We start from the raw sequence: 41019 nt of genomic DNA on the forward strand, positions 1-41019 counted from the left end.
CTTAAGTGAACGGCATTAAGGCTTCGGTCTTCCTTTTTTAGTTTTACGCCTTTAGGTTTTAAGTAAGGTACAACAAATGACAAAGCACTACTCATATTGGTTCAAGCAAGCGTTAGAACAAGAGTTTGGCAACATCAATGAGGGGCTAGATTCGGCGAAGTCGCTCCAAAAAGACGTCAACTGTGATATCGCCATTGTTGGCGGTGGCTATACGGGTTTATGGACGGCGATTTTAATCAAACAACAGCAACCCGAAAAGCATGTTGTCGTGATTGAAAAAGGTCTATGTGGTAGCGGTGCTTCTGGTGCGAACGGCGGTTGCATGCTGACGTGGTCAACTAAGTATCCGACGCTGAAAAAGCTCTACGGAAAAGAACAAGCGAAATGGTTGGTTAAGGAATCGGAAAAGGTTATATACGAGATTGAAGCCTTCTGTAACGAACACAAGATTGACGCGCATCTATATCGAAGCGGTACTTACTACACGGCGACCAATGAAGCGCAAAAGGGTGGAATGGAGCCTGTTGTTAATGAGCTGGTTAAGCAGGGTATCAATAGCTGGAAGAAGTGCGACAATTCTTTGGCTGATAAAGCGGGATCTGATCGCCACATTGAGGGTTACTACTCAGAAGCTGCGGGTAGTGTGCAGCCAGCGTTATTGGCGAGAGGCTTACGCCGCGTTGCGATCGAATTGGGTGTCGAAATTTACGAAAATACAGAAATGACTTCTCTTGATTACGGCTCACCAGTTCGCGTCCAAACTAAGGGTGGGACGATAACTTCCGATAAAGTGATCTTAGCGCTCAATGCGTGGATGCTCGATCACTTTAAAGAGTTCAAACGCAGCATAGTGGTTGTCTCTTCCGATATGGTGGTGACCAAGCCTATTCCTGAAAAGCTCAAGCAGTTTGGTCCAGAGAAAGGGGCAGCGGTGGTAGATTCGCGTATCTTTGTCCACTATTACCGAGATACCCAGGACGGACGACTCATGTTGGGCAAAGGCGGCAATAAATTCTCGTTTGCGAATCAGGTTGAAAGCATGTTCAACCAAACGACTAGCTACCTACCGATTCTCAATCAATCGTTCCAAAAATTGTTCCCTAAATTGGAACAAAGTGAATTCGATTACAACTGGTCTGGCGGCTCAGATCGTTCGGTCACCGGATTGCCATTTTTCGGTAATCTAAAAGGCCAAAGCAACATCTATTATGGGCTTGGTTACTCTGGAAATGGCGTTGCTCAAACCCGTATGGGCGGGAAGATTTTGTCAGCAATGGTACTCGATATCGACAATGCTTGGACGCGAAGCGGTTTAACTAAAGGCCCATTAGGACACTTCCCGCCAGAGCCATTCCGTTGGGTAGGTGCGATGATAGTGCGTGATGCGGTACGAAGAAAAGAGAACGCGGAAGATTCGGGTAGCACGCCATTGTGGCTAGATAAACAGTTATCCAAACTCGCAGGTGCGGCGGGCAAAGCCGACAAGGTTGAATCATAGATTAATCTAGCGTTTAAATTAGAAGTTTACATTGAGGCTCTCAGTGATTTATGGGCAAGTCACTGAGGGCTTTCAACGTTGAACTAACTTTCAATGTTGAACAAATAGCAATTTTTAATGCTTATTATATCTGCAATATAACTGTCATTTAGCTTCTATAAATTTGTCACTCAACTGCAATATTCTCAGTATAAATTTGGTATATACCATATAGAGAGTGCTGTAGTATGAGCAACCAAACTTATTTGAATATTGAAAACGTTGTAAAGCAATTTGGCCAATTTACAGCGTTAAAAGACATCTCCCTATCGATAGATAAAGGCGAGTTCGTCTGCTTCCTTGGCCCATCTGGCTGTGGAAAAACCACCTTATTACGTGCGATTGCAGGCCTAGACTTACCAACGTCAGGTTCTATTGAGCAGAACGGTAATGATACGACCTTCTTGCCACCAGAAAAGCGCGACTTTGGCATCGTGTTCCAGTCTTACGCTTTGTTTCCAAACCTCACTGTGGAAGAAAACATTGCGATTGGGCTGAAAAACCAAGGCATGTCGACCAAAGAAGCCCTTGAGACGGTTGAGTCTTGGTTAGAGACGATCGGCTTACCAACGTCTGGTCAGAAATTTCCAAATCAGCTATCTGGTGGACAGCAGCAGCGTGTTGCTCTGGCTCGCGCATTAGCCTTGTCTCCAGGCTTGTTGCTACTCGATGAACCGCTTTCTGCGTTGGATGCGAAGGTAAGAACACACCTACGTGATGAGATCTGCCAACTGCAACGCAAATTGGGTATCACCACTATTATGGTGACGCACGACCAAGATGAAGCGTTAACGATGGCAGACCGTATTGTCGTGATGAATCATGGTGTTATCGAGCAGGTCGGTGCTCCTCAAGAGATCTACCAAAAACCTGTCAGTCGTTTTGTGGCTGAGTTTGTTGGTAGCATGAACTTTATTCAAGCTTCTGTTGCGGCTCAAGGCAAGATGCGTATTGCTGAGTCAATGCTGCCGTTACCTGGCTTAGATAATCTCACGCCAAATCTGGGTGATGTTTTTGATATTGCCGTTCGTCCAGAGCAAATCCAGTTTGTTGATCGTTTTAGTGAATCCTTGCCAGTGAGAATCGTATCAAGCGAATTCTTAGGGGCGTTTTATCGTGTTGAGTGTCAATTGCAACATGACTCAACGGCGAAAGAGATCATCGTTGATGTACCCGTCAAAGAGTTCAACCGATTGAAGCTGCGTCGCAGTGATATTCGTTACGTGGCGTTTGATCAAGAAGGCCTTAGAGCTTACTCATCGAAAAGCCTGCAAGTGATGAAAGACGAGGCGGCGTAATCAATCATGGAATCGACTCAAATGATGCAATCTAAGCTGCTAATTCAACGACGAGTACAACCTTTTCTGGCTCGGTTAAGCAAAGACAACGTAATTCTATTTGGGCTGTTGGCCTTTTTGTCTGTGGTCATGACGTTGTTTATCCTGATGCCACTGTGGGCAATGTTGAAAAAGAGTGTTCAGAACGCAGACGGTGAATTTGTAGGTTTACAGAATTTCGCTACGTATTTTGCGTCTCAAAGCCTGTGGCAGTCGGTAGGCAATACCTTCACGCTTGGATTGCTAGTGACCGTAGTCGTGGGTGTCTTGGCGTTTGGTTATGCCTATGCGCTAACTCGTTCATGCATGCCTTTTAAGGGGCTTTTTCAAGTACTGGGTTCTGCGCCTATTCTTGCTCCGTCACTGCTTCCTGCAATCAGTCTTATCTTCTTATTTGGTAACCAAGGTATCGCTAAAGAAGTCTTGGGGGGCAACTCGGTTTATGGTTTGATTGGTATCTCACTGGGCTTGATATTTTGGACGTTTCCACACGCCTTGATGATTCTGACCACCTCATTAAGAACCTCTGACGCTCGCCTTTATGAGGCAGCACGTGCACTCAATACTTCATCGTTAAAAACTTTCTTTATGGTGACGTTACCTGCGGCAAAATACGGCTTGATCAGTACCCTGATCGTTGTGTTTACGCTGGTGGTTTGTGACTTTGGTGTGCCAAAGGTGATAGGTGGTAGCTACAACGTGTTATCGACTGACATCTTTAAGCAGGTGGTTGGTCAACAGAACTTCTCTATGGGTGCAGTAACCAGTATCTTGCTGCTATTACCTGCGTTGCTTGCGTTTACCGTTGACCGCTGGGTTCAAAAGAAACAAAAGAGCTTGTTTGATACTCGTTCTGTCGCGTACCAACCTGAACCTAGTTCACTACGTGATGGCTTATGTTTCCTTTATTGCACCATCATCTCTGCTGCTGTGGTTATTGTGTTGGGCATGGCGATATACGGTTCGATGGTCACCTTCTGGCCTTGGAACAAAGCGCTGACGCTAAACAACTACAACTTCGCAGAAATGAGTACTTATGGTTGGGCGCCATTCTTCAACTCCTTAACGCTTGGTGCTTGGACTGCGGTTATTGGTACTGTTCTGATTTTCTTAGGTGCATACTGCATTGAGAAAGGTCGCGCCTTCGGTCCTGTTCGTCAAGCGATGCAAATGCTCAGCGTTGTTCCGATGGCCGTTCCGGGTATGGTGCTGGGTTTGGGTTATATCTTCTACTTCAATGATTTGAGTAACCCACTTAACTTCTTGTATGGCACGATGGCGTTCTTGGTGATTAATACCGTGGTTCACTACTACACGGTAGGGCACATGACGGCGTTAACGGCATTGAAACAACTGCCTTCCGAAATTGAAGCAACAGCGGCTTCGGTAAACTTACCGCAATACAAGCTGTTCTTTAAGGTGACGTTACCTGTTTGTCTGCCGGCGATTTTAGATATTGCGACATACCTGTTTATTAATGCACTTACCACGACATCTGCGGTAGTATTCTTGTATTCTACCAATACGATTCCAGCGTCAGTATCAGTACTGAATATGGACGATGCAGGTCAAACCGGTGCAGCAGCAGCGATGGCGGTGATGATCATGATATCTGCAGCGAGTGCGAAGTTGATTCATATGCTAATCAACAAGTTATTCGATAAGCGCACCCAAGCTTGGCGTAAACGCTAGCGAACCACTTATATTGCAGTTGGCCAAGGAGTGGCTGACGACAAGAACAAGAATGAAAGGAAATGAAGTGCAGTACGTAAAAATCAAAGATGTCATCGTAGAGCAGATAGAGTCGGGGATGTTAACACCACGACAGAAGCTGCCTGCGGAACGTAAGCTGGCTGAATCGTTTGATACGACTCGAGTTACCTTACGCGAAGCCTTGTCTTCACTTGAAGCGGAAGGGCGCATTTATCGAGAAGACCGACGTGGTTGGTTTATCTCTCCCGAGCCGCTTCGTTACGATCCAACACAAACGCTGAACTTCACCAATATGGCTCTATCGCAGAATCGACAGCCGAAAACTGAGTTGGTGGCGGCGAAAGGAATGTTAGCAACCAAGGAGGCGACTCGGCTTCTTGAGTTACAACCTTTCTCGGACGTTTATCGAGTAGACAGAGTTCGTTATCTTGAAGATAGGCCGGTTGTGTATGTGACCAACTACATTCGACCAGAGTTGTTCCCTAACTTGCTTGATTATGACTTGTCTAAATCGTTGACGGACATCTACCGCGAACACTTTGGTGTGGTGTATCAGAAGATCCGTTACCGAGTGAGCACAACGTCTTTACTTGGCGAGACAGCGCAAGCCCTGCGTGCGACTTCTGGCTCACCTGCAATGGTTGTTGAGCGTGTTAACTACAATCAAAACGGCGATCTGATTGACTGTGATATTGAGTATTGGCGTCATGACGCGATCAGTATTGAGTCAATCGCGCAGCTAGAGCGCTAGTCATACGTTAGAACGTTAGCATATCTGCAATTATGCAGGATTGCCCAATTGAAAAGTTCAAAGGTCTCTTATTCGGAGGCCTTTTTATCACCTGTTGTCAGCCGTTGTGCTAATTCATCTATAATTTAGGAATGAAATGGAATTCTCTGCCATCGTCATCGTGACTATTTCGGCTTTGCTTCACGCGGGTTGGAACGTTCTAGGTAAATCGAATCAAGGATCGGGCTCGTCTTTCTTCTTAGCCTCTGGCTTTGCCGCTGCTGCGATATTGACTCCCTATTTGATTTGGTTCATTTACAGTGTCGGCTTTGTGGATATCACGCTTTTATTCTGGAAGCTACTTCTTTTAAGTGGTATTTGCCAAATCATCTATTTAATCGGCTTAGGTGTAGCCTACAAGCAGGCCGATATTGGGGTGATTTACCCGATGGCACGAGCGCTGCCCGTGTTGATGGTGGGTTTAGGCACGGTGTTGATAGGCTATGAGCTGTCACCTAATCAATGGTTTGGCTTCACCTTGATTACCTTGGGTTGTTTGTTTGTACCACTTAAGAAGTTTTCAGATCTTAGGTTAAAAGCGTATCTCAACCTTGGCGTACTGTGGGCGTTAATCGCGGCCATTGGTACCACGGGCTATTCCATCATTGATAAAGAAGCGCTTCTGTTACTCGATCCTTTGAGCACACCAGTTATAACTAACAAGCACACCGCGATTTTCTACCTAGGCATTCAGTTTTGGGCGATTGTGATTCCGCTGAGTGTTTGGTTATTCGTAACCAACCAAAGAATCGAGTTTACTAATGCGTGGATACTACGTAAGAAAGCCACAGTGGCCGGTATCATGATGGCTTCGACCTATGGCTTAGTGCTGTTTGCGATGACCATGACTGAAAATGTCAGCTTGGTTGTTGCTCTTAGGCAAGTGAGTATCATTTTCGGCGTAGTGATGGGGATCTACTTTTTAAAGGAAAAGTGGCACGCGACTCGCGGTGTAGGCGTATCTCTAATTATTGCTGGCTTAGTTATCTCATTGACTTAAAAGATCGCCTGAGTGATTGGGGATTTGTGAATAGGTATCTCTATTAAGTTAAATGAAAAAACGCCCTTAGCGAAACAAACTTCGTTAAGGGCGTTTTCTCTTTATCTAGTAAGAAGCTGTAGGTAGTAAAAGACTTACCCCGCTAAATCTTGAGCATCTTGCTGTTTCAACACTTTGTGGCCATCTTCAGTGACACCACGTTTCCAGTAGCTGCTGATGTAGATGTTCTCTTTCGCGACTTCTTTTTCGTTGCGGAAGTATTGTCTTAGCTCACGCATGCTTTCAAATTCACACGCTGTCCATATTGAAACCTGACCTTCTAACCATTCTGTGTTGCGCACGGTTTGTGAAAGTGACTCTGAGGTTTCATCTTCAATCAACCAGGTTACTTTGATACCTTGAGGAGTCTCAAGTACCTGCTTATCTGCTGCTGAGTTGATCTGAATGATAGCGTGACCAGTTGCTGTTTCTGGGAGCGTTTTTACTTTTGCAGAAAGCGCAGGTAGGGACGTCATGTCTGCAACTAAGAAGAACCAGTCTGACTCTAGGTTAAGCCCCTGAATTAAACCAGGACCAGCCACTGAAATAGTGTCACCCACTTTCGCGTTCATTGCCCACCTTGCAGCAAAGCCACACTGCAAATCTTTAGTGATGTGACGAACGAAATCGACTTCAATCCACTGCTCTACAGGATTGTACTGATGAATGGTGTAGGTACGCATGGTTGGGCGCTCACCTTCGTTTAGCTGGCTTAAATCAGTCGTGCCAAGTGGCGAGAATAAAAGCTTGATGTAGCCGCCGGCACATTCTGTTGGGTATTTACTTAATCCCTCACCGCTAAGCGTTATGCGCTGCATGTTTGGAGTAATTGTTGAGGTTTGAGTAACGGTTAATGTGATAGGGCTAGGCTTGCTCATATAAGGCTCTCTTAGATTTGGATTTCCACATCATAATCCTGAACTAAAAAACACTCAATACTAATAGTTATCATTTACTTTTGTTTACACATGTACTACCTAACTTATACGACAGATCCTATTGAGAAACGGATCCTACAAAAAAGAGCCCTTTAGAAAACTAAAGGGCTCTTAGGATTGGTTTGACTCAGCGAACAGAATTAGCTGTTTGCTTGCTCTAGTTCAATCGTTTCTTCAGCGGCTTTCGCAGCTTCTAGCATCTTACGAATAATGAACGATGCTGCCATTGCGATACCTACCATCACGACGGCAAGAACAGTCAGCATTTGGAAGTAATCACCGTAAACCGTTTGCACGATCTCTTGTGTGATCTCTTGACCTTTCTCTAGTGCAATAGACGTTGAGAATACCGCGCCAACAATGCCTGATAGTGCGATAGCAACAGAGAACAAGCTTACTGAGAAGTTTTCAATGTGCTTAGGTGCAACAGACAGGATGAAGGCTACAACCATTGAACCTACAATCACTTCACCGAATGCTAGGAAGAAGTGAATCGCTAGGAAGACTTCTGGGCGGATCAGAACATCGTCACCCACTGTCGTTACTGCCATCGTAAGGATACCGAAAGCGATAGCCGTAAGGATGAAAGAGAAACCGACTTTGGTTGCAGTTGAGAAGTTAATGTTTTTCTTTTCTAGGCTAGAGAAGATACCCGCGATGATAGGACCAGCAACCATACACCATAGTGGGTTCATTGCCATTGAAGCTTCAGGTGCAACAGGGATAAAACCAAATAGATCGCCACGCATTGTGTTGATCGCTACCATTGTCATCGAAGTCATCATCTGACCGTAGTACACGAAGAAACATGTCGTCAGGAATGTGATGATTAAAATAGTGCCCATTTTCAGCATGTCTGATTTCTTCGATTTCAACATCAAAGAAACAAAGTAGACGATTGCTGCACCGCCAATTGCGTATACGATGTTTTGGCCAATATCCATGTTCGAGAACATGAAGAATACCAAGCCAATCATAGCGGCAGAAAGACCAAGGAACGCTGCCCAGTTTTTAGTGCTTACTGGTTTTTGGTCGATTTCAGCACTTGCTTCAACAAGGCCTTTGCGAACAAAGATCATCATCAGAAGCGCAGCACCGGCTAGAACCGCTGAAAGAAGGAAACCACCGTGGAAACCAACAACAAGTACTAGCATTGGGAACAGGTATTGGCCTAACAGAGCACCAATATTGTTTACTGAGTAGTTGATTGGGTAGCAGTTCTCAAAATCTTCTTGAGTTTTGAACGTGCGTTTGTAAAGACTTGGGTAAGAAGGGGACATCAAACCACGTGCATAACTTGCTAACGCAATACCACATAATGCCATCGGAACATTGGTTGCTGCTGCACCAAGTACCAGTAGAACGTAACCACTTGCGAACCCTAGGAAGGCAATGGTTAAAGATCGGTAAGCGCCTAAAAACTTGTCGGCGATAAAGCCACCTGCGATAGCAAATAGCGGTCCGATTGCAGAGAAAGCACCAACAACCATCATGGTGTCGGCTTCATTGTAGTTCAGATCTTCAAGGAAGAAACGAGTCAAGATCACCATGACGCCATAGAACGAAAGTCCGAACATCATTTGGCAGAACATCATTGATTTGTTTAATCTATTCCACATTATTTTATTCTCACGTTTGTATTAATATGTAGTGTAATTACCCGATTATAATATCATTAGTAGTAATACATAAACTGAAACATCTGTCCCAAACAGAACTATACTCGATATATCTTTTCTTATGAGTGCATTCATATTTCTCATGAATGAGATTTGCAACGTTAGATTTTGCAAGTGGATGCATGGCGGTATGAAATTTAGCCATCATCATTTGTGGCTAAGTAATGAACTAATAAAGGGAAAGTTAGAGGTAGTCATTCTGTAAGTTATTTTGAGTGAGTATCACTTTCAATTAGCTGTTGGGCTTTAGCCAATAAAAAAGCCAGCTTGGTGGCTGGCTTTGTTGAGATATTGAAAACTAAGTTTACAAGCATGCTGTCTCTATAGAGGCTTTCTCCACTCGTGTTCCTGTCTTTTATTCACAAGGTGGTGCCATGTGGATCACGGCTAGGCCGCCTAGAGAAGTTTCACGGTACTTCTTGTTCATGTCTTTACCTGTTTGATACATGGTCTCGATAACCTTGTCTAACGAGATAAGACACTTGCTGGTACGTTTCAACGCCATGCGCGATGCATTGATGGCTTTCATTGCACCCATTGCGTTACGTTCGATACATGGCACCTGAACAAGGCCACCGATCGGATCGCATGTCATGCCCAGTGAGTGTTCCATCGCGATCTCAGCGGCAATACAAATCTGTTCGTTGCTACCACCACGTAGGGCAGTTAGGCCTGCTGCGGCCATTGATGAAGAAACGCCGACTTCACCCTGACAACCTACCTCTGCGCCAGAAATCGAAGCGTTGGTTTTGTATAAGATGCCGATTGCGCCAGAGACTGCCAAGAAGTCTTTAAGCTGCTTGGTGTCTAGCTCCTTGATGAAACGATGGTAGTACATCAATACCGCAGGTATAACCCCAGCCGCACCGTTGGTCGGTGATGTCACGACCTGACCGCCCGCTGCATTCTCTTCACTCACGGCAAAGGCAAATAGGTTAATCCAATCCATGATCTCCATTGGATCGTTTTCAATCGAGGCATTCGCTTCAAGCTTTTTAAGCAGAGCAGGTGCTCGACGAGTGACTTCTAGGCCGCCATCAAGGATGCCTTCTGTGTCAAAGCCACGCTGCATACACAGAGACATCACCTTCCAAATTTGGTCGGCTTTCCGGTCAATCACATCCATACCTTGGAATGAAACTTCGTTACGTAGAATTAAGCCACCAAGGCTCAGTCCTTGTTGTTCGGATAGTTCAAGTAACTGATCAGCGGAAGAGAAAGGGAACTCAACTTGTGTTTCTGCTTCCTGTTTGCCGTTTTGTAGCTCATCAGCGGTTGCGATAAAGCCACCACCAATCGAGTAGTAGGTTTCCATATCCAGAAGGCTGCCGCTTTCGTCAAAGGCAGAGATAGTCATGCCATTTTCATGCAACGGAAGGTTAGTTTTGTGGAAGAGCAGATCGCTTTCTACATCGAAATAAATTTCATGGTTACCGCTAACCAATAGAGATTTATCTTCAATCGCCTTACGCATTGCTTGGTTAGCACTGGTGATTTTAATGGTGTCGGGGCGGTTACCTAGCAAACCTAACAAGGTCGCTCTGTCTGTGTGGTGACCAATACCCGTCAATGATAACGAGCCGTATAAGTCGATTTGAATACGCTTCACTTGCTTAAGCTGAGCATCAATTTTTTGGGTAAAGTTAAACCCAGCGATCATTGGTCCATTTGTGTGGGAGCTGGATGGTCCAACCCCAATTTTGTAGATATCAAAAATAGACAGCATAGTAACTTCCTGTGAAGACGGTTCGATGGACGAACTCTGTGTAAAATTTGTATTTGGTTAGTTGCACTTCTTTGAGTGAACCTGTTCTGTGGGTGAAACAGTTATGCGATAGAGCGTATTCATTGATTGAAAGGGCTCTTTTATCGACTAGTGCTAACAAGCATAGAGCGATGAAATACAAGAGCGTGCTATGTTTGCTGTAAAGCGACACGTTTATTCTTGTATTACCTAAGATGTCGCTATCAATAGTGAGCATTATTGCGAGCAACATATAAGAATTTCAAAATACTTTTGTTAACAAGTATTGTATACATAATTCACTCCATCTAATCCCCAAAACGAGACTTGAACATAAAATGAGCATTAATCACCTCCTTATTGTGCTGGGTAAGCGACTTAATGAGAATAAATTGACTGATGAAGGAATCAGTCGAGTTGATGCTTTGGTTGAGTATCTGGCGGAGCCTTTGGTAGAAGAGTCGAATCAGCAAACTGCGGTAGCATTTTGTGGTGGGCTAACAAAAGGGCAAACACTGTCTGAAGCCGACGCGATGCACCAGTACTTTAGAAAGCTTGAAAAGCAGCGTGAACATCCGTTTTCTTTAGGGGCGATTTTGCTCGAGCAGCACTCGACCAACACTGTCGAGAACATACAGAACTTGGCCTCAGAGTTGATTGCAAGCGGGCTGTTTACTCGCGGGCAAAGTGTGCAAGTGACATTCGTTTCGAATGACTACCATTTACAACGTATATTCGAGATTCAATCGCTCATGGGCGAGCAAGGTTTGCTTAAAGTTCTCATCGAGAAGTGTTCCGCACTTGGGGTAGAGCAGCAAATAGATCGCAGGTTGGAGGCTCATGTTGCGGTGCCATACCCACATCAAAGTGCTCAGGGGCAATTGTTTCTGTTGATGGACGTACTGACGACCTACCGAGTTTATCTTGAAGGTGTTTGTGCGGGCGCATTTAAGCGAGATTTAGAGTTGGTTAGACGAGAGCCAGAAAGACTGTCTTTGGAAGCATTGATCACTGCCAAAGAGCTCGTTGGACGTTCATCTGACTTTGACATTGTGGAGAGTTTACTCCCAGCATTGGAGCGCTGTATCCAGCAGACTTCAGTGGGTACCGATGTAAAAAAAGTCAGGGAATACCTAGCTCTACTAGATACTAACCTGACTTTATTGAACCGTTATTTAGATCCGGAATCGGATCTCACACATCGCTGGTGGCGATAGGTGATTATTTCTTTCTCGTGATGCCAATAACGGCCTTTAAACTCGCAAAGGCAATCAGACAGTAAGCTCGAAGCTTTGTGCCTTCTTCTGCTCACGCGAACGTAATCACCGCCCGTCACATTGGCCAAAAGGCTCATGTGTTGTATTACAGTGATTAACTTTGGGTTTCTGAATCTTGCTCGTGGTGGTTGCGGTAGTATTCCCACTGCTCAATGCGTTCACCGTCATCGAATACACAGTAAGTTGTACGCTGATTGTTTTCAGTAACCGTGTCTAATTCACCGTCCTGTTGAACACAATAAACCGCTGCTGGGTTAGCGACTGAAACACGTTGGCCCTCGCTATATTCTGCATAGTCGTTTGCACAACCGCCTAATACAACGGCACATACAGCCATCAAACCAATTTTCTTCATGTCTATCTCCTACGTGATAACTCTATAATCGAATGCGTTAAGTTCTACAGAACCAAATGAGAAGCTCTATGAAATTAGTATATTTTAGATTTCAGAAAAGGTTGTCCTAATTTGGTCAAGATATTGAAATAGGTTGATATTTCTTCATGTTTAACGACTTTTTGAGTGTTAGATCAAGCTAAGTGGATTCAAGTTACCGTAGGAATATCCCCGTCCGCTCCGTTCTGGTTAGCGGTTGTGAACCTCGAATCTATTGATGATTATGATATGATGCCGCCAAATTCAGTAGAGCAGTCAGAATCATGAGACACCTAAAAACAACCATCCATCCTGATATCGACCATCTAGACAATAAAACGGTCTATAAGCGCAACGCTGCCCGTGCCATTGTGTTAGATGGTGAAGACATTCTGATGCTGTATACAGAGCGTTATCACGACTACACCATTCCTGGTGGTGGTTTGGATGAAGGGGAAGATGTGATCGCAGGTATGGTTCGTGAACTCGAAGAAGAGACTGGCGCGAAGAATATCCATAGCATCAAGCCGTTCGGCATTTTTGAAGAGTTTCGTCCTTGGTACAAAGATGATGCAGACATGATGCACATGATTTCTTACTGCTACTCATGCAAGATCGATCGTGAGCTTGGTGAAACGGCTTACGAAGATTATGAAGTGAAAAATGGGATGAAACCGGTGTGGATGAATATCCATGAAGCGATCGCTCATAACGAAAAGACCATGGCAGAGAGCCCTAAGAAGGGCATGAGTATTGAACGTGAAACCTTTTTGCTGCATTTGATTGCCAAAGAGATGCTTTAGCCGTTATCAATACTAGCCTGCTAAGCTATTTATTTGCCGCCACTTTTGGCGGCAAAGTTGTTTCTAGCAATGCTAAAACTTAATACCCGAAACTAATTATTGAATATGGTTGATATTGTCAACTAAGTGTTTTTGATGTATCTTTACCTCAGCGATGAACCTATCTAGCTTAACTGCCCGGTTATATCGTTAAATCTCGCTGTGAGCCTGCCCTAAACAAAGAATACTATGAATAAAAGACAGTTTATTGCCCATTATCTGCGCATGAATCGCACCTCGTACTTATTGGCGATTGTGTTCATCTTTCTCGTCAACTGGTTACAAGTAGAGATCCCTCGCTATATCCAATTGGCGATAGATTTGATTGATGATGCCTCTTCAACTGGCCACCAACAGCTTCAAACCTATGTTTGGATTGTGGTCGGGATGTCGGTTGCCATGGTGGTGGTGAGAATTCTGTCTCGTATCTATGCGCTTAATCCGGGGCGAATTACAGAGGCCGCACTTAAAAGTACACTTCTACAAAAGTTGAATCGCTTACCGAGCAGCTTTCACGAACGCTTTGCTTCGGGTCGACTGATCTCGATTATCAACAATGACCTTAGTGGCATTCGACTGCTGTTTGGTGTCGGCTTCTTGCAGTTCTTCAATGCCTTGCTTGCGTTGTCGTTGACGCCTCTTTACATGTGGCGTATCTCACCAGAATTAACGCTTTATTCGATCATTCCTATCTCAATCGCTTTTGTGATTTTCCGTGTGGGCTTCAAGCGTATGAAAATACTGCATTTAGAGCACATGAAGCGTCTACAAAACCTGTCTGCTCAGCTAATGAGTTACCTGTCTGGGATTGATCTCATTAAGAGCCAGCAGATGTCACCTTGGGTGAAAGCCGAAACTGAAAAGCTGAACCAGTTATTGCTTGAATGCCGCCTTAAAATTACACGCATTCAAGTCTTCTTTATGCCGGTACTCGACTACGCCAATGACCTGATGAAAATCATCATTCTTGGGCTTGGTGGCTACATGTTAATGAGACAGGAACTCACACTTGGTGAGATTACCGCCTTTCTGACTTACTCGGTTTTGCTCGCTATGCCATTGATGCAACTTGGCAGAATCGCGACCATTTATCAGCGTGGCATGGTAGGTATTCAAAGTGCACAAACCATTCTTAATGCCAAAGTCCCGGAGCTTGATGAAGATAAGCTGACTGAACTAGATGTTGAATCACTGAAGGGAAAAACGTTTTCTGTTCGCAACCTCAGCTTCAGCTATTCAGGTGAAGAACGCGTGATTCTCGATGACATCAGCTTTGATATTCCAACAGGTAAGAAAGTGGGTGTGTTAGGCGGGATCGGAGCGGGTAAAACGACATTAGTGAACTGCTTAAACCACCACTTGGATGTACCACAAGGTTCTGTTTTCCTTGGTGAAAGAGATGTCACTAGCTTCTCACGCAGTGACTTACGCCGTTACGTGAAAACCGTGACTCAAGACCCTTACCTGTTTTCAGCAACCGTCGAAGACAATATCCGCTTTGGTAGCCTAGATACCGATTTGGCAAAGAGTCAGGTTGATGAAGTGCTAGAGCTCAGCCAGTTGGCTAGTGATGTGACACGTTTTGAACACGGCGATCAAACCTTAGTCGGTGAGAAAGGGATCATGTTGTCAGGTGGTCAGAAGCAGCGCTTAAGTATTGCGCGTGCTTTATTGCAACCCACCGACCTGATCATCATGGATAACGTTCTATCGGCTGTCGACTATGAAACAGAACGTAAGATCTTGGAAGGTTTGTTTAAACGTTTGGAAAATCAATCGGTTCTTGTGGTTTCACACCGCGTTAATGCCCTTGAATATATGGATGAAGTCATCGTGTTGAACGAAGGTAAAGTGATCGCGAAGGGCGACCACGCCACGTTATTGAAAACCTGTGATTACTATTACGATACATGGCAACTACAGCAGAATGAAACGGAGGCAGCAGCATGTTAAAAGGTGTTGATCTCAAATACCTCAAGCACTTTTTTAAGTTTGCTAAGAAATACAAAGGCTCTGCGATTCTGGGCATCGCTATGCTTCCTCTTTCTGTCATCACGAGCTTGTTGTTCCCTTGGCTGATCATTCAAGTGATCGATGTTCACCTGAGTCATGGGGATATGGATGGTCTGCTCGAATACGTCTTCTATCTCGTTGCCGTGCTGGTGGCGAGTTATGTGGTGGATACCACCTATTCGTACAACCTTCGTAAAACTGGGCAATACACGATAACTGACATGCGCTCAGTGTTGTTTGCTCGCGTGCTCAAACTGCCACGCAGCTATTTTGATAACACACCGATTGGCGTAACGCTTTCACGATTAACCAGTGATTTGGAAACCATCGGCGAGACGTTTGTTCAGTCGGTTGTCGGGCTAGTTAAAGACAGCATCAATACCATTGCTCTGTTGGTGATGATGTTCTTCATTGATTGGCAGTTAACGATGATTGTATTGATCATTATGCCGCCAGTGATGTATTTGACGGTGTATGTGAGAAACCGACTTCGTGCTCTCTATAAGGTGACTCGTTCTTCTCTCGCTCGCGGTATTGGCTTTTTACAAGAAGTCTTATTTGGCATGAAAACCGTTCAGATGTACCGAGCGGAAGAGCAAGTCGAGCAACGCTACCAAGGCTATACCGATGAGTTTTTAAGAGCGCAGAAGAAGATCAATAAATACGATGCGATTTTGTTCTCGTTTATCTCTGGCATCACCTCCATCACTATCGCGATTATGATCTGGTATGGCTCTGAGCAAGTGTTAGAAGGGGCGCTCACCTTGGGTGTGCTGATTGCGTTCATCAACACCTTAGAGAAAGTGTTTGTTCCGATTCGTGACTTTACTTCGCAGATCGCTTCGATTCAGAGTTCATTTGCAGCGTTTGACCATATTGAAGAGCTGTTTGTTGAGCCGACTGAAGAAGAAGGGCGCAACCTGTTGTCATCTAACAAGGTTGAGAAGCAGCTTGAACAGTTTGTGAGCCTAGAGTTTAAGAACGTAAGCTTCCGCTACAAAGACGACTCTCCCTACGTTCTAAAGAATGTCTCGTTTGTATTGGAGAAAGGGCATCAAATCGCGCTTGTGGGTTCGACGGGCTCGGGCAAGTCGACGATTCTGCGTCTGATCTCTAAAGCCTACCAAGACTATGAAGGCAGCATTTTGTTGAATGGAATAGAGCTGTCACAGATCTCAAGTGAAGACTCTGCTCATTTGTTCTCAATGATGATGCAAGACGTGCACTTATTTGAAGAGACCATCCAATTCAATATCGCGCTGGGCAAAACGCATCTATCTAGAACTGAGGTTGAACAGGCGGCGCGCTATGTTTATGCCGATAAGTTTATTGAACAATTGCCACAAGGTTATGACTTCCACTTGGAAAAGAACGGCTCTAACTTGTCTGTAGGGCAAACGCAGCTTATCTCGTTCGCTCGAGCGGTTGCACAGGGTGGTCAATTGATGATGCTTGATGAGGCGACCAGTTCGGTAGATTCAATCACTGAAGACCTGATTCAAAAAGCAATGCAGCGCCTTTTCAAGGAAAAAACCGTGATTGCGATTGCACACCGTTTGAGTACCGTTCGTCACTCAGATACGATTTTGGTGTTGGAAAAGGGTGAAATTGTTGAGCAAGGTAATCATCAACAGCTGGTGGCACACAATGGTATTTATGCTGGCTTGTTACAAGAATCGATTGTAGAAACGGGCGATTCTCAAGTAACGGTTGCCTGATCACCTCAAATCAGGTTTACCGTTATCGATACTATGAATTGGTGTTGCTTATGTTTCACCAATTTCTATTCTTTTCTAGTATTCCCAGTAGCTTAGGGAAAATAAAACATATTTTACGATTATTAATATGTTATGATCTCCCTACTACTAAAGGGGTGTCTTAGGGCATCGGGATGTATGCAAGCAAAAAGAACCGGCTTGTGTCAGTCACTTTCTGGCGAATATGGAATCGAAAATGTTGTTGGAAGAAGTTGTAGAAATTATCGAATTAACCGACTCAGACCATTTATCTCAAGCAATGGAACTGTTTAACGAGCATGGTTTTGTTGATGCTGAGTCTTTACCTTTTATGAATGTTGTTTTTGAAACAGCACCAGATCAACTTGCGAAGAAGCTGTCGCAGATTGGTTTTAAAGGTTTAGTGCAAGTCGAAAAGAATGAAGATGCATCAGGCTTCACCATTATTGATGCTGACCGTGTTCTGCTAAAAGATTCTGCTTAGTCGAAAGGCTCTGCTTAGCTGCAAGATTCTTCTTAATAACAAGAATAAGATTCAGCTTAGTGAAAAGACTCTATCCAGTTCAGTAACACCCGTTATGATTATTTGAGGTTAACACAGTGACAACAGCAACCGTTTCATCAACAGAACAACATATTTCCAACGAACATGCACTTTTAGGTGCATCGTTATTAGCGTCTCAAAAAGTTGAGTTGGCTCTGTTCAGTGTGATCTCTAAATTAGCTAAAGCCCTATCAAAAGAGCAGCAACAGTCATTAGGTTTGGATTTGGATACCTTTTTAAGGGAGAAGCCAAGTGAACAAGCCTCGACTCTGAGCCGCTACGAAAATACGTTTGGTGAACAACTTCCTTTGAAGGCTAATGAACTCAACGATTTTATTTATCATCGAAACTTGGTCACTCGTGGCTTTTGGCGTGTGACTGGTGCTGATGTTAAAGGCGGTGAGAAACTTGCTAACCCAGAGCTTTATTTAAAAGAGTTCTTGGCTAAATGTGAATACTGGCAAGTGATGATTGATACTCAAACCAAGTAATCAAATTGAAATAAGAAAGCCATAGCGAACATGCTATGGCTTTTTTGTTGTTTGTGCAAATTGTCTTGAATTCTTTGAATCTAGAGCATCATCTTCAATACATAGTTCCTAGAGACAAAGTGATGTTTAAGTGCGGCACTGATATGCAGCACAATTAAACAGGCTAGGGCAATACAACTGGCACGATGTAAATAGAAAAAGAAGCCGTTGATTGCAGAGTCGGTAATTAGATTATTTACGCTCACTAACCAAAATAAAGAGTACGGTTCTTTTAGCATTAAGTAGCCGGTGCTGAAAACCATAAACATCACAAGATACATCAAAGAGTGTGCAAGCTTGGCAACGCATTTTTGCCCTTCAGGCACAGAGGTTGGCATGCTTGGCGACGAGCGAAAGTGGCTCCAGATATAACGAACCACAAGCAGTGGCGTCGCAACGGTCGCCAATGACATGTTGAGCACTGACAGAAAAGAAAACAGCTCTGGATGACTGGTGACATAGTGCATCACATACCCTGCGATTGTTGCATAGATGATTACAGAAGCCATTACCCAGTGCAGTACACGGCTTACTAAATCGTATCGTGGATTATTCAAATTAACCTCGTTCTGATCGTTATTAATATAAGATTCATCTCGATGCAATAAACCATTTTTCGGTATATTCGCATCGCGAATTAATCATATAGAACAGTATTACGCGGTATTTTTATAATTTAGAAATTAATGATGTTGCTTCAGGTGTTTTATAATTATCAATGATGTTTTAGAGTGTTAATTCCAATATGGACATAGCAAACTTGTCGACTTCCTAGCTTGTATGCCTATTACGAGATACAGTTAGTCTAAATATAAACATATAAGGAATGTATAATGCTTCGAATCTTATTGGTTGCAGTTATCTCGGTGTTCAGCACGATGAGTTTTGCAAGCGAAGAGGTTAAGTACTCGGAACAAGAGTATTTGGATAGACCGCTGATGGAACGCTATATCTTGGATGAGTTGAAGCAGCTTCGAATGGAACAGCAGGATCTTGAAAGACGCTTGACCATTCAGATGACTGACCGGGAACTGACTGTGGCAGACAAGTCTCTGAATTACGCCAATGTAACCGTAACCTACTTCTTCTACATTATTGCTGGTGTGGCCTCTCTTATCGCGCTGGTGGGTTGGCAATCCATCAAAGAGCTTAAACACACAACTCAAGACATGGCTGATAAGCGACTTAATTCTATCGCTCAAGACTATGAGAAGAAGTTTAATGTTCTTGAACGGGATCTTAAGCGCAAGACCAGAATCATTTCCGACAACAACCGCGAAATTGAAATTATCAATGAGATTCATAACCTATGGTTGAGAGCACAGAACGCACAAACGGCAGAGCAAAAAATTGAAATCTACGATGAAATACTGAAGGTTCGTCCTGGAGATTTAGAAGCACTTACTGCCAAAGCTGACGCTGCTATGGATATACAGGAATACCACTGGGCAATGAGTCTTTGTAACCGTGTATTAGAAGTCGATGACCAAAATGCTCATGCCTTGTATCAACGTGCTTGCGCCTATGCTCGATTAGGGGCAGAAGGTCAAGCTATCGATGACTTAGAGCGCGCTATTGAAGCCAGTGGGTCCATGAGAGAGCTGCTAACTGAAGAGCCGGACTTTGAGATGCTGCGAGGCTTAGAACGCTTCGAAGTACTTCGTGAAGAGTAATATGAGGTAAAGATCCGTGTTAACTAAGGTGGTGGGCTTTGCATGCTCACCATACTTTCACACCTATCGCGCTATGGTTTCTTACATTTCATTTATTTTTTTGATTTAATTGTTATGTTATAACACTTTCTAAGTTCCTCGTTATAACCGCTAAGTATTTTATGAAGTTCCTCCGTATTGGTCTGATCGTTACTGCGATCAGCGCATTTTCCCTTGCTGCTTTGCTCTCTTTTCACTCCAAACCAGCACCAGAAATCTCTATCAAAATAACACCTTACCAAGGTTCTCAACCTAATGATAAGGAAGTCATCGACTCGCAAGCGACTCCCAACTCTTTGGTTAAGGTCCATTATTTTGTGAAAGTTGGCGATACCCTCAGTAACATATTCGAGTCATGGAATCTGCCTTATGAGACAGTTCAAAAAGTCATGGAAGCGGATCTTGAGTCTTTGAAGCTCGATACAATAAAGCCTGGCGATCACCTAGAGTTGCTTTTGGATAGTGACTCTAAACAACTCGTAGAGCTGATTTTCCATGAAAGTCTCGTAGAGCAAGCTGTCTTCACTAAAAATGATGATGGAAGCTTTAATTACCAATTCCATGAAATGCCTGGCGAATGGAAAGAAAAGCTCTATAAGGGCACCGTTCATGGCAGTTTTTCAACGTCAGCATACAAAGCGGGATTAACAACCGCCCAGATAGCCAATATTACTCGAACGTTAAGAGACAAGATTAACTTCTCAAAGCAGTTAAGAGCGGGCGATGAGTTTAATGTGTTGGTCAATGAGCAATACACAGGCGACCATCTAACAGGAAAAACGGAGATCCAAGGCATATCGATTACGTTACGAGGTAAGGAAGTGGCCGCGTTTCTTGCTCCAGATGGACGCTTCTACGACAGAGAGGGTAATAGCCTTGAGCAAGCGTTCAATCGCTACCCAATAGACAAACAATTCCGAAGAATTACTTCGCCATTTAACCCGTACCGTAAGCACCCAGTGACCGGACGTATATCTCCGCATAATGGTACTGACTTCGCAACACCCGTAGGGTCGCCAGTTTATTCAACCGGTGATGGTCGAGTTATTGCTATTCGTAACCACCCGTATGCGGGGAAATACATAGTGATTGAACATAACAGTGTTTACAAAACTCGCTATCTGCACTTGAGCCGATTCTTGGTTAAGAAGGGGCAACAGGTTAAGCGTGGGCAGAAAATTGCGTTGTCTGGCACGACTGGTCGCGTAACCGGGCCGCATTTGCATTTTGAAGTGCTGGTGCGTGGAAGAGCGGTGGATTCGATGAAAGCGAACTTACCTTTAGCAAGTTCTATCTTACCTGAAAATAAAGGTGCATTCTTGGCGAGAGTTGCCTCGTTTGATGACATGCTCTCCGGGCAAAAGGTTGCACGAGTAACATCAAGCTAAGTATCAGCTTATAACTGTTCTAACCCTTTGGTGGCTAGTCATCAAAGGGTTGGAACGAGTTTTCATTAGGCTGCCTGATTGCTCAATAGCTTAATAGATTAAGTGCTCAACATCTTATGTGCCCAAGTGCTCATGTGTTGAGATCTTAAGTGACTAAGTGACTAAGTGACTAAGTGACCAAGCGATTGAGCGACTAGGCGATTAAGCGACGACAACCGCCGTGCCGCTCGCTGATACCATCAACATGCCATTACCCGTCCCTAATACTTCATAATCTATATCGACACCTACCACCGCGTTGGCACCCGCTTCAATCGCTTTTTGCTCCAACTCTTTGAATGCGTAGTTGCGTGCTTTTTCTAATTCTTTCTCGTAGGTGCCAGAACGTCCACCCACAAAGTCACGAATTCCTGAAAACATATCTTTGAAAACGTTCACCCCTAGAATGGCTTCTCCGGCAATAACCCCTTTGTAATCGACAATGCGCTTGCCTTCGACTGATTGTGTGGTGGTAATAATCATAATGGCCTCTTGTAAGCTTGCTGAGCTGTCACTCGCTTATTGATTGATAGTTTGGTCTTGCTCTTGAATGTCATCGTTCAGTGCTGTCTCTGAGCGTGTGAATTCATGTCTTAACCATGTTCTCAGTTTTAGCACACTTTCTTGTTTTAATTTGTTTTTTGGGCAAACAAAGTAAAAATCTTGGTGCGGGTTAGCAACCGGTTTACCCAATTCGACAAGCATCCCATGGCTGATATCATCTTTCACAAACAAGCGATGCGTTACTAGTACGCCTAACGAACGAATTGAAGCTTGCACCGCTTGAATGGAGACATCGAACGTCAGATTGCTATGGAATGTGGGCAGTGGAATTTGGTAATTGTCGCACCACACTTGCCAGTCGTGTTGCCGCCTGAGGTTAAAAACGCCAATGGTCGGGTTTTGTTTGACGAGTTGCTCGACGCTCAATCCGGTCTGGTTTTTTAATAGAGTAGGGCTGCACACCAAGACCAGATCATCGTCGGCCAGTTTCTCGCTGTAATATTGCTCCCACTCATTGGGCTTGCCATGTACGAGCGCAACATCGACCCCTTCCTGTTCAATATCGAAAGGGCCAGTTAGCGTCGAAATACGGATATCAAGTGAGGGAGCGAAAGCTTGGAAGTCGGGAACTCGTGGGATCCACCAGTGCATCGCGAGCGAATTGACCATGTTGAGGGTAATGCGGTGGTCGTTAGGCGTTCTGGCAAGCTCTTCGGTCGCCTCTATCACTTGCTCAAGTGCGGGCGCGACTTTGCGGTAATATCGCTTACCTGCGGCATTAAGAACAACACGACGACCGACTCGTTGAAACAGAGGCTTGTTGACCAGTTGTTCTAACGACTTTATCGCTTGGCTTACCGCAGAGTGACTGACGTACAATACCCGCGCGGCGTCGGTCATGCTGCCAGTCTCAGCAACAGCAATGAAAGCATAAACGGATTTAAGCGGAACGAGTTTTTTCATTGGTAAGTTTTCCTTACAGTTATAGTTAATATTACTCGCTATTTTTCATTACGTCACGCCTCTAAAATAGATGTCATAGGAGGTGATAATTATGTCTGATATTACCAAGGCGACGACTTTCATGTTGTTGTCGACGTTCAGTTTGTCTTTAAGTGGCTTGATGGCCAAGTATCTATCTGAAGTGATGCCCACTTCGTTACTCAGTTTTGTGCGTTTTTTGTTACCCAGTCTGTTTTTATTTCTTTTCCTGACCTTTTACAAAATCAGCAAGCCGACACGAGAAATGTGGAAACCTTTGGTGATGCGGGCGATCTTTATGGTGGCGTGTCAGTGGTGTTTCCTTACTTCACTGCAAACCTTAACGCTTGTTGAAGGGGTTGTGTTGTTCAGTACGGGGCCTCTGTTTATTCCATTGTTAGAAAAGTTAATATTTAGAACCAAGATTCATACAACGACGATAGTGTGTTTAGCTGTCACCTTTGTTGGCGTAGTGATGATGGCGGGGGATTTGTCGCAGTTTGAGTTGGGTTCGGAGTTCTTTAGACCTGCGCTTCTGCTTGGGCTTCTCGCGGGGGTATTTAATTCTGGCTCGCAAGTGAGTTTGTACCGAGCGTCTAAAACCAGCCTGACTCCGGCAGAGCTTAACACGTGGACCTTTTTAGTTGCGGCAATTATTGTGATACCAATGGTGGTGTTTACTTCACTTTCTGCGGTGCCCGATGTGCTTGAAAGTGCTGAAAAAGGCTTCGTGTCGGCGTTACTGTCTTTTGACGATTTACGCTGGATTGTTCTCGGATCACTTGGTCTTGCAATGTTTACCATCAATACCCAAATCTTCCGTTCCAAGGCGTATAAGCTTGCAGACAGTGGCTCCCAGTTGGCACCTCTGATTTTTACTAACATGCTGTTTAGCGCGCTTTGGCAGGGCTTGTTCTTTGATGATGTGTTTTCTACACAGCAGATGATTGGCATTAACCTGATTGTCGTGGCGAGCATCACCAATACATTGCTGGCAAAAAGACACAGCAAGGCGAAAGCCAAACAAAAACCGCACACCACAGTGGCTGTAGCGACTGTAGTGGACGTTGCGGTATTGGACTCGGCAGCTAAAAGCTAACCATTGAGTTATGGCTTATCCTCTGAATGGTTAATTTAAAACTTAGAACAATGAGCGTATGTATTCTTTTACTCGGTCGATGTGTTCGTGCGGGTCAATCTCGCAGCGTTGGTTCATTTCTAGGAATCGCTCAGCGTATTTATCGTAGATTTTGTTTTCCAAAAACAGTAAATACAACTTGGGATCGATATGACCGCTGGTGGCCATGTCGGTCATGATGTTGAGTGATTCGCTTAAGAGTTTACCTTTCTTATAAGGGCGATCACTAGAGGTGAGCGCTTCAAAGACATCAGCAATTGCCATTGCTCTCGACGGCAGAGGTAACTGGTCTTCGTTTAAGCCTCTTGGGTATCCCTTACCGTCGATACGTTCGTGGTGTCCGCTGGCGATATCCGGAATGTTTTGAAGGTAAGGCGGGTAAGGCAACTTGTTGAGCATGGTGAAGGTTTGGATAATATGATCGTTGATCATGAAACGTTCTTCATCGTTTAGCGTACCACGGCGTACTTTCAAATTGTGCAGTTCACCTTGGTTGTATTTAACTTCTCCGGGCTTAAGTACAAACGCTTCTTGCCATACATCGGCAGGGTTAAAGCCATTGTCCCAAGGTATTTTATGCTCCGGTTTGTCGGCAAGCAGAGGCTCCATGACAGGCAAACCCTTTTCCTGACTTGTTGGCTCAGTTCTCTCTTTCTCAACCGACTCTTTTTGGGTGTTAAATCTCTCTTTTTCAGACCAAGACAAACCCAATTGATCATCCAGTGTACGTTTCCATTGGCGTTTGGCTATTTGATCTAAGCGTTCTAGCTGCTCTTCCGTCATAGATTCGCCGCCAAGATTACACTCAGCAACGAAGGCAAACTCCTCATCCAGTTCAGACAGGCTTTGTTCGAGTATTTTGAGTTGTTCTTCTTGTAGTGCACCGTTCGCCATCGCTTTCCAGTAATCGGTTTCCGCTTGCTGTTTCAACAACTCAAAACGCATTCGCACTTCGTGGATTCGGTCGTAAATGGTTTCCAGTTTTGTTGCCTTATCTACCACATATTCAGGCGTGGTCACCTTGCCGCAGTCATGAAGCCAAGCGGCGAGCATCAACTCTTCCCACTGTTTACTGTCCAATGAGAATTGCGGGTAATAGCGGTCATCATCTATGGTTGCTTGAGTTAGCCATTTGGTGAGCTCAGGCACTCGTTGGCAATGCCCGCCCGTATAAGGTGACTTGGTATCAATCGCCGATGCAATCAGCTCAATAAAGGCATTAAGCATGTCTTTTTGTTGCTGCATTTGGTCGATGTTGTCTTTCGCTATTTCCGCAAAGCTGAGCAACTCTCTTAAAAAGGCGTGCTTGTCTGCCTGCATCTTGGTAATTGGTCTCTCATAGCCAATTGCCACAATCCCTACCAACAGTTTCTCTCGGTTTAATAGTGGAAATAGGTACAGGTCTGAATTGAAGATCGAATCTTGGTAATAGTTGAGAACATTGTCTTTTCGGTTCAAATGGATCGTCTCACCAGATTTAAGCTGACACAGCAACCAAGGCGTGTGTTTGATGAAGTCATTGATGTCGGCCTTAAAAGGAAGAATGGCAAGGTTGGCTGCCGTATCAAACACGTCTTTCTCTTTGGATTGAGTGAAAAGGACAATGGTTTCTGCTTTGGTAATTAAATAGCTTTGATGAGCAATGTTCTTGGCTAAGATCGAAAACTCCTGATTCCCGGCGGTGTCTCGAAGTAGGGTAATCAGATCATGAAGCGTGTGTTCCATTAGCTCAATCGAGTGGGCGAGGTTAGCCACTTCTTGAATCATGCTTTTGGGATAATGAGTACGCCTGAAGTCGAACCGAGCGATGTTGTCGGTGAGTTGCATCAGCGTATTGAGCGGCTGAGACAGTCGATTAGCAACAAACCATACGATAGCGAAGCAGATGAACAACATCCCAATCGCGACCGCAACTTGCTTGTCTCGCATCGAGATAAGATCAGCGAGCAGCTCATTGTGTGGCGTCGCTTCTGCCAAGTATAAGGTGACATTTTGAGTCAGTTGAACCGGCGTTAGCGTTAGTGCCCAAGTGTTTAAGTTGTACTCAACGTTTTTTAGATTGAGGTTAAACTTCTCTTCATCAGAGATAAGCGGCGCAATAACGGACGCTTTCAATGCTTCCATCTGTTCACGTTTGGGCACATTAAAGAAGCTTTGGTCTTGCTCACTGCCAGAGAGATTCCCCGTCGTTTGGTTGTTCGTTTGCTCAGTTTTACTTGTGTCATCAGATTGGGAGTCAGGCTTGGGTACTGATAGCTCAAGTTGATGCTGACCGAGAAGATTAAAATGTTGATCGAACAAGGCGAGTCGGGTTTGCGGAGAATAAGCTAATTCACTGATCTGAGAAGAGAGGGAACTCAACGTAAAGTCGGCACCAACCACATGCTTGCCATCGGCAGAACGCCTAGAGAGCGTAATACCATTGGTTTGCAGGAAATAGAACAGATAGGGTTCAGAGAATTGTATTGAGCCGTCAGGCTTTGCGTTACGAAACCAAGGACGAGTTGTGGGGTTGAACTTACTCTCTGCTTGTCGAGTACTGATCACTTGATGTGCGCCATCAAGATAGGTAATAAAGTTTTCACCGTCTAGATTGGTGCTGCTGACCATCATGGTCGCTTTAGCGGGCGCGCTGTTTTCGGCTCTCTGTTTATTGGTGCTTAATGGACGAAAGATTCTGAAGTCACCATCTTCAGAACCATAAAATAGAGCGACCAAATTGGTGTTTTGCTTGAAGATGATATCGACCGAAGCAAGCCAAGAGTCTTTTTCGACAGCGGAAGCTTGATGAGCAACAAACGGGCTCACCGCCATCACATTTAAGGTTGTGATAACAGGGGCAATGGCTTGTTTAAATACTGATTCCAGTTTGTCGCGGTGCTCATTACTGATCTCGCGCACTGTGCCTAGCAGCAGCTCTTGGGAGTGCCGATAACTAATCGAAATCAATACCGCACCGACAAGTGTTGTCAAAATTAGGAAAAGGCTAGTGATGTGGATACTCAGCGGATATCGTCTTCTTCTCATCTAACACTCCAGTTTGTAGGCTGGTTTAAGTATTGACGAACTTGGGTAGGTTGCAAAAAATTGGCGCAATTACCGAGTGTGTGCGGTTCGACTTAGATAAGACCAAGCGCTGGCTGGCTCTGGTTAGCCACGTATTCCCGTGTCGTGTAAATGAACCAGTAATAAACCTTTATGTTTGGGTGCTAATTGTCACTTTCAGCTGATAAACTGGCCGAATTGTTGCCATTAGGCATTCATTTTCTGAAGTATTCTTTTCCTGAAAGAGATTCAGAGTTACTTTCTGAAAAACGTATTTTGACCGAGCGAAGAGGGCATTGATTCATGGAACTCAAAGTAGATACTCACACCCACACATACGCAAGTGGTCATGCTTACAGCACATTGATCGAAAACGCCAAGTCGGCAAAGCAAAATGGTTTAGCCATGTTTTGTACTACTGATCATTCAGAATCAATGCCGGGCGCGCCACACTATTGGTTCTTCAGCAATCAGCGTGTGCTCCCTCGTTTTATTGAAGATGTCGCAATTATTCGAGGTGTTGAGTCAAACATCATGAACACACAGGGTGAAATCGACATTCATCCGAGTGTGGATAAGAACTTGGATTGGGTGATCGCGAGTTTTCATGAGCCAGTATTTCGCCCATCGGATGTCGCTACCCATACAGAAGCATTGTTGAATGTGATTAAGGGCGGTCGAATTGATGCGCTTGGTCACTTAGGCAATCCTAATTTTGATTTCGATTTCGAAGCTGTTATTCAATGTGCGGTTGAGAACAACGTGGCGATTGAGATCAACAACACCACACTCAAAGGCAATAGCCGAGTTGGCAGTGTTGACCGCTGCTATGAGATTGCAAGAATAGCGAAAGCGAAGGGTGCATTTATTACAACAGGCAGCGATGCGCATTTCTGTTTAGATGTCGGTGGCTTAGACTTAGTCGCAGCATTGTTAGATGAAGTGGGCGTAGATTCGAGTAAAGTGATTACCCATTCGCCAAAGCAGTTCCTAGCCTTTTTGGCCTTGCGCGGTCGTAATGAAATCCCAGAATATTCAGATCTTGTTTAAGAGAATGTCGGCGGGTTTGCATTTCGACACAATCAATTTTTGTGCCTGAAAGATTTTTGTATACACTAGCCGAAAATAATAAAGTCGAAGTGCCACAGTAATGACGGCTCTAACTTCAAAGACACCGCTTCACTTGGAGAAACAATGAAAACTCGCTCAATCCTTTTATCTGGCTTAATCGCTGCTTCAGTATTGTCTGGCAACGCATTTGCTAATGTAGACCTTAAGAAAAACATGCAAGAAATGAAGCTTGCGTTCAAACAAGCGGCAGAAGCTCAAAGCATTGAAGAGATGCAAAAGCCTATCGTTCGTTTAGATACGCTAGTGGCAGAGCTGAAAACGGGTGTTTACCCAGTCGAGAAAGAAGACAACTTCATGGAAGGCTTCAAAAAGATCAGTGCATCACTGGATAGCATTGAGCAGAAGCTAGACCAAGGTGACTTAGCGTCGGCACAGCAAGAACTTCGTACTATTGATGGCCTTCGTGAAGAGTACCATGAGAAGCGTAACCCAAGCATCTGGAGCAAGATCTTCGGTTAATTCGTTAATCATGAACGTTTGCTAGATAGGTAACAAAGAGCAAACCTCAAGATTCGATTTCTAAAACGCCGCCTTACATTACCCTCTTTCGAGGAAGGTGTAAGGCGGCGTTTTTATTGTCTCTTTTATCGAAAGCCTGCTGCAAAGAGATGAGTATTACTTTCTTAGTTTTAGTGTTGTAACCAGTATTTAACGAAAAAGAGTGTGCGTTAGCTTCAATTTTTTAACTTGCTGTTAATCTTTACGTTTACCTATATTCCAAGTCCCTCATAATAAGGGAAATTTATAAAGACTTGGAATAATGCGCCGAACCTCGTTCAACTTCTTCATGTTACTTGCAACAGCATTAAGCTGGGCGCTAGTGACATTAATGCCTGTTATCAATGCTCATGGTAATAGTGCGGGAGTATGGGCGTCGTTATGTACGGTCAATGGCTTTGAATTGGTTCAAATCGAAGAAGGCGAACCTAATACTCATAAAGGAAAGCCGTGTCCGTTTAGCCATTTTTCCACGTTTCACCAAGATGAACTTCCCACTACACTGCTGACAACTCGACTGAGTTCTATTGTCTCCGACAGCTACGCTTTTTTGGCTCTAAGCGAACGCTACACGAGGCAAGCCCCGCGCGGCCCTCCCTTTGTTATTGCTTAAACCTAACCCATTAAAATAATTAAAAAATAAAGTATTAAGTAAAGTTAAACATGCTCAGATTACTTTCTGATTTTTCAGAAGGTATGTTTGCGTGTGTCAAAGGAAATTATAATGTTGAGAAATGAATCTCAAACCCCTGCGAAAGCACAAGCAACTTCGCAGTCTAAAAGCAGTGCAACAACCGGTTCGGAAACCAATATAAAAAGCAAAGACCGCAATAAAACCCTCTATTTCCTCACATGGCGCTGGCACTTCTATGCTGGGCTATTTGTTATCCCGTTTATGTTAATGCTGAGCATTACAGGTTTGGTGATGCTGTTTGATGATGAAATCGAATTGACTTTCCACCACGAAGCCCTAGAGATTGTTGCATCGGGCGAGCCGATTAAAGTGTCACAACAGTTAGCTGCAGTACAACTTCAATACCCACAAGGTTCGGTTACCCAGTTTGTTCCGAGCAAAGCTCCTGATCTGGCTAACCGCTTTTCGGTAGCACTTGTAGACGGCACATCGGTCTTCGCCACGGTAAATCAATATACGGGCGAAGTGGTCGGAGAGATTCCGCGTAGCGACAGCCTGTACCAACTCGCGAATGACATTCACGGCACTTTGTTGATTGGTGATTGGGGTGATTATCTAATTGAAGTCGCAATAAGCTTGTCTATTCTGTTGCTCATCAGTGGTATTTACTTATGGTTACCTAGAGATAACGCGAGCCGCGCTGGTTTTCTTAAGCTTCGATTTGGTTCAGGAACGCGTATTTTAATGCGTGATCTGCATGCGAACATTGGAGGTGTGTTATCGCTCGTTCTGTTGTTGTTTATTCTGTCTGGATTGGCATGGACAGGTTTTTGGGGCGGTAAGCTTGTTCAAGCATGGAGCACTTTCCCTGCTCAAATGTGGGACGATATTCCGTTGTCTGATAAGACGCACGCTTCCCTCAACCATGGCTCAGAAGAAGAGCTACCTTGGAACTTGGAGCAAACACTATTGCCTTTGTCTCAAGATAAGCCAGCAGAACACGTTCATCATGTGGAAGAGGCGACGGAACCTCATGATCACTCTAAGATGGGTGAAGATCACTCTCAACATGTGTTGTCAGCAAGCAACTTCGACATTGATGACGTTACTGAAAAAGCATACTCACTTGGCTTTACACGATACAAGGTGAATTTCCCGCGTTCAGAAACGGGTGTTTACACGGTCACAGCCAACACTATGGGCGGTGACATCATTGATCCAACGCAGGACCGTACTACGCACCTCGACCAATACTCAGGTCGTATTTTGGGTGAGGTGACATGGCAAGATTATAACTTCATTGCCAAAACGTTAGCGGTAGGTATTTCATTGCATCAAGGTGACATCAGCATCATTAACAAGCTTCTAAATGCTTTGTTTTGTTTGGCGTTCATTGTTGTGTCCGTGACTGGCGGTGTGATGTGGTGGATACGTAGACCTTCAGGTCAAAGAAAGCTTGGCACGCCACCGAAGTTTGGCGATGCAGGGCTTTGGAAGACAGGTTTAGTGATCGTGATAGTTATTTCAGTACTGTTTCCACTGGCGGGAGCGACGATCGTGACAGCAATGCTGCTGGATTGGTTACTATTTTCACGCGTTGAGAAATTCAAGACGGCATTGAGTTAATTGATATACAAACTGACCTCCTTTTTGAGGAGGTCAGTTTCATTATTCAGATGACATGCTCTGTTTATTAAGAAGACGTTAGACTTGTACAGCTCTATATTTGATAAAGCTCTAACGGAAGCCCGTCAGGATCGGCAAAAAAAGTAAATGCTTTACCTGTAAATTCATCAATTCGGATCTGTTCGACTTCGACTCTTTGTTCTTCCAAATAGCTTTTGATTTGTTGAACGTCATCAACACAAAAAGCTAAGTGTCTTAGCCCTTGAGCTTCAGGAAAGCTAGGTCTTTCCGGTGCGTTAGGGAAGCTGAATAGTTCTATCTGAGCACCATTAGGTAGCGCTAAATCAAGTTTGTACGACTGGCGAGCCTCTCGATAGTTTTCGGCAATGATCTCAAGTTTTAAAATCTCGGTGTAAAAGTGCTTCGATGCGTTGTAGTTTGAACAGATTATGGCTGCGTGGTGTATTCCTTTCAACATCAGTTTATTTCTCCTGCCAACTTGTCACCTAAGTGCTCCATGGCGTAATCAATGAATACACGCAGTCGAGCGGGCATGTACTTGGTTTGAGCAAACTGCATCGCAATCGCACCATGGTAATTACTCTTGATGGTCCAATCTTCCAACACTTGTACTACAGACCCTTCAGCCAACGCATCTTGAATCACGAAGTCATGGAAAATACCGACGCCTAGACCTTCTTTCACACCTTTCAGTCGCATCTGCGAGTGGTTAACTGCGTAACGTCCACTGACGGGTACTGTGTGAAATTCATCATCTTTAAGAAAATCCCAAATGTGATCTTTGTCTGTCTCTGCAAGATACAAACAGTCGTGTTCAGACAGCTCGGTAGGGTGGTGAGGAATCCCCTTGGCATCTAAATAGTCAGGGCTTGCACACAACACGAGGTTTGTTTTTCCTAACTCTTTCAATACTAAGCTTTCGTCGGGCTTATCAGTCAGGCGGAAAGCAATGTCGATGCCTTGACGTAAAATATCGATGTCGCCGTCAGCCGCTCTCAATTTAAGTTGGATTTCTGGATACTGATTTAAGAATGGAACAACGAAAGGCTGCAATACCGAATTCAAGAAGGCTTCAGGCGCCGCTACCGTTATCGAGCCTGCAGGTTCGGTATGGTCGGAGGTAGACAGTTCAACGGCTTGTTGCGCTGCGTTGATCATCACCACACTCTGATCATAAACCAATTGACCCGCTTGCGTAATGATAAGGGTACGAGTGGTACGCTCAAACAGTTTCACCGATAGCGCTTTTTCCAAGCGGGTGATGAGCTTACTCAAGGCTGACGGTGTCACGCCTAACTGTTTTGCTGCAGCCGTAAAACTACCTTCGTTAACCACCAAAATGAACGAGGCGAGATCCGGAAGCAGGGCGATGAGTTTTGGGTTAATCATAAGTATCCAGTTAAGCTAGTTTCAACGATGAACTTAATGGTAATTGTGAGCGATTTACTCTGATTTGTGAATCAATTTCATTAATTGATTGACGTGATTGCTCTGATAGGTTGTTGTGTTTGAAGCTCATCTGTATAGCGGCGTTGCTGCTGCGCATTCTGAGATGAAAAATTGAGATTTGATATGAAAGCGAAATTAGACGGAAATTATAGCTAATTTGGCGTTTAAAAAAGCAGGTGAAGGGCGTTAATGTGCCCTATGTCACTGGGATGAACTATTATTAGTGCCTGTGATTCATTAATGTTTTTCCAACTAAAGGGATAATCGGAACGGGGATGTTCAACTAGAATATAGGCATAAGTTTTACAGTGTAAATGATCGTGTTGAGATCGTTTACATCCCTACATAAAGCGGCGCGCGATGCTGCTAAATTATAACTAGGAAGGAATGAGACAATGTCTTCTGCATTTTACCAACAGATTCAAACTCAAATCGAAGAAGTTAAAGAAGAAGGTCTTTACAAGTCTGAGCGCATTATTACTTCTGCACAAAAAGCAGCGGTTTCTATCTCGACTGGTGAAGAAGTACTAAACTTCTGTGCAAACAACTACTTAGGTCTTGCTAACCACCCAGCTCTTATCGAAGCAGCTAAAGATGGTATGGATCAGCACGGTTTTGGTATGGCTTCAGTACGTTTCATCTGTGGTACTCAAGATTCTCACAAAGAACTAGAGCAAAAGCTTTCTACGTTCCTAGGTAAAGAAGACACTATCCTTTACACATCTTGTTTTGATGCAAACGCTGGTTTGTTCGAAACAATTCTAGGTAAAGAAGACGCAATCATCTCTGACGCACTAAACCACGCATCTATCATCGATGGCGTTCGTCTGTGTAAAGCAATGCGTTTCCGTTACTCGAACAACAACATGGAAGAGCTAGAGCAGCAACTTATCGCTGCTAAAGAAGCTGGCGCTCGTCACACACTAATCGTAACTGACGGTGTGTTCTCAATGGACGGCGTAGTGGCTAACCTTCCTGCTATCTGTGACCTTGCAGACAAGTACGATGCACTAGTAATGGTTGATGACTCTCACGCAGTGGGCTTCATGGGCGAAAACGGAGCGGGTACTCACGAGTTCCACAACGTTGTAGACCGTATCGATATCATCACTGGTACTCTTGGTAAAGCAATGGGTGGCGCTTCAGGCGGTTACACTTCTGGTAAGAAAGAAGTGATCGACTGGCTACGTCAGCGTTCTCGTCCATACCTATTCTCTAACTCTGTTGCTCCTGCAATCGTATCTGCGTCTATCCGCGTTCTAGATCTTCTTGCGGAATCTGGCGACCTACGTACTCAACTATGGGAAAACTCTGCTCACTTCCGTACTCGCATGGAAGAAGCTGGCTTCACTATGGGCGGTGCAGACCACGCAATCATCCCAATCATGCTTGGTGATGCAAAAGTAGCGGCTGAGTTCGCTGAGCGCGCACTAGAGAAAGGCATCTACGTTGTAGGTTTCTCTTTCCCTGTAGTACCAAAAGGTCAAGCTCGTATCCGTACGCAAATGTCTGCTGCACACTCTCGTGAGCAACTAGACCGCGCAATCGATGCGTTCATTCAAGTTGGTAAAGACATGGGTATCATCTAATTTTAAAGGGATGCCACGAGCATCCTTTAATTAGATAGAGCAACACCCAGTAGAATATATAGATTTTTGATTCTCGCCTTACAGTTAGGCGAGATGAACTAGGTAACATTATGAAAATTAAAGCACTTTCTAAGCTAAAGCCTGAAGAAGGCATTTGGATGACCGAGGTTGAAAAACCTGAAATGGGTCATAATGATCTTCTTATTCGTATTAAGAAAACCGCAATTTGTGGTACTGACGTACATATCTACAACTGGGATGAGTGGTCACAAAACACAATCCCAGTACCTATGGTAGTAGGTCACGAATACGTGGGTGAAGTTGTTGGCATTGGCCAAGAAGTTCGTGGTTTTGAAATCGGCGACCGTGTATCTGGCGAAGGTCACATCACATGTGGTCACTGTCGTAACTGTCGTGGCGGCCGTACTCACCTTTGTCGTAACACAACAGGTGTTGGTGTTAACCGCACTGGTGCGTTCTCTGAGTTCCTTGTGATTCCTGCGTTCAACGCATTTAAGATCCCTGCAGAAATCTCTGACGATCTAGCTTCAATCTTTGACCCGTTTGGTAACGCAGTACACACAGCACTTTCTTTCGACCTAGTTGGCGAAGACGTGCTAATTACTGGTGCTGGCCCAATCGGTATCATGGCTGCAGCTGTTGCTAAGCACGTTGGTGCTCGTCACGTTGTAATCACTGATGTAAACGAGTACCGCCTAGATCTTGCTAAGAAAATGGGTGTGACTCGCGCAGTAAACGTGATGGAAGAGAAGCTTGAAGACGTAATGTCTGATCTTGGCATGACTGAAGGCTTCGATGTAGGCCTAGAAATGTCTGGTAACCCATCTGCGTTCAACAGCATGCTGACTAACATGAACCACGGCGGTAAGATCTCTCTACTAGGTATTCCACCATCAGACATGGCAGTAGACTGGAACCAAGTCATCTTTAAAGGCTTGGTTATCAAAGGTATCTACGGTCGTGAGATGTTCGAAACTTGGTACAAGATGGCTTCTTTGATTCAATCTGGCCTAGATCTAACACCAATCATTACTCACCACTACAAAGTGGACGACTTCCAGAAAGGCTTCGACATGATGCGTTCTGGTATGTCTGGTAAGGTGATTTTAGACTGGGAGTAAGTTATTACCGGTTTTGAATATCAGAAGGCAACAGGTAAAACTGTTGCCTTTTTTGTCGCCACTCTGTAGCCATTTTTAATTGACAATCAGCATAATCTATTGATATTTAATGGTTATTTTTGTTTTTTTATATAGTGGCAAGTTTGATTCAATCAGGGTTAGACCTATCACCAATCATTACTCATCACTTTAAAATTGATGATTTCCAAGCTGGCTTCGATGCTATGCGTAGTGGGCTTTCTGGCAAGGTTATCCTTGATTGGGAATAGAAAAAATTAGGCTCTAAATAGCAAAAGGCGACAGTGAAAACTGTCGCCTTTTTTACGAATAAAACCGCTAAATAACGGTCGATTACAGTGTCTGCCGCCACTTTGTCGCCATTAATTCTCTAATGGATTGAGGTGTACAGCTTGTATCAAATGTTCTGGAGCAAAATGAGAATACGCCATTGTCTGCTCAATCTTAGTATGCCCAAGAATACGCTGTAACACCAAGATATCCCCTTTGTTCATCATAAAATGCGAAGCAAAGGTATGCCGTAGAACATGCGTCGCTTGCCCACTCGGAACGTGCTCTGGTAAAGCTCTTTTAATGTAGCGCCAGGCGTCCTTGTAACTCGTGTTAAAAATTTCATGGTCGCTCACGGCGATATCTAAGATCTCTTGATATAAAGCTGGTGAGATGGGCACACTTCGATTCCTCTTACCTTTTGTCTCGGTGTAAGTCAGTTTAAATTCAGCTACCTGTGAACGGGTAAGAGTTAGAGCTTCACTTATACGGGCACCGGTGGCTAAGCAAATCTTAGAAATTACAATGAGCTGTGGAATCGAGACTGTAATGACTCGGTTGCAATTCTTTAAGTTAACTAAGAACTCTTCAATTTGTGGCTTGGTTAGATATGCCAGGTTCTTCTCGCTAGTTTTGATTGTATCGATAGCTTCAATCGGGTTGGGGTATATCCATTGATTGTACTTGATTAGTTTCTTGAACATTCCCTTTAGATAAATCAATTCCATGTTATGTGTTGTTGGTGAGACCTCAACAGATTTATTTTTGCCACGGTAGGGTATTCGCGCTGCACGATAGTCCAAGTAGTCTCGTTCTTTAAGGTGGTAGGCAATCGGGTTACCTAATCCTTCAATTGTTTTGGCTATTAGATCCCGAGCTTGTTTACCTGATTTCAACGTATGACCGTGTATGTTCCACCAAGTGTCTAACAGTTCGCTCATTCTACGGTGATCGGGTTTACTTCCCATCCATGGCTTATCGTCAATCTCCTTCAACGTGTGAAGCTCAAAAGCTTTTGCTTCTCCCTTAGTCGTAAACTTTTTACGAACACGCTTCCCCGTTCGCCCATTTGGGTAACATTCGCAGAGCCAAGGTTTGGTAGAACCATCTTTTAAATTGCGGATAGACATAATAAAGCCTAAGATTACTGTATATAAAAACAGTATAATTAGAGCTGAAACGTAGAACAATGTTTTATATCGGACAAAAAGCACAGGTTAGGCTCCTCTCTCAAAGTGCTAAGAAAGCTAATAGGTTATTGCTATGTATCAATCAATTCATGTGACTGCTGGCTACAGTCATTTCAAAATCAACAGTGATGGTCCAATTGGAGTAAGTAAGAAGAACCAAGGTGAGATTGACGCGGTTTTGAAACTAGGTAATCGCTTTACGGCACCATTTGGTGGGTTTATAGAAGCTGAAAATGTGATCGGCTTGAAGTGGGTGAAGCTAGTTGATATTAAATATCTGTGTACTGATGAAGAAGCCGAAACTATCGAGTACGTGATACAAAAAGACCATTATGTAGTGGGGACGTATCAAGACCGGAAGTTGTATATTTTATTGTTTGGTGGAGAACCAAAGCACCATCAGATCAAAGGCCTTGAACAAGATGGGAAAAATAATGTGTTTGGGTTGTTTTAATGTAGAGGTGATAATTTATAAATCAGTTAGGCCAGAAACTTACAGTCCGTATTGTCGGCTTGATCTTATAGATTAGCAGGTTGGCTAGCTCATTTTTGTCCAAGAGTTTCTTTGGTTGAATTTTTACCCTTGGCACTTTCTAGCTCGAAAGTGCCCCGTTATTTGGTAGACCTTTTACTCATTCACATCCTGTTCATGGGGTTTTGCCCTACTAGAAGTTATCCATTCTTCTAATGCTGTTCGTCGTGAATCCCCGTGTTGTATCACGGGGGTAAATTCGACCTAACAATCAGCACTCACATAACCCTGCTCTAGTTGCAAGCTTGCGCGCTAGTTCTTTATCGCTTAGCTATGTAGAAAAACTCTTTTCAACAGTTGTTATGTTACTAAGGAATAGTTACTAGATGGTTATCATATAAGCGCATGAATAATATGGTTATTTTTTTGATTTCTTTAGTTTCACATATACAATGATATTAAATCAAACGGAGGATGAAAAATGATCAATTCTAGACATCAATGGGAAGAACAATTAGAAAAAGCGAAAATTCAAGGCGATAAATCTCAGATAGAAACCTTTAGTTATTTATTGTTAACTTATACGGATGATTACTTTGAAAAACTAGAGAAGTTTTATAACTTACTTCCATCTGATGGAGATCTTACGTTACTCGTTCTTAAAGGACACTTGTTGATCGAAAAGCAAGTTCGCTCATATGTATATAACCATTTCCCAAATCAAGCAGTATTAAAAGATGTGTTTAAAGATACATATAGTTTATTCAATGCTGGCAAAGCTTATGCAGATCCAGACTGCGCAGAGACACTAGCTTTATGGGAATGTTTCTTAAAACTAAACAAGATTCGTAATTTGTTGGCACATGAGCTAGATCACATAGGTTTACAGCACAGAATAGATGATTTTCTCAAAATGTCGGATCGTTTTATTTCATTTGGTCCTGATAATGATTCTGTATATAGCCGTATGCACAATACTATTAATGCTATCTATCAAAAAGCACTTTATCTCTCAACAGTTCAAGAGAAGAAATATCAGTACTTTAAAGAGCAACGAGCATAAATTTAAAAGGTTCATAGCAAAGAGGCCAAACTCTAGAGCCTGGCTTCTTTTTCCTTGATATAACTAAAAATAGGGAATGATCTAGCCTATTTCTTTATATTTACTATAGCTCTAGCTAGATTAAGTAGATGCGTAGAAGTCTTGGTCTCCAACTCAACTACCTGTTTTATAGTGATATGTCACTGTTTGTTGATGAAGACTCCCCGTAAAATAGTATTACAAAGAGTTAGATAGAAGAACTTTTCATTTACTTATAGAAACTTTTATCTAATAGTTGTTGATAATTGGAGAAAAATGGTGCGATTAGAGAGTGTCTTAAAAGAGATTGAACCGAAATTAGCGAAAGGGCTCATTCCTAGAACTGGTGACGATGGTAAGTTGGTTGATTTATATTCTGTTGTCTTTTACTTTGAAGGGTCACCGTTATATTTGCTTGAGAGGATAGATGGCAACAAGCTTATTCTAAAAGCATGGGATGACAGACTGTTTTCCTTAGATGCTTCTTCAACTTTTGAAATGATGGAAAAACTTGATATCCGTATAGACCATTATCATGGGCTAGCAAGCCATACTTATTGGTCTATTCGGGATTATGTGTTCAATGAAAAGACAAGGTTGTATAAGCTCAAATCTCTGTACATTTTATCAAAATATCATGTACCACAGCTTTTGTTTAACCGTAAAAAGCTTCAATTTCCGCATAGAATGAAGCTACTGGACACACTGATAAACTTCCAACTGAACAAGCCATCTAAATCATTTTCCTCGCATGAAATCATGACTCAGCTGTATTCTCCGCGCTGGTACCTTCACCCCAAAGGTAAAGCAAGTCGTAAAAGGATGGATTTGTACTTAAACTCTTTTGTTTCCTCTGGCGAGTTAATTATAATAGACAGAGGTAATTACAAAGTTACGGGTAAAGCGATAGCTACCCTAGAAATTTATCAAATGGAGAGGGCTAGAGAAAAAAGGACACAGACCACCCAAACAGCTCTAGTAATTTTGACATTATTACTCGCAATAATAGGAATAATCCAATCTGGAATCTTGAAAGTTCCAACACTTCTAGATTTTACTAAATTTTAGTACACATATAACTAGAAATTCATGAGTGATTCCCAACGCTTCGAATTTTATTCCATCGTTGCGTTGGGTTTCTTTTTTGTAACGCTAGATTAGTATATTCATAAAGTTTTTCTCTTTATATTTGCTATCGCCCTAGCAAGACCAAGTAAATGTGTTGAAGTCTTAATCCCAACTTGTGACTGTTCTCACAGTTTTAAAACACAGTTCAGCGACTTCTTCCTTGGTCATTTGGCACTCTAACTCTCGAAAAATGTAATTCTTACTCATTTCGCGATACTTCAGAGACAAAACCTCTAAATACAAGAGGTTGCAATGAATTAGTGATATATGGACCATTAAACATAATCAGATAAAGTGCGCACTGTACAAAGGCGTATTAATTGGCAAATTTGCCTTATAAAAAGTTATTCATGAATCACTAATATTAGAATTCCTGAAACTCATTTTTGTCCAAAATCGTCACAATCTGAATTTTAACACACGGCATTTTCTAGCTCGAAAATGCCCCAAAATGAGCCAGATAGGGATTGAACTCAGGTTCAAACTCAGGAACTTGCCTTACTTTTCCTCATGCCTAAAGTTCTAACTTTGTCCCCAAATTTCTAACCCACTAGACCACTAGAGACTGATCTTCAAACACAGCTACGCACGAATACGTTGTTTAAGTGTTTCTAAGCTATTGAATAGTCGATAACTAAATGGAAGTTCTTCAGTGATAACGTGCCTTGAATAGGAAGCAATGTGTTTGCACGGTTTGCACCTGAAAAATCGGATTTATACTGTATTATATTCTTATTTTTCAGTTGGTTAAGTAATGGGTTTGGGATATGCTGAAAGTGTGAATTCGTGCTTGCACGATATTAAGATGTTATATTTTTCTCATACTTTGGAGTTTAACTAGAAATGAATCTATCTGAAATATTAGCATTACTTAGCATGATTGTTGCATTTTTAGCTTATAGGCATGCAGTAAATTCATCATTATCTACATCGAAGCTAATGAATGAAATTTCACAGGAACATTTAAAATTAGGGGCAAATGTAGCTTTAATTGAGGCAAGCCAAAAGTATGTGGTTTTATTGAATGAGGTGAATCAAGAGTTCGAAAAAATCGTAAAGGAACTGTCGTCCTCTGCACTGAAAGCTAATACGAATATAGGTGAGATATTTGATAGGTATGATGTTAGCAGAGGGTCATCTCGGTATCTGAGGCATTGTTTTCATAGTTCGACAGTAGTTGTTAGAGAAGCATATGATAAAGAATTGACATACCAGACAGGCTTAAATCTAACGAGTAGAATTAGGACTCTTAAGTTCATTAAGGAAAACGTTTCTCAATATAATGGGAGTAAAAAAGGAAAATCAATATTCTCGTTTTTAAAAAAAGAGGCTAAGCCAGAGACGGCTGAAGAATATATAAACTCTTCAGTATTATTTTGGGATAGCCTGACGGAACTGTATGAAAGAATTCCAAATGAAAAAGAATCTAAAATATTTGAAGAGACTTTAGATTGTTTGGCAGAATTTAGATGTTTGCATGAAGAGAAACGAGGAACGCTAAAGTCGTTAGAGGAACGTCTTGAATTGGCGATAAAAGAAAATGCTCTCGAAATGTTTAACCTTAGAGATGTTCCAAATTTGGGAAATAAGTTTTATAGAGTTAAAGGGGATATAGATCGATATCATGAACTCTACTTTCCCGATTTTTATTCAATTGAATCGGTGTCTATAACTGATGGGATTGCATATTCACTTTATGCGGGCAGTATTACGTTTATCGCGTCGCAACATTTTATGTGGGGAAAAATATAACAAATACATCAACACGATTTGCTACATTCGGCATTCTGGGTTTCTTTGATTTTACCGTGTTAAGTGGCTTTGTTGCGTAATTAAATTTAAAGATAGAACTACCCCGTTTCGCGTATTTC

General features: G+C 43.3%; 35 protein-coding genes and 2 pseudogenes. 25 read left to right on the forward strand and 12 right to left on the reverse strand.

The genetic code is table 11. From position 1 onward, the window contains the following. Nucleotides 1–76: 76 nt before the first annotated feature. The 5 genes from AB4323_RS21350 to AB4323_RS21370 all read left to right on the forward strand — a co-directional run bounded on the left by AB4323_RS21350 (nucleotide 77) and on the right by AB4323_RS21370 (nucleotide 6377). Nucleotides 77–1498 (forward strand): FAD-dependent oxidoreductase, encoded by a 1422-nt coding sequence (locus AB4323_RS21350; protein ID WP_372058054.1) that lies wholly within the window; start codon nucleotides 77–79, stop codon nucleotides 1496–1498. Between the two features lie 227 nt (nucleotides 1499–1725). Then, nucleotides 1726–2835, forward strand: coding sequence for a putative 2-aminoethylphosphonate ABC transporter ATP-binding protein (locus tag AB4323_RS21355; RefSeq protein WP_017067332.1), 1110 nt, complete (start codon nucleotides 1726–1728; stop codon nucleotides 2833–2835). 21 nt (nucleotides 2836–2856) lie between these two features. Next, the gene (locus AB4323_RS21360) at nucleotides 2857–4566 is read left to right on the forward strand and encodes a putative 2-aminoethylphosphonate ABC transporter permease subunit (RefSeq protein WP_372058053.1); all 1710 of its coding nucleotides are present in this window, start codon (nucleotides 2857–2859) and stop codon (nucleotides 4564–4566) included. Nucleotides 4567–4633: 67 nt separating this feature from the next. Next, the gene (gene phnR, locus AB4323_RS21365) at nucleotides 4634–5338 is read left to right on the forward strand and encodes a phosphonate utilization transcriptional regulator PhnR (RefSeq protein WP_029235340.1); all 705 of its coding nucleotides are present in this window, start codon (nucleotides 4634–4636) and stop codon (nucleotides 5336–5338) included. 136 nt (nucleotides 5339–5474) lie between these two features. Further along, nucleotides 5475–6377 carry a multidrug transporter gene (locus AB4323_RS21370; protein ID WP_372107163.1) on the forward strand — a complete coding sequence of 301 codons (903 nt, stop codon included), beginning with the start codon at nucleotides 5475–5477 and terminating at the stop codon, nucleotides 6375–6377. A gap of 134 nt (nucleotides 6378–6511) precedes the next feature. Here AB4323_RS21370 and AB4323_RS21375 read toward each other — a convergent pair whose 3' ends face one another. The 3 genes from AB4323_RS21375 to AB4323_RS21385 all read right to left on the reverse strand — a co-directional run bounded on the left by AB4323_RS21375 (nucleotide 6512) and on the right by AB4323_RS21385 (nucleotide 10759). Further along, nucleotides 6512–7294, reverse strand: a complete 783-nt coding sequence (locus AB4323_RS21375; RefSeq protein ID WP_372058051.1) for a siderophore-interacting protein — start codon at nucleotides 7292–7294, stop codon at nucleotides 6512–6514. Between the two features lie 200 nt (nucleotides 7295–7494). Then, nucleotides 7495–8973, reverse strand: coding sequence for a peptide MFS transporter (locus tag AB4323_RS21380; RefSeq protein WP_069601584.1), 1479 nt, complete (start codon nucleotides 8971–8973; stop codon nucleotides 7495–7497). A gap of 415 nt (nucleotides 8974–9388) precedes the next feature. Continuing rightward, a complete protein-coding gene (locus tag AB4323_RS21385; protein WP_102393582.1) occupies nucleotides 9389–10759 on the reverse strand; it encodes an L-serine ammonia-lyase in 1371 nt (456 codons plus the stop codon). Nucleotides 10760–11115: 356 nt separating this feature from the next. Here AB4323_RS21385 and AB4323_RS21390 point away from each other — a divergent pair, with 356 nt between their 5' ends. After that, nucleotides 11116–11994, forward strand: a complete 879-nt coding sequence (locus tag AB4323_RS21390; protein WP_229647725.1) for a YdcF family protein — start codon at nucleotides 11116–11118, stop codon at nucleotides 11992–11994. 154 nt (nucleotides 11995–12148) lie between these two features. On the opposite strand, the gene AB4323_RS21395 is transcribed toward AB4323_RS21390, so the two are convergent. Next, on the reverse strand, nucleotides 12149–12409 hold the full coding sequence (locus AB4323_RS21395; protein ID WP_102332036.1) for a DUF333 domain-containing protein: 261 nt from the start codon (nucleotides 12407–12409) through the stop codon (nucleotides 12149–12151). A 302-nt stretch (nucleotides 12410–12711) separates the two neighbouring features. Between AB4323_RS21395 and AB4323_RS21400 the strand changes: the two genes are divergently transcribed. From AB4323_RS21400 to AB4323_RS21420, 5 genes are all read left to right on the forward strand, one after another. Then, a complete protein-coding gene (locus AB4323_RS21400) occupies nucleotides 12712–13230 on the forward strand; it encodes an NUDIX hydrolase (RefSeq protein WP_017059522.1) in 519 nt (172 codons plus the stop codon). 228 nt (nucleotides 13231–13458) lie between these two features. After that, entirely contained in the window at nucleotides 13459–15222 is a 1764-nt protein-coding gene (locus AB4323_RS21405) for an ABC transporter ATP-binding protein (protein ID WP_102332038.1), read from the forward strand. Continuing rightward, complete coding sequence (locus AB4323_RS21410) at nucleotides 15216–17000, forward strand: ABC transporter ATP-binding protein (RefSeq protein WP_372100090.1); 1785 nt, start codon at nucleotides 15216–15218, stop codon at nucleotides 16998–17000. The genes AB4323_RS21405 and AB4323_RS21410 overlap by 7 nt, the downstream gene beginning before the upstream one ends. A 235-nt stretch (nucleotides 17001–17235) precedes the next feature. Continuing rightward, nucleotides 17236–17502, forward strand: coding sequence for a hypothetical protein (locus AB4323_RS21415; RefSeq protein WP_017059525.1), 267 nt, complete (start codon nucleotides 17236–17238; stop codon nucleotides 17500–17502). Nucleotides 17503–17618: 116 nt separating this feature from the next. Continuing rightward, nucleotides 17619–18053, forward strand: coding sequence for a hypothetical protein (locus tag AB4323_RS21420; RefSeq protein ID WP_017064806.1), 435 nt, complete (start codon nucleotides 17619–17621; stop codon nucleotides 18051–18053). An 80-nt stretch (nucleotides 18054–18133) separates the two neighbouring features. On the opposite strand, the gene AB4323_RS21425 is transcribed toward AB4323_RS21420, so the two are convergent. Continuing rightward, nucleotides 18134–18649, reverse strand: a complete 516-nt coding sequence (locus tag AB4323_RS21425; RefSeq protein ID WP_082151303.1) for a cytochrome b — start codon at nucleotides 18647–18649, stop codon at nucleotides 18134–18136. 276 nt (nucleotides 18650–18925) lie between these two features. Between AB4323_RS21425 and AB4323_RS21430 the strand changes: the two genes are divergently transcribed. Together AB4323_RS21430 and AB4323_RS21435 are read left to right on the forward strand one after the other, a co-directional pair. Continuing rightward, entirely contained in the window at nucleotides 18926–19765 is an 840-nt protein-coding gene (locus tag AB4323_RS21430) for a tetratricopeptide repeat protein (protein WP_372100092.1), read from the forward strand. A 161-nt stretch (nucleotides 19766–19926) separates the two neighbouring features. Next, entirely contained in the window at nucleotides 19927–21192 is a 1266-nt protein-coding gene (locus tag AB4323_RS21435; protein ID WP_372135174.1) for a peptidoglycan DD-metalloendopeptidase family protein, read from the forward strand. A 201-nt stretch (nucleotides 21193–21393) separates the two neighbouring features. On the opposite strand, the gene AB4323_RS21440 is transcribed toward AB4323_RS21435, so the two are convergent. Both AB4323_RS21440 and AB4323_RS21445 read right to left on the reverse strand, forming a co-directional pair. After that, nucleotides 21394–21714, reverse strand: a complete 321-nt coding sequence (locus tag AB4323_RS21440; RefSeq protein WP_004730185.1) for a heavy metal-binding domain-containing protein — start codon at nucleotides 21712–21714, stop codon at nucleotides 21394–21396. Between the two features lie 36 nt (nucleotides 21715–21750). Continuing rightward, nucleotides 21751–22698, reverse strand: a complete 948-nt coding sequence (locus AB4323_RS21445; protein WP_372100096.1) for a LysR substrate-binding domain-containing protein — start codon at nucleotides 22696–22698, stop codon at nucleotides 21751–21753. Nucleotides 22699–22789: 91 nt separating this feature from the next. Between AB4323_RS21445 and AB4323_RS21450 the strand changes: the two genes are divergently transcribed. Further along, nucleotides 22790–23815 carry a DMT family transporter gene (locus tag AB4323_RS21450; protein ID WP_102332040.1) on the forward strand — a complete coding sequence of 342 codons (1026 nt, stop codon included), beginning with the start codon at nucleotides 22790–22792 and terminating at the stop codon, nucleotides 23813–23815. Nucleotides 23816–23857: 42 nt separating this feature from the next. Here the strand turns inward: AB4323_RS21450 and AB4323_RS21455 are convergent, their stop codons facing one another. Continuing rightward, the gene (locus AB4323_RS21455) at nucleotides 23858–26881 is read right to left on the reverse strand and encodes an HD domain-containing phosphohydrolase (RefSeq protein ID WP_372058047.1); all 3024 of its coding nucleotides are present in this window, start codon (nucleotides 26879–26881) and stop codon (nucleotides 23858–23860) included. Between the two features lie 321 nt (nucleotides 26882–27202). On the opposite strand from AB4323_RS21455, the gene AB4323_RS21460 reads away from it, so the two are divergent. From AB4323_RS21460 to AB4323_RS21475, 4 genes are all read left to right on the forward strand, one after another. Beyond that, nucleotides 27203–27949: a phosphatase gene (locus AB4323_RS21460; RefSeq protein WP_017059533.1), complete on the forward strand. Its 747-nt coding sequence runs from the start codon at nucleotides 27203–27205 to the stop codon at nucleotides 27947–27949. A gap of 144 nt (nucleotides 27950–28093) precedes the next feature. Then, a complete protein-coding gene (locus AB4323_RS21465) occupies nucleotides 28094–28489 on the forward strand; it encodes a cytochrome b562 (RefSeq protein ID WP_017059534.1) in 396 nt (131 codons plus the stop codon). Between the two features lie 301 nt (nucleotides 28490–28790). Continuing rightward, nucleotides 28791–29141 (forward strand): hypothetical protein, encoded by a 351-nt coding sequence (locus tag AB4323_RS21470; protein ID WP_017064798.1) that lies wholly within the window; start codon nucleotides 28791–28793, stop codon nucleotides 29139–29141. Nucleotides 29142–29252: 111 nt separating this feature from the next. Continuing rightward, nucleotides 29253–30788, forward strand: a complete 1536-nt coding sequence (locus tag AB4323_RS21475) for a PepSY-associated TM helix domain-containing protein (RefSeq protein ID WP_371724808.1) — start codon at nucleotides 29253–29255, stop codon at nucleotides 30786–30788. Nucleotides 30789–30882: 94 nt separating this feature from the next. Here the strand turns inward: AB4323_RS21475 and AB4323_RS21480 are convergent, their stop codons facing one another. Together AB4323_RS21480 and AB4323_RS21485 are read right to left on the reverse strand one after the other, a co-directional pair. Then, complete coding sequence (locus tag AB4323_RS21480; RefSeq protein ID WP_017067620.1) at nucleotides 30883–31266, reverse strand: VOC family protein; 384 nt, start codon at nucleotides 31264–31266, stop codon at nucleotides 30883–30885. Then, entirely contained in the window at nucleotides 31266–32198 is a 933-nt protein-coding gene (locus tag AB4323_RS21485) for a LysR family transcriptional regulator (RefSeq protein WP_017059538.1), read from the reverse strand. The genes AB4323_RS21480 and AB4323_RS21485 overlap by 1 nt, the downstream gene beginning before the upstream one ends. 455 nt (nucleotides 32199–32653) lie before the next feature. Here AB4323_RS21485 and AB4323_RS21490 point away from each other — a divergent pair, with 455 nt between their 5' ends. The 3 genes and pseudogenes from AB4323_RS21490 to AB4323_RS21500 form a co-directional block, all read left to right on the forward strand. After that, on the forward strand, nucleotides 32654–33847 hold the full coding sequence (locus AB4323_RS21490) for a glycine C-acetyltransferase (protein WP_017064793.1): 1194 nt from the start codon (nucleotides 32654–32656) through the stop codon (nucleotides 33845–33847). A 110-nt stretch (nucleotides 33848–33957) separates the two neighbouring features. Continuing rightward, nucleotides 33958–34989 carry an L-threonine 3-dehydrogenase gene (tdh, locus tag AB4323_RS21495; protein WP_017059546.1) on the forward strand — a complete coding sequence of 344 codons (1032 nt, stop codon included), beginning with the start codon at nucleotides 33958–33960 and terminating at the stop codon, nucleotides 34987–34989. Between the two features lie 128 nt (nucleotides 34990–35117). Beyond that, nucleotides 35118–35258: pseudogene (locus tag AB4323_RS21500) on the forward strand (L-threonine 3-dehydrogenase); the annotation flags it as partial. A 111-nt stretch (nucleotides 35259–35369) separates the two neighbouring features. Here AB4323_RS21500 and AB4323_RS21505 read toward each other — a convergent pair. Beyond that, entirely contained in the window at nucleotides 35370–36407 is a 1038-nt protein-coding gene (locus AB4323_RS21505; protein ID WP_182796471.1) for a tyrosine-type recombinase/integrase, read from the reverse strand. A 133-nt stretch (nucleotides 36408–36540) separates the two neighbouring features. On the opposite strand from AB4323_RS21505, the gene AB4323_RS21510 reads away from it, so the two are divergent. From AB4323_RS21510 to AB4323_RS21520, 3 genes are all read left to right on the forward strand, one after another. After that, entirely contained in the window at nucleotides 36541–36921 is a 381-nt protein-coding gene (locus tag AB4323_RS21510) for a hypothetical protein (RefSeq protein ID WP_145571655.1), read from the forward strand. Nucleotides 36922–37420: 499 nt separating this feature from the next. Then, nucleotides 37421–38002, forward strand: coding sequence for a hypothetical protein (locus tag AB4323_RS21515; RefSeq protein ID WP_372153315.1), 582 nt, complete (start codon nucleotides 37421–37423; stop codon nucleotides 38000–38002). Between the two features lie 294 nt (nucleotides 38003–38296). Then, nucleotides 38297–39088, forward strand: coding sequence for a hypothetical protein (locus AB4323_RS21520; RefSeq protein ID WP_372101348.1), 792 nt, complete (start codon nucleotides 38297–38299; stop codon nucleotides 39086–39088). A gap of 165 nt (nucleotides 39089–39253) precedes the next feature. On the opposite strand, the pseudogene AB4323_RS21525 reads toward AB4323_RS21520, so the two are convergent. Beyond that, a pseudogene (locus AB4323_RS21525) lies at nucleotides 39254–39370 on the reverse strand (regulator); the annotation flags it as partial. Between the two features lie 621 nt (nucleotides 39371–39991). Here AB4323_RS21525 and AB4323_RS21530 point away from each other — a divergent pair. Then, the gene (locus AB4323_RS21530; RefSeq protein ID WP_210443491.1) at nucleotides 39992–40900 is read left to right on the forward strand and encodes a hypothetical protein; all 909 of its coding nucleotides are present in this window, start codon (nucleotides 39992–39994) and stop codon (nucleotides 40898–40900) included. Nucleotides 40901–41019 lie beyond the last annotated feature (119 nt).

Origin of the sequence: Vibrio sp. 10N.261.52.C11 (assembly GCF_041471405.1) — a bacterium.
GTDB classification, from domain to species: Bacteria; Pseudomonadota; Gammaproteobacteria; order Enterobacterales; family Vibrionaceae; genus Vibrio; species Vibrio crassostreae_C.

Excerpts from the sequence above, each read along its gene's own strand:
- tdh (WP_017059546.1), top strand. The coding sequence starts at position 33,958 with ATGAAAATTAAAGCACTTTCTAAGCTAAAGCCTGAAGAAGGCATTTGG.
- AB4323_RS21460 (WP_017059533.1), top strand. The coding sequence starts at position 27,203 with ATGGAACTCAAAGTAGATACTCACACCCACACATACGCAAGTGGTCAT.
- AB4323_RS21350 (WP_372058054.1), top strand. The coding sequence starts at position 77 with ATGACAAAGCACTACTCATATTGGTTCAAGCAAGCGTTAGAACAAGAG.
- AB4323_RS21445 (WP_372100096.1), bottom strand. The coding sequence starts at position 22,698 with ATGAAAAAACTCGTTCCGCTTAAATCCGTTTATGCTTTCATTGCTGTT.
- AB4323_RS21520 (WP_372101348.1), top strand. The coding sequence starts at position 38,297 with ATGGTGCGATTAGAGAGTGTCTTAAAAGAGATTGAACCGAAATTAGCG.
- AB4323_RS21455 (WP_372058047.1), bottom strand. The coding sequence starts at position 26,881 with ATGAGAAGAAGACGATATCCGCTGAGTATCCACATCACTAGCCTTTTC.
- AB4323_RS21480 (WP_017067620.1), bottom strand. The coding sequence starts at position 31,266 with ATGTTGAAAGGAATACACCACGCAGCCATAATCTGTTCAAACTACAAC.
- AB4323_RS21470 (WP_017064798.1), top strand. The coding sequence starts at position 28,791 with ATGCGCCGAACCTCGTTCAACTTCTTCATGTTACTTGCAACAGCATTA.
- AB4323_RS21415 (WP_017059525.1), top strand. The coding sequence starts at position 17,236 with ATGTTGTTGGAAGAAGTTGTAGAAATTATCGAATTAACCGACTCAGAC.
- AB4323_RS21505 (WP_182796471.1), bottom strand. The coding sequence starts at position 36,407 with ATGTCTATCCGCAATTTAAAAGATGGTTCTACCAAACCTTGGCTCTGC.
- AB4323_RS21395 (WP_102332036.1), bottom strand. The coding sequence starts at position 12,409 with ATGAAGAAAATTGGTTTGATGGCTGTATGTGCCGTTGTATTAGGCGGT.
- AB4323_RS21465 (WP_017059534.1), top strand. The coding sequence starts at position 28,094 with ATGAAAACTCGCTCAATCCTTTTATCTGGCTTAATCGCTGCTTCAGTA.
- AB4323_RS21405 (WP_102332038.1), top strand. The coding sequence starts at position 13,459 with ATGAATAAAAGACAGTTTATTGCCCATTATCTGCGCATGAATCGCACC.
- AB4323_RS21490 (WP_017064793.1), top strand. The coding sequence starts at position 32,654 with ATGTCTTCTGCATTTTACCAACAGATTCAAACTCAAATCGAAGAAGTT.
- AB4323_RS21530 (WP_210443491.1), top strand. The coding sequence starts at position 39,992 with ATGAATCTATCTGAAATATTAGCATTACTTAGCATGATTGTTGCATTT.
- AB4323_RS21375 (WP_372058051.1), bottom strand. The coding sequence starts at position 7,294 with ATGAGCAAGCCTAGCCCTATCACATTAACCGTTACTCAAACCTCAACA.
- AB4323_RS21450 (WP_102332040.1), top strand. The coding sequence starts at position 22,790 with ATGTCTGATATTACCAAGGCGACGACTTTCATGTTGTTGTCGACGTTC.
- AB4323_RS21370 (WP_372107163.1), top strand. The coding sequence starts at position 5,475 with ATGGAATTCTCTGCCATCGTCATCGTGACTATTTCGGCTTTGCTTCAC.
- AB4323_RS21385 (WP_102393582.1), bottom strand. The coding sequence starts at position 10,759 with ATGCTGTCTATTTTTGATATCTACAAAATTGGGGTTGGACCATCCAGC.
- AB4323_RS21410 (WP_372100090.1), top strand. The coding sequence starts at position 15,216 with ATGTTAAAAGGTGTTGATCTCAAATACCTCAAGCACTTTTTTAAGTTT.
- AB4323_RS21380 (WP_069601584.1), bottom strand. The coding sequence starts at position 8,973 with ATGTGGAATAGATTAAACAAATCAATGATGTTCTGCCAAATGATGTTC.
- AB4323_RS21475 (WP_371724808.1), top strand. The coding sequence starts at position 29,253 with ATGTTGAGAAATGAATCTCAAACCCCTGCGAAAGCACAAGCAACTTCG.
- AB4323_RS21390 (WP_229647725.1), top strand. The coding sequence starts at position 11,116 with ATGAGCATTAATCACCTCCTTATTGTGCTGGGTAAGCGACTTAATGAG.
- AB4323_RS21360 (WP_372058053.1), top strand. The coding sequence starts at position 2,857 with ATGATGCAATCTAAGCTGCTAATTCAACGACGAGTACAACCTTTTCTG.
- AB4323_RS21355 (WP_017067332.1), top strand. The coding sequence starts at position 1,726 with ATGAGCAACCAAACTTATTTGAATATTGAAAACGTTGTAAAGCAATTT.
- AB4323_RS21400 (WP_017059522.1), top strand. The coding sequence starts at position 12,712 with ATGAGACACCTAAAAACAACCATCCATCCTGATATCGACCATCTAGAC.
- AB4323_RS21485 (WP_017059538.1), bottom strand. The coding sequence starts at position 32,198 with ATGATTAACCCAAAACTCATCGCCCTGCTTCCGGATCTCGCCTCGTTC.
- AB4323_RS21515 (WP_372153315.1), top strand. The coding sequence starts at position 37,421 with ATGATCAATTCTAGACATCAATGGGAAGAACAATTAGAAAAAGCGAAA.
- AB4323_RS21440 (WP_004730185.1), bottom strand. The coding sequence starts at position 21,714 with ATGATTATTACCACCACACAATCAGTCGAAGGCAAGCGCATTGTCGAT.
- AB4323_RS21510 (WP_145571655.1), top strand. The coding sequence starts at position 36,541 with ATGTATCAATCAATTCATGTGACTGCTGGCTACAGTCATTTCAAAATC.
- AB4323_RS21430 (WP_372100092.1), top strand. The coding sequence starts at position 18,926 with ATGCTTCGAATCTTATTGGTTGCAGTTATCTCGGTGTTCAGCACGATG.
- AB4323_RS21435 (WP_372135174.1), top strand. The coding sequence starts at position 19,927 with ATGAAGTTCCTCCGTATTGGTCTGATCGTTACTGCGATCAGCGCATTT.